At 44.7% G+C, this 57,671-nt stretch carries 55 protein-coding genes and 1 tRNA gene (2 of these 56 running past the window's edge); 38 read left to right on the forward strand and 18 right to left on the reverse strand.

What is annotated here, in order from left to right:
* A protein-coding gene (locus C9I99_RS01780) for a glycoside hydrolase family 3 protein (protein WP_107347127.1) crosses the window boundary here: on the forward strand, positions 1 to 1,173 show its 3' end. It extends 2,073 nt beyond the left edge of the window; 1,173 of the gene's 3,246 nt are visible here — the last part of the coding sequence; the start codon falls outside the window, past its left edge; the stop codon is at positions 1,171 to 1,173.
* 287 nt (positions 1,174 to 1,460) lie between these two features.
* On the opposite strand, the gene C9I99_RS01785 is transcribed toward C9I99_RS01780, so the two are convergent.
* A complete protein-coding gene (locus C9I99_RS01785) occupies positions 1,461 to 1,676 on the reverse strand; it encodes a hypothetical protein (RefSeq protein ID WP_107347128.1) in 216 nt (71 codons plus the stop codon).
* A gap of 329 nt (positions 1,677 to 2,005) precedes the next feature.
* Between C9I99_RS01785 and C9I99_RS01790 the strand changes: the two genes are divergently transcribed.
* A tRNA-Gly gene (locus C9I99_RS01790) sits at positions 2,006 to 2,080 on the forward strand.
* A 160-nt stretch (positions 2,081 to 2,240) separates the two neighbouring features.
* Here the strand turns inward: C9I99_RS01790 and C9I99_RS01795 are convergent.
* The gene (locus C9I99_RS01795) at positions 2,241 to 2,960 is read right to left on the reverse strand and encodes a hypothetical protein (RefSeq protein WP_107347129.1); all 720 of its coding nucleotides are present in this window, start codon (positions 2,958 to 2,960) and stop codon (positions 2,241 to 2,243) included.
* Positions 2,961 to 3,078: 118 nt separating this feature from the next.
* The gene (locus C9I99_RS01800; RefSeq protein WP_107347130.1) at positions 3,079 to 3,669 is read right to left on the reverse strand and encodes a hypothetical protein; all 591 of its coding nucleotides are present in this window, start codon (positions 3,667 to 3,669) and stop codon (positions 3,079 to 3,081) included.
* Between the two features lie 308 nt (positions 3,670 to 3,977).
* Here C9I99_RS01800 and C9I99_RS01805 point away from each other — a divergent pair, with 308 nt between their 5' ends.
* The 7 genes from C9I99_RS01805 to C9I99_RS01830 all read left to right on the forward strand — a co-directional run bounded on the left by C9I99_RS01805 (position 3,978) and on the right by C9I99_RS01830 (position 9,302).
* Positions 3,978 to 4,865: a LysR family transcriptional regulator gene (locus tag C9I99_RS01805; RefSeq protein ID WP_107347131.1), complete on the forward strand. Its 888-nt coding sequence runs from the start codon at positions 3,978 to 3,980 to the stop codon at positions 4,863 to 4,865.
* A gap of 107 nt (positions 4,866 to 4,972) precedes the next feature.
* Positions 4,973 to 5,749 carry a hypothetical protein gene (locus tag C9I99_RS01810; protein ID WP_107347132.1) on the forward strand — a complete coding sequence of 259 codons (777 nt, stop codon included), beginning with the start codon at positions 4,973 to 4,975 and terminating at the stop codon, positions 5,747 to 5,749.
* 770 nt (positions 5,750 to 6,519) lie between these two features.
* Positions 6,520 to 6,672, forward strand: coding sequence for a hypothetical protein (locus C9I99_RS27120; protein WP_166645349.1), 153 nt, complete (start codon positions 6,520 to 6,522; stop codon positions 6,670 to 6,672).
* Positions 6,669 to 7,052: a zinc-dependent peptidase gene (locus C9I99_RS01815; RefSeq protein WP_107347133.1), complete on the forward strand. Its 384-nt coding sequence runs from the start codon at positions 6,669 to 6,671 to the stop codon at positions 7,050 to 7,052. Before C9I99_RS27120 ends, C9I99_RS01815 begins: the two co-directional genes overlap by 4 nt.
* Positions 7,053 to 7,276: 224 nt before the next feature.
* Positions 7,277 to 7,966, forward strand: coding sequence for a zinc metallopeptidase (locus C9I99_RS01820; RefSeq protein ID WP_107347134.1), 690 nt, complete (start codon positions 7,277 to 7,279; stop codon positions 7,964 to 7,966).
* Between the two features lie 395 nt (positions 7,967 to 8,361).
* The gene (locus C9I99_RS01825) at positions 8,362 to 8,910 is read left to right on the forward strand and encodes an outer membrane beta-barrel protein (protein ID WP_107347135.1); all 549 of its coding nucleotides are present in this window, start codon (positions 8,362 to 8,364) and stop codon (positions 8,908 to 8,910) included.
* A gap of 86 nt (positions 8,911 to 8,996) precedes the next feature.
* Positions 8,997 to 9,302, forward strand: coding sequence for a GNAT family N-acetyltransferase (locus C9I99_RS01830; protein ID WP_107347136.1), 306 nt, complete (start codon positions 8,997 to 8,999; stop codon positions 9,300 to 9,302).
* 84 nt (positions 9,303 to 9,386) lie between these two features.
* Here C9I99_RS01830 and C9I99_RS01835 read toward each other — a convergent pair whose 3' ends face one another.
* Together C9I99_RS01835 and gloA are read right to left on the reverse strand one after the other, a co-directional pair.
* Positions 9,387 to 10,487 (reverse strand): alkene reductase, encoded by a 1,101-nt coding sequence (locus tag C9I99_RS01835; protein WP_107347137.1) that lies wholly within the window; start codon positions 10,485 to 10,487, stop codon positions 9,387 to 9,389.
* Positions 10,488 to 10,508: 21 nt separating this feature from the next.
* Entirely contained in the window at positions 10,509 to 10,889 is a 381-nt protein-coding gene (gene gloA, locus C9I99_RS01840) for a lactoylglutathione lyase (protein WP_107347138.1), read from the reverse strand.
* 1,202 nt (positions 10,890 to 12,091) lie between these two features.
* Here gloA and C9I99_RS01850 point away from each other — a divergent pair.
* The 9 genes from C9I99_RS01850 to C9I99_RS01890 all read left to right on the forward strand — a co-directional run bounded on the left by C9I99_RS01850 (position 12,092) and on the right by C9I99_RS01890 (position 19,836).
* Complete coding sequence (locus tag C9I99_RS01850) at positions 12,092 to 12,823, forward strand: beta-ketoacyl synthase chain length factor (protein WP_107347140.1); 732 nt, start codon at positions 12,092 to 12,094, stop codon at positions 12,821 to 12,823.
* Positions 12,824 to 13,031: 208 nt separating this feature from the next.
* Positions 13,032 to 13,292 carry a phosphopantetheine-binding protein gene (locus tag C9I99_RS01855; RefSeq protein ID WP_107347141.1) on the forward strand — a complete coding sequence of 87 codons (261 nt, stop codon included), beginning with the start codon at positions 13,032 to 13,034 and terminating at the stop codon, positions 13,290 to 13,292.
* A gap of 149 nt (positions 13,293 to 13,441) precedes the next feature.
* Positions 13,442 to 14,839 carry an AMP-binding protein gene (locus tag C9I99_RS01860; protein ID WP_107347142.1) on the forward strand — a complete coding sequence of 466 codons (1,398 nt, stop codon included), beginning with the start codon at positions 13,442 to 13,444 and terminating at the stop codon, positions 14,837 to 14,839.
* 37 nt (positions 14,840 to 14,876) lie between these two features.
* Positions 14,877 to 15,275, forward strand: coding sequence for an ApeI family dehydratase (locus C9I99_RS01865; RefSeq protein WP_243734277.1), 399 nt, complete (start codon positions 14,877 to 14,879; stop codon positions 15,273 to 15,275).
* A gap of 35 nt (positions 15,276 to 15,310) precedes the next feature.
* Positions 15,311 to 16,870, forward strand: coding sequence for an HAL/PAL/TAL family ammonia-lyase (locus C9I99_RS01870; protein ID WP_107347143.1), 1,560 nt, complete (start codon positions 15,311 to 15,313; stop codon positions 16,868 to 16,870).
* Positions 16,871 to 16,873: 3 nt separating this feature from the next.
* Complete coding sequence (locus C9I99_RS01875) at positions 16,874 to 17,320, forward strand: acyl-CoA thioesterase (protein ID WP_107347144.1); 447 nt, start codon at positions 16,874 to 16,876, stop codon at positions 17,318 to 17,320.
* A 104-nt stretch (positions 17,321 to 17,424) separates the two neighbouring features.
* Complete coding sequence (locus tag C9I99_RS01880) at positions 17,425 to 18,657, forward strand: beta-ketoacyl-[acyl-carrier-protein] synthase family protein (RefSeq protein WP_107347145.1); 1,233 nt, start codon at positions 17,425 to 17,427, stop codon at positions 18,655 to 18,657.
* Positions 18,650 to 19,114, forward strand: coding sequence for a hotdog family protein (locus C9I99_RS01885; protein WP_107347146.1), 465 nt, complete (start codon positions 18,650 to 18,652; stop codon positions 19,112 to 19,114). Before C9I99_RS01880 ends, C9I99_RS01885 begins: the two co-directional genes overlap by 8 nt.
* Entirely contained in the window at positions 19,111 to 19,836 is a 726-nt protein-coding gene (locus C9I99_RS01890) for a 3-ketoacyl-ACP reductase FabG2 (protein WP_107347147.1), read from the forward strand. Before C9I99_RS01885 ends, C9I99_RS01890 begins: the two co-directional genes overlap by 4 nt.
* Positions 19,837 to 19,895: 59 nt before the next feature.
* Here C9I99_RS01890 and C9I99_RS01895 read toward each other — a convergent pair whose 3' ends face one another.
* Genes C9I99_RS01895 through C9I99_RS01920 form a run of 6 tightly spaced genes read right to left on the reverse strand, consistent with a single transcriptional unit; the run spans position 19,896 to position 28,971 of the window.
* A complete protein-coding gene (locus tag C9I99_RS01895) occupies positions 19,896 to 22,037 on the reverse strand; it encodes an ATP-binding cassette domain-containing protein (RefSeq protein WP_107347148.1) in 2,142 nt (713 codons plus the stop codon).
* Positions 22,034 to 23,641 carry an ABC transporter transmembrane domain-containing protein gene (locus tag C9I99_RS01900; protein ID WP_107347149.1) on the reverse strand — a complete coding sequence of 536 codons (1,608 nt, stop codon included), beginning with the start codon at positions 23,639 to 23,641 and terminating at the stop codon, positions 22,034 to 22,036. The genes C9I99_RS01895 and C9I99_RS01900 overlap by 4 nt, the downstream gene beginning before the upstream one ends.
* 11 nt (positions 23,642 to 23,652) lie before the next feature.
* Complete coding sequence (locus C9I99_RS01905; RefSeq protein ID WP_243734278.1) at positions 23,653 to 24,996, reverse strand: TolC family protein; 1,344 nt, start codon at positions 24,994 to 24,996, stop codon at positions 23,653 to 23,655.
* 34 nt (positions 24,997 to 25,030) lie between these two features.
* Positions 25,031 to 27,253 carry an ATP-binding response regulator gene (locus tag C9I99_RS01910; RefSeq protein ID WP_243734279.1) on the reverse strand — a complete coding sequence of 741 codons (2,223 nt, stop codon included), beginning with the start codon at positions 27,251 to 27,253 and terminating at the stop codon, positions 25,031 to 25,033.
* 6 nt (positions 27,254 to 27,259) lie between these two features.
* Positions 27,260 to 28,597: an HlyD family type I secretion periplasmic adaptor subunit gene (locus tag C9I99_RS01915; RefSeq protein ID WP_107347152.1), complete on the reverse strand. Its 1,338-nt coding sequence runs from the start codon at positions 28,595 to 28,597 to the stop codon at positions 27,260 to 27,262.
* Between the two features lie 41 nt (positions 28,598 to 28,638).
* Positions 28,639 to 28,971, reverse strand: coding sequence for an Hpt domain-containing protein (locus C9I99_RS01920; RefSeq protein WP_107347153.1), 333 nt, complete (start codon positions 28,969 to 28,971; stop codon positions 28,639 to 28,641).
* A 306-nt stretch (positions 28,972 to 29,277) separates the two neighbouring features.
* On the opposite strand from C9I99_RS01920, the gene C9I99_RS01925 reads away from it, so the two are divergent.
* Positions 29,278 to 34,722 carry a tandem-95 repeat protein gene (locus tag C9I99_RS01925; RefSeq protein WP_107347154.1) on the forward strand — a complete coding sequence of 1,815 codons (5,445 nt, stop codon included), beginning with the start codon at positions 29,278 to 29,280 and terminating at the stop codon, positions 34,720 to 34,722.
* A gap of 278 nt (positions 34,723 to 35,000) precedes the next feature.
* On the forward strand, positions 35,001 to 36,152 hold the full coding sequence (gene iadA, locus C9I99_RS01930; RefSeq protein ID WP_107347155.1) for a beta-aspartyl-peptidase: 1,152 nt from the start codon (positions 35,001 to 35,003) through the stop codon (positions 36,150 to 36,152).
* A 540-nt stretch (positions 36,153 to 36,692) separates the two neighbouring features.
* Here iadA and C9I99_RS01935 read toward each other — a convergent pair.
* Positions 36,693 to 37,631: a DUF3179 domain-containing protein gene (locus C9I99_RS01935; protein WP_107347156.1), complete on the reverse strand. Its 939-nt coding sequence runs from the start codon at positions 37,629 to 37,631 to the stop codon at positions 36,693 to 36,695.
* A 110-nt stretch (positions 37,632 to 37,741) separates the two neighbouring features.
* On the reverse strand, positions 37,742 to 38,533 hold the full coding sequence (locus C9I99_RS01940; RefSeq protein WP_107347157.1) for an AraC family transcriptional regulator: 792 nt from the start codon (positions 38,531 to 38,533) through the stop codon (positions 37,742 to 37,744).
* A 176-nt stretch (positions 38,534 to 38,709) separates the two neighbouring features.
* Here C9I99_RS01940 and C9I99_RS01945 point away from each other — a divergent pair, with 176 nt between their 5' ends.
* Positions 38,710 to 39,558: an MBL fold metallo-hydrolase gene (locus C9I99_RS01945; protein ID WP_243734280.1), complete on the forward strand. Its 849-nt coding sequence runs from the start codon at positions 38,710 to 38,712 to the stop codon at positions 39,556 to 39,558.
* Between the two features lie 203 nt (positions 39,559 to 39,761).
* Positions 39,762 to 40,730: a DUF4382 domain-containing protein gene (locus tag C9I99_RS01950; RefSeq protein ID WP_107347159.1), complete on the forward strand. Its 969-nt coding sequence runs from the start codon at positions 39,762 to 39,764 to the stop codon at positions 40,728 to 40,730.
* A gap of 37 nt (positions 40,731 to 40,767) precedes the next feature.
* Here the strand turns inward: C9I99_RS01950 and C9I99_RS01955 are convergent, their stop codons facing one another.
* Positions 40,768 to 42,537, reverse strand: coding sequence for a DUF1501 domain-containing protein (locus C9I99_RS01955; RefSeq protein WP_107347160.1), 1,770 nt, complete (start codon positions 42,535 to 42,537; stop codon positions 40,768 to 40,770).
* 5 nt (positions 42,538 to 42,542) lie between these two features.
* Positions 42,543 to 44,042 (reverse strand): DUF1800 domain-containing protein, encoded by a 1,500-nt coding sequence (locus C9I99_RS01960; RefSeq protein WP_107347161.1) that lies wholly within the window; start codon positions 44,040 to 44,042, stop codon positions 42,543 to 42,545.
* Positions 44,043 to 44,565: 523 nt separating this feature from the next.
* Here C9I99_RS01960 and C9I99_RS01965 point away from each other — a divergent pair.
* The 9 genes from C9I99_RS01965 (at position 44,566) to C9I99_RS02005 (ending at position 50,340) form a co-directional block, all read left to right on the forward strand.
* The gene (locus C9I99_RS01965) at positions 44,566 to 45,447 is read left to right on the forward strand and encodes a mechanosensitive ion channel family protein (RefSeq protein ID WP_107347162.1); all 882 of its coding nucleotides are present in this window, start codon (positions 44,566 to 44,568) and stop codon (positions 45,445 to 45,447) included.
* Between the two features lie 172 nt (positions 45,448 to 45,619).
* Positions 45,620 to 46,813 carry a DEAD/DEAH box helicase gene (locus tag C9I99_RS01970; protein ID WP_107347163.1) on the forward strand — a complete coding sequence of 398 codons (1,194 nt, stop codon included), beginning with the start codon at positions 45,620 to 45,622 and terminating at the stop codon, positions 46,811 to 46,813.
* A gap of 241 nt (positions 46,814 to 47,054) precedes the next feature.
* Positions 47,055 to 47,507, forward strand: coding sequence for an NUDIX hydrolase (locus tag C9I99_RS01975; RefSeq protein WP_107347821.1), 453 nt, complete (start codon positions 47,055 to 47,057; stop codon positions 47,505 to 47,507).
* Between the two features lie 44 nt (positions 47,508 to 47,551).
* Entirely contained in the window at positions 47,552 to 47,977 is a 426-nt protein-coding gene (locus tag C9I99_RS01980) for a VOC family protein (RefSeq protein WP_107347164.1), read from the forward strand.
* Between the two features lie 22 nt (positions 47,978 to 47,999).
* Entirely contained in the window at positions 48,000 to 48,359 is a 360-nt protein-coding gene (locus tag C9I99_RS01985; RefSeq protein ID WP_107347165.1) for an MmcQ/YjbR family DNA-binding protein, read from the forward strand.
* Positions 48,360 to 48,542: 183 nt separating this feature from the next.
* Positions 48,543 to 49,130 carry a GNAT family N-acetyltransferase gene (locus C9I99_RS01990; RefSeq protein ID WP_107347166.1) on the forward strand — a complete coding sequence of 196 codons (588 nt, stop codon included), beginning with the start codon at positions 48,543 to 48,545 and terminating at the stop codon, positions 49,128 to 49,130.
* Between the two features lies 1 nt (position 49,131).
* On the forward strand, positions 49,132 to 49,527 hold the full coding sequence (locus C9I99_RS01995) for an ACT domain-containing protein (protein WP_107347167.1): 396 nt from the start codon (positions 49,132 to 49,134) through the stop codon (positions 49,525 to 49,527).
* A gap of 33 nt (positions 49,528 to 49,560) precedes the next feature.
* Positions 49,561 to 49,794 (forward strand): HAD family hydrolase, encoded by a 234-nt coding sequence (locus C9I99_RS02000; protein WP_107347168.1) that lies wholly within the window; start codon positions 49,561 to 49,563, stop codon positions 49,792 to 49,794.
* Positions 49,795 to 49,809: 15 nt separating this feature from the next.
* The gene (locus C9I99_RS02005; protein ID WP_107347169.1) at positions 49,810 to 50,340 is read left to right on the forward strand and encodes a GNAT family N-acetyltransferase; all 531 of its coding nucleotides are present in this window, start codon (positions 49,810 to 49,812) and stop codon (positions 50,338 to 50,340) included.
* Here the strand turns inward: C9I99_RS02005 and C9I99_RS27510 are convergent.
* Together C9I99_RS27510 and C9I99_RS02015 are read right to left on the reverse strand one after the other, a co-directional pair.
* On the reverse strand, positions 50,337 to 50,567 hold the full coding sequence (locus C9I99_RS27510) for a GDCCVxC domain-containing (seleno)protein (RefSeq protein ID WP_107347170.1): 231 nt from the start codon (positions 50,565 to 50,567) through the stop codon (positions 50,337 to 50,339). The genes C9I99_RS02005 and C9I99_RS27510 overlap by 4 nt on opposite strands.
* 77 nt (positions 50,568 to 50,644) lie before the next feature.
* A complete protein-coding gene (locus C9I99_RS02015) occupies positions 50,645 to 51,055 on the reverse strand; it encodes a c-type cytochrome (RefSeq protein WP_166645350.1) in 411 nt (136 codons plus the stop codon).
* Between the two features lie 390 nt (positions 51,056 to 51,445).
* On the opposite strand from C9I99_RS02015, the gene C9I99_RS02020 reads away from it, so the two are divergent.
* The gene (locus tag C9I99_RS02020) at positions 51,446 to 51,985 is read left to right on the forward strand and encodes a 3'-5' exonuclease (protein ID WP_107347172.1); all 540 of its coding nucleotides are present in this window, start codon (positions 51,446 to 51,448) and stop codon (positions 51,983 to 51,985) included.
* Positions 51,986 to 52,223: 238 nt separating this feature from the next.
* Entirely contained in the window at positions 52,224 to 52,631 is a 408-nt protein-coding gene (locus tag C9I99_RS02025; RefSeq protein WP_107347173.1) for a hypothetical protein, read from the forward strand.
* 47 nt (positions 52,632 to 52,678) lie between these two features.
* Here the strand turns inward: C9I99_RS02025 and C9I99_RS02030 are convergent, their stop codons facing one another.
* Positions 52,679 to 53,134 (reverse strand): hotdog fold domain-containing protein, encoded by a 456-nt coding sequence (locus C9I99_RS02030; RefSeq protein ID WP_107347174.1) that lies wholly within the window; start codon positions 53,132 to 53,134, stop codon positions 52,679 to 52,681.
* Positions 53,135 to 53,504: 370 nt separating this feature from the next.
* Between C9I99_RS02030 and C9I99_RS02035 the strand changes: the two genes are divergently transcribed.
* From C9I99_RS02035 to acnD, 5 genes are all read left to right on the forward strand, one after another.
* Complete coding sequence (locus C9I99_RS02035) at positions 53,505 to 54,395, forward strand: DMT family transporter (RefSeq protein WP_107347175.1); 891 nt, start codon at positions 53,505 to 53,507, stop codon at positions 54,393 to 54,395.
* A 220-nt stretch (positions 54,396 to 54,615) separates the two neighbouring features.
* On the forward strand, positions 54,616 to 55,329 hold the full coding sequence (locus C9I99_RS02040) for a GntR family transcriptional regulator (RefSeq protein ID WP_107347176.1): 714 nt from the start codon (positions 54,616 to 54,618) through the stop codon (positions 55,327 to 55,329).
* Positions 55,326 to 56,195: a methylisocitrate lyase gene (prpB, locus tag C9I99_RS02045; protein WP_107347177.1), complete on the forward strand. Its 870-nt coding sequence runs from the start codon at positions 55,326 to 55,328 to the stop codon at positions 56,193 to 56,195. Before C9I99_RS02040 ends, prpB begins: the two co-directional genes overlap by 4 nt.
* A gap of 143 nt (positions 56,196 to 56,338) precedes the next feature.
* Entirely contained in the window at positions 56,339 to 57,514 is a 1,176-nt protein-coding gene (gene prpC / locus C9I99_RS02050; RefSeq protein ID WP_107347178.1) for a bifunctional 2-methylcitrate synthase/citrate synthase, read from the forward strand.
* A 24-nt stretch (positions 57,515 to 57,538) separates the two neighbouring features.
* A protein-coding gene (gene acnD / locus C9I99_RS02055; protein WP_107347179.1) for a Fe/S-dependent 2-methylisocitrate dehydratase AcnD crosses the window boundary here: on the forward strand, positions 57,539 to 57,671 show its start. The gene runs 2,453 nt beyond the window's last position; the window shows 133 of its 2,586 coding nt (coding positions 1-133); its start codon is at positions 57,539 to 57,541; its stop codon lies beyond the right edge, outside the window.

The raw sequence follows: 57,671 nt of genomic DNA on the forward strand, positions 1-57,671 counted from the left end.
GATACGCGTAACTATGGCTGTGGTCAAGAAGCGCCGGATAACGGTATTGCGACCACCAACCTAGAAATTTTCGGCGCCCAATCTGGCGGTGAATTTATTGCTAGAATCGGTGGGCCAGCAAGTGGCTGGGCGGGGATTGCTGTTTCGAATGGCGCTGAAACAACGACCGGCTCCCTAACGACGAAGCCGATCAATTACAAACACCAGCAGGATGCTATTAATGTCACGTTTGACGGCTCTGATGTCGCTCAGGTTTATATGCAAACCATTAATGAGAAGGCTGCGGACAAAAATGCTTACATGAATGCAGACTCAACGTTGCAGTTTGATATTCGAATGCATCAATCTCCAGCAGACGACGTGACACTGGCGATGCACTGTGAGTGGCCATGTCTGGGCGATATTACTATCAATGATGTACTACCGCCGGTGTCGGAAGAGTGGACAACCATGAAGTTCGCCCTGAATTGTTTTGCCGAGGAAGGTATGGAGTTCTCGATGCTAAATACGGCATTTTTAATGACGACCCCTGGCAACATGGAGTTTGATCTCGGTGAAATCCGTTTTGTACCACGCAGCTTAGATATAGCCAGCGACCAAGTTGATTGTGCTGAACTGGCTGAGCCGCCACTACCACCGTTGGATGAAGCTAATGCGGATGTTTGGACAGTGTGGCAACCGAGTGTAACAACATGGCAGACGCGGACTGACTCCTGGGAAGGTATTGATGGTCATGTCATGGTGACAGGGCCCGCAGACAATGATGCCGAGCACATGGTCGAAGCGGCTTATGCCACGGCAAGCCCTGAAATGTATAAGGGAATCGTATTCCTAGAAGGCGAAACTCAGAACTTGGTTAACTATGTTGAATCCGGGGTTCTTGAGTTTGATCTTTATATCGACTCTTATGGTGCTCCTGCTAATGATGAAGAAAACCCAACAGAAGGCTTAGTGATCAAATTGGAGTCGGAGGGGGATACGCGAGGTGATGATTATCCGCTAGCGAAGTATGAAACTGGCTTGTGGCACCATGTGTCAATCGCAGTATCCGATTTGAACAGCGGTACTTTAGACATTGAAAAAGTGAATAAGCCATTTGCTATTCTTCCTATGTGGAATGCGTCTCAAGCTGGCGTTGTATTTAGCTTTAAAAATGTAAGATTCGTTAAGTAAAAGATGACAGCAGGGAGCTTGCTCCCTGCTGTATTTTCCTAGTATGGATACACTTTCTTTCACTACCTCAAGCATTCAATACGTCATTACACCCGAACGATGACTGATATTTTCATGGTTTTTAATTGTATTTTTATTTGTTAAATGAAATGATTAAGATTAACTTTATTTAGTTCAATGCCTTATGGGCTATTTAAGTCGGTTTTTATAGGCTGGTAACTGTAAGCGCTTTCATTTAAGATAAAAGTTAAGATTATTTTTTATAATCTTAACTTTTATCTCAATATCTACTTACGTTCTGAACAAATCAATCCATACCATTTCGCATCAATACAAATTCCTTTGACAGTTTGTTTTTCTGTCACAACTTCGCACCGGTGTGTTACTTGTTTCAGTTTACATGGTTGCTGTATTTCTTTAAGACTTGGTGAGGAATCCTGTACTGCCATGGCAGAAGGAACTGCGATAAATAAAGCAACCGACATAGAAATTAACCATTTCATAAGAGCTCCTATATTACTCGTTGTTGTTTCACTCAATTATAATTTTAGGCTGTTAATTAAATAGCTGCATAAAAATTCATAAAATGAAGGCTGTAACGTAAAAAATATCTTCAATTCATGAACTTGCTAGCTTATTGATGTAAGGCAGAGTTGAAATAATCACTTACTGTATGAAATAAACCCTACATGGTTGTTTTACTCGCGATCAGGTGGCGCTTCTGTGATCTTCGTCACGCACTGGAAATCAAGGCTTTCCTTCGTTATCAATTATGACAATATGTAGATGTTCGATGCATACTATCTTATGGCTCTAAGCCCACGATAATTAAGCGGGCATCGTATAATGGCTATTACCTCAGCCTTCCAAGCTGATGATGCGGGTTCGATTCCCGCTGCCCGCTCCAGTTTCTTCTCTCGGTAAAACCCACATATCTACTTGAAAATTAATGCGCTTAATGGCGTTTTTTGCGTATCTGGTGATTGGCTTTTGATGGTTGCAAATCTGCGTTGTGGCCAACTTGTGACCAGAATGGTGTCTACTGCTCGTTATTTTTATTTAGAAAATTACTGGTTCATAACTTCTAGGCTGTAATCTTTGTTGACGCTGGATGGGCTAGTAACAATAGTCAGACTTCGGTTGTCGTTTCCTAGACCGTCTTCCTCTTGCCATGTTTCATTGTTCCTGGAGACGAAATGAAGTTGCTTAATTTCGATGAGAGAATCTCCCTCATCATTTAAGTATTGTCTCGGACTGACAGTTAATGTGCCTGCTTGTAGGAACTGTTTGGTGGTGACAGACCTTGTATATCCACGTTTACCTTCTAAAGTGGAGCGATATGGAACCTCATAGTGTTTTAGATGCTTAATGACTTTTGTAGACCTGATTGTTGTTGTCTCACTAGTCAATTTACCAAGTTCATTTACTAACTCAGGAAAAGCATATTGAAAAATGTCTGGTAAATGTCCAGCAAGAAATTCTCTACTACCTTTTGCAAACAACCTTATCTCATTACTGATTTTATTTATTTTAGGGTAATTTCCACCAATGAAGCTTAGGCGTGCTATTGAAATCAGGGTTACTGCTTTGTATTGTTCAAATTTATCTTTGTCATATGAAGAACGTAAAAGGGCAGATAGAACAAAGGCAGGAATTGGGTACACACCAAGCTTACCTTTATCGATGATTTTTTTCAGTAAAGTTTGGGGAGTACAGGAAGTAACAATGAGCCTTTTTTGAGCTTCATTTATTAGAAAATTTCTTTCATTGAAATGGATGCCATGCATCGGATTTAATATGTTGCATAGCTTAATCACCTCATCAGCAATAACAGCGTTTTCACTGGCAGAAAACGGAAAGAGCTTTTTAAAGAATGCATCAACATTTCTTGCTTTGAATCTTTCCTCAACCTCTTTCCGGTTTATCGGTGTTCTCCTTGATTAGCATCTCGAAAATAGGTGGTTGAGATTGTGGTTTACAATCCTTGGTGTCTGCTTCTCGATTATTTTGTCGGGCTAACCCGCTGCGTGATAGTGATGTCCACTTGGCTAATTGAGGCTGACTAATTTTATTTTTCTTACTCAAAAATTGAACAATTTCATTGGGTGCAGACTGGTTGAAGTGTCTTCTAAAGGACTCAATGTGTTGAGGCTGTAATGATGATAGGAGAGTACGTGTAACGTTAATCCACGCTTGGAAGCGAATGTCTTCTTCTGTTAAATCGCAGTGAACAATAATTGTACATTTGCTGAAGTCTGTATTTGATAAGTCAAAGCCAAAGAATTCAAATCCTGAAAACACTAGCACTCTGCTTTTTATCTGCTCTACAGCGTGAAGTGTTGAGTATTGATTTAGGGTACGTAATGCGTCAATAGAGAACAGTGTTTTATCGAAGAGAAATGCTTGGCCATTAAAGAAATCAAACGCTGCTTTTGCTGCAGGATGAACGTTGATTGATAACTTTTTCTTGTCCCGTTCAGGTATGATATTGGCCATAATTGCACAATCCTTTGTACAAGAAGTGTACGTTTAGTATACAAAAATAGGTGGCCATTTTTGTGACTAGACCGCAAAAAATGGCATATTATGGGATTTAATGTATGTATTTTTTGTTTGTAAGTCATTGTAATGTATAATATTGTCAAGTTGTGAGGTTCTAATGTCACGGGTGGGTATAATCATTCCAAGCTGATGATTATTAAAGAATCGTCCTCGACTTGATTTTGTTAATCATGATAATGCACACTTATAAAAGCGTAATACATTATTATCTGGAGTAATTTGCTTCATTGTAGGGGAGGACTATGCATTCCATTGACCAAGTGATTTCATTTGTTGCTGTTTACGATTTTGGTTCATACAGTGCTGCAGCCCAAATAAAAAACAAGTCTCGTGCTACGATTCGAGAGCACATTCAATCTTACGAGGATGTGCTTGGCTACGACTTGTTTAAGATTGAAGGTAAAAAAGCTACCCCGACCGAGAATGCCAAGAGGCTTATTAAACGAGCTAGGCTTCTAGTAAGGCAACATGAATCACTCTATGCTCATGGACTTAGCTTGCTTGATAACCCTGTGTCTGAAGTCAATTTGTGTTTCGATACGGTCACTCCGACTTATCTCATTACCGATATTGATGACTATATTAGAATTAAATTTCCCAAGCTGAACATCAATTGGATTCATAGGAATCGGGAGCAGGCATTAGAAGGGCTGCTGTCAGGTGAGTTTGATATTGCTCTATTACCCGCACAGGGGAATGCTGTTATAGATAAAAATGTTACTTGGAATTCGTTAGGTAATGTTTCAATGGGAATTTTCACCAGAAAAAGTTCCCCACTAGCCAGCAACAATAACTTAACAATCGAAGAGCTATTGAATGACATACACTTGTTGAGCGAAGCCCAGGCAGATCTTGATAAAAATATAACAAGTTACAAAATTGCACCTAATGCATGCCTCATCAGTAATAATGATCTGCTTCTAGATCTTCTCTGCAAGAAGGGCTGGGCCCTCATTCCGAAGTTTTATATACAAGCATATGGTCAAAAGGAAAAGCTTGTTGAAATTTTCATGGACGAGCTCAACATCGGGTATAACATCGTACTTAGCAGCTTTTACACCCATGCAAGAGGCCAGGAGGAACCATTTAAGTCTATCCTGAAGTTCGCTAAGGAGAATTTTAGACAGTAAATGGACGGCGCTGCCATCCATATGTGCTTTGTTTGATCATTTTATTAGAAATAAAATCAACTAAACCTAAGAAAATCACGAACTAAGAGTACTTTTAAGTGTTTAGTATGAAAACTTCAACCAAAGCCCTATTGCTAGCATCATTACTTAGCTCATATACAATGGCAGACACTTCCGATAATGAAGCTGTCATTAATCCTGATGATCTGCAAGATGTTACAAAAATAAATCCTCAGGCTGCTTTCTTTGTGACATCGGACTCTGATGTGAGAGTGTCGGGCATTTTTTCTGGGAAATGGAATGATAACACCAATTTTTCTGGCTTTGCCGAAGGGATATTTGGTGACAAATATGGCGAGGATGAGTTTGATACCAAGTACATTGGAGGTCGTGCGCAATATTTTCAGGCCCACGGCTTTGATAACTCATATATTCCAAGAGCTGGTTTCTCGCTGGATCTTGTTCACAAAACACAGCATGGGCTTGATGATACTGTTTTATTCTCTGCAGGCACAGTAATAGCCATTGATAGCCGTTTCACACCAGGCTTCCAGATGTTCCCTAATGTTGCTTACACGACAGGTGAAGTCTTTGGTAAGAGTGCTGATGGTTATTTGGTAAATTTGTTCATGACCAAGCCAATTGGCGATAATGGCGCTTTCATGTTGGCATGGCCAGAATATTTCGACGTGAGTGGTAGCACCGTAGAGCTGGAATCCAAATCACTGAATGTGATATTCCAGACGCCAGTGAAAACCAACTTCGGTCAATGGGTTGTAAGTAAATTTAGTTATAACGAAACTAATGTCACAATGCCTAATGGTACAAAACTCAAGGGTGATGGTGAATTGACTCTTGAGTTGGGTATGAAGTGGTACTTTTAATCACCTTTGACATTCTATTTTCTCGTTAACCACAGAGAAGAAGAGTAAACACAGTAAGATAGCTCTATCCAGGGGCATGCATCCTGTCAATTAATCATGCCTGTGTGGAATTGTAGCTGTTTACAAATACGGGTTGATGATAATTCGGTATTATATAGGGGGAGTGGGATAAAGTTACTGCATAATTAACTGTTCCTAGTACCCCTATAAGATCGATTTCATAATCAAGTCATTCATAATAAACCCATCTTTCCAGTTGGGTAGTGCCTTTTCAGTCCTGATACATGGAGGCGTTTATGGTCCGAGTTTTAATCATGCTTTTGCTCAGTATGATTTCAATAATTGCATTGCTAATCAACATTCCTTATCAAAAGTCTATTCAAACTCATTCAACCGTTAAAACTGACTTCGAGCCCGTTGTAGTTGAAGTGATCAATTATTCCGACGTATTTAGCCACCCATCAATGAGGTAGCGCAATTGCCCAAGGCTGGAACTCTTTCATTGATTGACTGCCGTTGACCACCCGCTCCCTTTTGTTGGTGACGCTGTAAAAATGGCGTATCTTCTTTTTCAGGCTGTGAGGCTTAGCTACCGTCTAGATTGAGTGAATTTCCTAATGGAAAAAGTGGCAATAGTCCGGAATTTTTCGAACCACAAACAAAAGTCTGTAAAAAAGCATGTTAATAAAAAAGGCGGAGATGCTTCGGCTGCTTATTTAAATGTAGTTTAAGTGACGTGACTTATAAACATACAGAAAGGAAGTTTGCTAGTGGGTGTATATTTTCAAAGGCAGATTTTATCTGAATTCGGGTTTCCGGTAGAAGCGGATTTCTTCGGTTCAGTGCTACTGCTGATATCTGAGTTTGCAGAGCTAATGTTGTCAGCAATGAAACAGTCGCGCCCACTAGATGGCCTTGTTTGAAGGAATCGTTTGAAATCATCGAGGGGCAAAATCTGGTTGTTCATGAGTTCGCCCATATTCTCGACCATATGCATGGTCTGTCAGGCAGTACTGCTGCATTACGTGAGGCCTATGAGGTCTATCTCGAAAATATCGAGTCTAAACAGGACGATCTCACCCCAGATTGTGCGACACCGTTGGGTGAGATGGTTGACCATGTCAACACTCATGATGAGACTATGTTACGTCCGCCCGAAGAGTACTTCGCAGTATTAACTGAGCTGTTTTTTACAAACCCGGCAGCAATCTACGACGACTATCCCAATTTATACCGCGAGTTGGTCGGCATCTACGGCCTGAACATGGCCGCGATAATGGGGTCTGCGAATGAAACAATATAGTAAACTTGGTTGTACTTACGGCTTGCTTAAGGTGTTAGGTCTTGATTCTTGCCCTTATGAAATATTTCATGATTTTCGCAATTCAATCTAATCGAGTAATAACACAGCTTCTACCTCATTTATGTCCACCTTCGAGTCAGCCTATTGTCGGCAAGCATCTGCTGCTTATTTCTATGCGTATAATATTTAGTAGTCACACAATTACTCATGGCATACTGATTTAAATGTTCTGGATAATCATATTACTCATAATCGCGATATGCGTCTTCCTGCCGGGCCTGTGGGTCAAGCATGTGATGGAAAGGTACAGACAGCCGGCTGATCGCTACCGCAAGCAGGGAAGTGGTGGTGAACTTGCTCGCCACCTGCTGGACAGCTTCGGTTTGGGTAACGTTGAGGTAGAGGAGACCTCTGCCGGTGATCACTATGATCCGGTCGCTAAGGCTGTGCGTCTGACGCCGGACAACTACTCAGGATACTCGCTGACGGCAGTGACTGTGGCCGCCCATGAAGTGGGGCATGCAATTCAGGATTCACGTGGAGAGTCCTGGTTCCTGGCGCGGCAGAAACTCGTAAAGACTGCCATGGTCGGCGAGCGTATTGCCGGAATGATGCTAGTGGCTGCTCCGCTTGTCCTAATGCTAACCCGCCTGCCGCAAGCGGGAGCGATAACGATTATGATTGGCATTGTTTCAATGGCACTAAGTACCATGGTGCACCTGTTGACTCTTCCGGTTGAGTTCGATGCCAGTTATGGCAAGGCTCTGCCGATCTTGCAGAAAGGCGGCTACCTGCACAATGGTGATCTGGAGCATGCGGAGAAAATTCTCAAGGCGGCGGCGCTGACCTATGTCGCTGCCTCGCTGACCAGCTTGTTAAACTTGGGGCGATGGGTCGCGGTGCTCCGTCGGTAATGGTTGCTTGATGCCAGAGGTTTATTTTTCTTGGAAGTGAGAAAGTGAGTGTGTCAATGCTGAACTACTCTAATGGAATTAGTGTCGGCTTATGAGTGCCCCCATGTCTTGTTAATAGTATAAATCATTATTATTGACTCTCTTACCTTGTCTCTGTCTCTTGTTTAATGATTGTTTTAAATATTCAGTAATGTCATGGTAGTGCGTTTTTAGTAATAACGATTAATAAATATATCAACCCCTTGAGTAGTTTTATGTGCAATAGTGAGTGTAATAGAATGGATGTTGATGTTTAATTTAGATTTGTAGTCAGTGAATAATTAGAAATAGTAAAGGGGTTAATTTTTCGTAATCTTATTTTATAAAAAAGATTTTGGCTAGTTAAGGTGAATATCATGTCTATTCTAAAACGTTCTAAGTTAATCCTTTCATATTCTTCCACCCCATTATTATATAAAGCTGCGGTATTAGCTTTGGTGTTATCTCCATCTTTATCCAGTGCAAAAACAGATTATTTCATAGGAGGCGGGGTAGGTTTCCAAGACGATAAAATCAATGGCCAGCTTTCGAAGAATGGTGAGGACGCACTCGTACAACTTCATACAGGATTGACCATTGACTCAGAGCATAGGGTTATGGCGACTTACACTTATAAAGACAAGTTTTCTCAAAGTTTGTTTTTTGCCTCATATGATTACCTGTATGATATTAATGATAAAATTTCACTGAATGGCGGGTTTTTATTAGGCGTTGGCTATAATGACATAGCGAGTGAGACTTCGGTTGATTTCATCAGAGGTTTACAAGTTGGTACATCATATCACTTCAATAAAGATTGGAGCGCCGATTTGACTTATCGTTACATACATCAGGATTTTGAAGAAGATGATGTAGAAATAGATAACACACAGCAAGTTGTGATCTTTGCTAGCTATCATTTTTAGGCTCACTGCCTTGTTGCTAATGATAAGAGGGAGCATCATAATGATCGCTGTTTGATTTAAATTACAGGATAAATGCAGGAAGGGATATGACCACAGCAAGCGATAACACTGTCATTCACGCTAAAGAAAGTCAGACATACTATGTTGATCTTATCGATGGCTACCAAGCGAAAGTGAGTTATCAGATATCCGGAAATGTCCTCACTCTCGATCATTCATCAGTGCCTGATGCTCTGCGCGGAAAAGGCTATGCCAGTGTCATGATGGAAGCGGTTTTGAGGAAAATCGAGCAAGAAGGTTATACGGTCATCCCCCAGTGTAGCTATGTTGTTCATTACATGAACAAACACAGCAAGAAATGGCAGCATTTGTTGGCGAACTCAGAGCTGTAATTATGTTCCTGTAGTGAACACGCAAGATAATTAAAAGCCCTGCTCACCGAGCAGGGCTTTTTTCATTATTGTGATCAGGTGAGATTAACTAGCTTGGTACTCAACGTAATCAAGCAATCCTTTTTCTGCGCCACCGAATAGGGTATCAGGATCGTGAGCGGCTAGTGGGTAGCCGTTCATGATGCGGTTAGGCAGATCAGGGTTGGCAATAAATGGACGACCAAAGCCGACCATATCAGCTAAGCCTTCATTGATCGCCTGCGCGGCTTTTTCAGTGTTGTAGCGGCCTGCGTAGATGATCGTGCCTTTGTATGCTTCACGAATAGCATGCTTAAATGCTTGCGGTGTATCGGGTGCATCGTCCCAGTCAACTTCGGCAATGTGAACGTAAACCACATTCAGCTTGTTCAATAAGGCTGCGGCTGCGGTGTAAGTTTCAACTGGTGTTTTATCAATCGTGCCGTTAAGCGATGTAAACGGCGCAAGACGCACACCTACGCGTTCTGCACCAATAGCATGGCTCATCGCTTCGACCACTTCGGCCAGGAAGCGCAGGCGATTTTCTATCGAACCACCATATTCATCAGTACGGTTGTTGGCTTCCGAGTCGATAAATTGGTTAACAAGGTAGCCGTTGGCTGCATGCAGTTCAATCCCGTCAAAACCGGCTTCAATGGCATTGATTGCAGCTTGGCGGTACTCACCAATGACATGCGCAATATCGTCTTTGGTCATCTTGCGTGGTTCTACGACATCGACAAAACCCGGGGCATTGTTGCCGTCGTCAATGAATACTTTTACGTTCTCAGCTTTTAGGGCTGAAGATGAAATAGGTTGCTGACCACCGATGTTTGCAGGGTGGGTAACACGACCAACATGCCATAGTTGCGCATAGATCACCCCGCCTTTTTGGTGGACGGCATCAGTGACTTTCTTCCAACCTGTAATTTGCTCTTGGGTATAGATGCCAGGAGTCCAAGCATAGCCTTGACCCATTTCGGAGATCTGGGTACCTTCAGCAACAATCAAACCCGCCTCGGCACGTTGAGCATAGTATGTTGCCATCATGTCATTGGCGATATTGCCCGGCTGAGTCGCACGTGAGCGAGTCATCGGTGGCATAACGATACGGTTTTTAAGTGTGGCATTGCCAAGGCGCATTGGCTGAAATAGTGCATCTTTCATTTTTTATGACTCCAGCAGTTCTTACTTGCTTGTTTGAATAAGTTCGACAGCATAGCCATCCGGATCTTTTACAAAGGCGATGTGCGTTGTGCCGCCAAGCATCGGGCCTGGCTCACGAGTCACATTGCCGCCTTGGGCTTTGATCTTGTCACAGGCGGCGTAAATATCGTCAACGCCCAGCGCTAAGTGGCCGAATGCATTACCCAGTTCGTAGGCATCGGTATCCCAGTTGTGGGTCAGCTCGATGGTTGCGCTGTTTGCTTCGTAGCCAACGAAAACCAGTGTGTAGCGATATTCAGTATTTTCAAAACGATCTAATACCTTCATACCCAATATCTTGGTGTAGAACTCGATAGATTGATCAAGGTCGGTCACGCGGATCATGGTGTGGAGAAACTTCATATCGCCCTCTTATGTAGTAACGCTAAGAAAATTGGTATGGAAAATGTGGTCTGAGCAACCAATTTTGATTGGTGTACTATAACGAGAGGGAATAGGAATTAAAAATTATCATTAATTATTGGTTTGATAACTTAACGTTATTATATGGTTGGGACCTTTCTCTACCAGACTATGAAAAAAGTGTAGTAAGTCGTTGAGACCTTGTTAGATATCGTCATTGTTGTGCTGTGAAACCACAAAGTAAGCTAAAGCGATAATGACAAGTAACAGAAGTAGCAAGTTGATGACAAGTACCATACCAACGCCCGATGCAAAGAGAAGCTTTGCTATTGAATATAGTTGCTTGTTAGGTAAGGTGATTGAGTTATCTCCTATGTACCATTCAATCACTGATGGGGATAGGAGCGAGAAACTTGATCAGGCCACATTTGCAAATCTTTCCGTGTCCTTTGTTATACCATCACGGGCAAGAAAATATACGAGTTTAGCTAAACAGTAATCAGAATTATTCTGTGTGAGCAATTTAATTGTTAGGTGCTATATCAAATGTTATTTTATACCATACGAAGAAAATTAACATTTCATTGATGCTTTCTCTGAGATTAAATTATACTAATTGATTTTTTGGTGAATTTAATGGCTTGATTTGATAGAGGGTGCGAGCCACTTCAACTCATGTACTTTGGTGAACGGCTAATGGTATGAAATTTTACAGGCTATTATGTGATGTGGTCTATCTTAATAATTTAGAACATTTTAAGACATGTTGAAATAATTATCGTTCATTCACAATAGGCATAAATATTGTTTTTGCGACTTGTTTGTTAACTTATAAATAAGTTAATAAGAATGTTTTTATGTAGTGCTGTGTTATGGTTCTGAGGCGTGAGGCCTTGTTGGTAACAAGGTTTTTTATGTCTAACTATATGTTTTTATGGGGTTTGTATTTGTTTGGTTTTTATGTGTTGATTCCGGTAAGTTGTTTTTGGCTATATGTTTGTTTTGTTTTTTAATATATCCTGTGAATATAAATCTTATTGCTTTATTCTTGATGAATAAATGACATTTTTGTCTATAAGAATAATTTATAAAAATAGTGAGATAATATATACCCAAAATATTTTTTTGATATTATGATGTTCCAATACATGGATGATGCATTTGATAATAAATCAAAATGTCAATAGTTAGGGGCAGGGGTGATGGGGAGTATACATTTTAATATAGAGTCTTGGCTGTCTATATCTCCTGGCTTAACAACGAAGGAACAGTGGCAGTCATGGGCTTTGAATAATCAAGAGTGGCCTAAAATATCAGATCCAGTCCCGGTATATGAAATTCCTGTGGTGTTTCGTCGGCGAATGAGTCTATTAAGTAAGCTTGCTTTACAAGCCGCATTGTCATTAGTTAAAAATGATGATGTCAGCTTTATTATATTCTCCAGCCGGCACGGTGAATTGCATCGAACGATCAAATTATTGACTGATGTACTGCAGGGTGACGATGCATCACCAATGGGGTTCTCGCAGTCAGTACATAATACCGCTGCGGGGTTACTAACGATTGTAATGAAGCAGCAGATACCGGTGACCTCTATCGCAGCGGGTGAACATTCTTTGCACTCTGCGCTTATCGAAGCGTCAGCTTATTTAAACGAGCACCCATCTCATAGAGTGTTGGTTGTTGACTTTGATGAGCCACTACCGGCCCCATATGGCGAGTTTGAGGAAACCCCACATCGCGCTTATGCATTGGGTATGGTTTTAAGCGGTGGTGATCAATATCGCGTCTCTTGGCAAGGAGTCAAACCCAATATACCACGTCAAGAGTGCATTGGGCTGCCACAGAGTTTGGACGTTATTGCTCATTTGGTTTGTGAGGACCGCAAATGGCGGGTTTCTGGACAGCGAGCTGATTGGTTTTGGAAGTGTTAGGTAATGGTGGTAATGGCTTACAGGTTTGCTCAAAGGGGATAAGAACTGCTCTCTGTGCAGAGTCATCATTACACCGAAGATCCGTACACACTACGGTTGAGCCTAGTTGTACGACAAAGCAGGCTCGATGCCTCAATCGCCATTTAGCGGAAGGCATCTTATCAAGTAAATAAACGATTAAAAGTCACTATTAAAAAAGAAGGTTATTGTGGAATCATTACATAAAGAACTTAAAGAGTTAATTATTGAAGCACTGAATCTCGAAGATTTAACCGTTGAAGATATCGACACTCAAGCTCCTTTATTCGGCGATGGACTTGGGCTTGATTCTATTGATGCGCTTGAGCTTGGTTTGGCAATCAAAAAGAATTACAGCGTTGTCATTGATGCCGATGACTCCAAAACCCGTGAGCATTTCGCTTCTGTGGCTAACCTCGCCAATTTTGTTTCTCAAAATAAAGCTAAATGACAGTGGATGAGTAAGTGTGTAATGCACACTGCAGTAGCTTAGTGAGTGATTTGCTCGCTGGGTTATTGCTTATTGGCGGGTGGATAGTAAGGCGATAAGTAATACGAAAATAAATGGATAGCGCCCATTAATTGGGCAATGGAATCAGGATGAATACCCAACAAATTGATGGCTCAAATTTTCTACGACCTGAGCTGTGTTCTCTATCAAAGGTAATGACGTCCAGTCGCCTGCAGACTTTGTTAGTTGCAGGTGATAGCGATATTGACTGGGCGCAGTTTCAAGCTGATGTAAAAGCACTTCAACGTACGTTGATCTCGTCGCCTTTGCAAAGGTGGGCGCTGTGTTTTGACGATAGTTACTTATTTGCGGTTGCGTTCTTTGCGCTGTCACATGCGGGTAAAGACATTGTATTGCCGGGAAATCATCAGCCCTCCGCATTGGAAGAGTTGGTCGATCATTTTGAGGCAATTTTGCATGACAAATTGGACAGTATGCCATTGGAAGCGCATCAGCTGCCATTGCCACTTGATAAGCCTGATTTTCATGCTGCAGATATTGAAATAAAACCATTGAACCTTAGGAATGTGACGCTGACGCTGTTTACATCAGGTTCGAGCGGTATGCCTAAAGCGATAACTAAATCTCTAGAAACTATCGATGCGGAAATCTGTCACCTTGAACAAGTGTGGGGAGATCTACTGAGAGGTGCCTCAGTAGTTAGCACAGTGTCACATCAGCATATCTATGGTTTGTTATTTCGAGTGCTATGGCCGCTATGTGCTGGCCGCCCGTTTAGCCGGCAGGATTGCCGCTACCCCGAGCAAGTTATGCTTGCCGCGAATCCAGATACCGTATTGATCTCGAGCCCTGCACTGCTCAAACGATTGGATGCGGAGCCTGCCTCCGCTTCCTTTCGTGCCATCTTTTCGTCTGGTGGGCCGTTGAGTTTGGATGTCGCTCATCGAGTAGAAACGATATTTAGACAACTGCCTGTGGAAGTTTTCGGTAGTACAGAAACCGGTGGAATAGGTTATCGGCAGCAGCAAACCGCAGAGACGCCTTGGAAGCGATTTGATGTCATCGATATTGCCTTAAACGTTGATGGGTGTCTGCGCCTGCGATCTCCGTATATTGAATCTGAGGACTGGTACCACACGAGTGACCTGTGTCAGTGCTTGGGTGAAAACCATTTCATTGTGAAGGGCAGAAGTGATCGGGTCGTAAAAGTCGAAGAAAAACGTATTTCTTTAGCGGAAGTTGAACGCCACCTTTGCCATTTGGAATGGGTAGAAGAAGCGGTTGTGCTTCCACTTGCTGATACCAAGCGCTTAGTCATCGCGACCGTTATTACCTTGAACCAAGAGGGGCAGCAGAAGCTCGCCCAGTTAGGCAGAGGGCCATTTTGGCTTGCCGTCCGACAAGGATTGAGACAATGGGTGGAGCCAGTTGGCATTCCTCGACGCTTTAGGGTTGTTGATGAAATACCACAGAACAGCCAAGGAAAACATCAGGTTAACGAGCTTAAACAATTGTTCGACGAATGATGTATAGCGGAAAAACAAACGTGAGTGAAACGGTAATATGGATCGATCACAAAGTAATCCACTCGTAATTTCACAGTGCCATACAGGCGACAGCGTAGTTCTTGTATTGCGGCTTAACCCTCAGCTGTCGGACTTTAAAGGGCACTTTCCTTCTTATCCGATATTGCCAGGGGTAACTCAGATTGATTGGGCGGTGTATTTCAGTCAGCGTATTTTGGGTACTCCAACGGTTTTTGCTGGAATGGATGTCATTAAATTTCAAGAGCCTATTCAGCCGAATCAAGATGTGCAGTTATCCCTTTCCTGGAACGGTGAAAAAGCGAAATTACATTTTTGTTATACGTCAGAAGATGAAGGTAACGTTGTTACCCATTCGTCTGGGCGGATTTCACTGGAAGTAGCCCAATCCCCTCAGGCATGCATTCATCGTGGTTGAGTTTCCCCATTTTTGATAGTTAAGTGAGAACCGTAATGCGAAATAACGTACAGCAAACCATTAAATTTGGTGCCGAGCGCCTGACGATCGAAGATGTCTTAGCTGTGGCTAACGGCGCTTCAGCCGAGATGAATCCGAGCCAAGCGTTTAGGGCCAAGATTGATCGCGGTGTCGCTTTTTTAGAGCGCTTGTTGAAAGAAGAAGGGGTCATCTATGGCGTAACAACCGGGTACGGAGATTCCTGTACCGTTGCTATTCCTCCCAACCTTGTGGATGAGTTGCCTCTGCATTTGACCCGTTTCCATGGTTGCGGCTTGGGTGATGATTTAAACCATCAGCAAGCAAGGGCTGTATTGGCGACGCGTTTATGCTCATTGTCGCAAGGGGTATCAGGTGTTACCCATGGGCTGCTCGGTCAAATCGTGACGTTGATCAATAAGGATATTACCCCGCGAATTCCTCAGGAGGGATCGGTTGGTGCGAGTGGTGATCTCACCCCGTTGTCTTATTTAGCCGCTGCGCTGATAGGCGAGCGTGAAGTGATTTATCAAGGGGAAATCAAACCGACGTCAGCCGTTTATGCAGAGTTGGGGATTGCCCCGATCAAGCTCAAACCCAAAGAAGGCTTAGCCTTGATGAATGGTACTTCGGTAATGACCGCTTTGGCTTGCCTTGCTTACAAGCGGGCTGAGTACCTTGTGCAGCTAACAACCCGGATCACGGCGATGGTATCACTTGGGATGCAAGGTAATGATTTCCATTTTGACGAAGCTTTATTTGCGGTTAAGCCGCATCCAGGGCAGCAGCAAATTGCCCAGTGGTTAAGATCCGACCTTCAAGCCGAGAGGCCGCCAAGTAACAGTGATCGCTTGCAAGACCGGTACTCACTTCGCTGTGCTCCGCATGTGATTGGTGCTGTGCAAGACAGCCTGCCTTGGCTACGCCAACTCATTGAGAACGAGCTTAACAGTGCCAACGATAACCCAATCATTGATGGTGATAATGAACGTGTGCTTCACGGCGGCCATTTTTACGGTGGTCATATTGCCATGGCGATGGATACCCTAAAAACGGGGATTGCCAATATTGCCGACTTGCTGGATAGGCAAATGGCCCAGCTGATGGATTATAAGTTTAACAACGGCCTGCCGTTCAATCTGTCGGGAGCCGAAGGGGATCGGAAACCGATTAACCATGGTTTTAAAGCAGTGCAAATTGGTATTTCAGCCTGGACGGCAGAGGCGCTTAAACACACGATGCCAGCCAGTGTGTTCTCTCGATCGACTGAATGCCATAACCAAGACAAAGTCAGTATGGGGACTATCGCTTCGCGGGATTGCTTGCGGGTGCTTGAGTTAACAGAGCAAGTCGCATCAGCTTCACTGTTGGCGGCAACCCAAGCCTTAGAACTGCGTAAAATTCATGATCAGCTTGATGATAATCATATGAGTTTGGCAATGAAAACCATGAATGAATTGGTGTTGAGCGAGTTTGATTTTGTCAGAGAAGATAGACCTCTGGAACAAGATCTACGGCATTTTATGGCCCGTATACAGCAGCAACATTGGGCGCTCTATGAAGAGAGTGAAGGATAACGTATGAGTGGTAAAGCACACTTTTTGACTGCTGAAGTCATCATGGTGACCTCTTTTCAAGATGCCGACCCAATGGGGGTGGTATACCACGGAAACTATTTCCGCTTTTTTGAAGAGGCTCGTCGGGTTTTGATGAACAAGCTCAATTATGGCTATAGGGAGATGCAGGAGTCTGGTTTTATATGGCCAATTATTGAGACCCATGTGAAATATGTCAGGCCTATTCCGTTTAACCATGAAATTCAGGTGGTGGCCACATTGAAGGAATGGGAAAACCGCTTGCGAGTGGATTATGTGATCACGGATGCCCGCAGTGGAGAGCGGTTGACGAAAGCATATACCATGCAAGTCGCCGTCAGGGCTGACGATGGCGAAATGTGCTTGGCTTCACCGGCCGTTTTTACGGATAAAGTCGAGGCGTGGTATGCAAACGCGGTGTCAGCAGCTTAGTACTGGTCTAAACGGTTGGATTGACAACCTGCTTAGGTACAGAATAAGTGCTTTATATAAATAAAAACAATATCTTATATTCAGTAAGGATGTGAGGTTTCACGATGACAATAGCTTTATCAAATTACCGCTCTGCACCAGTCTATATTCATAGCTGTGGCTTTCACTCAGCATTGGGTTCGAGCCACGCACAAATACACGCCCGGCTCCAAGCGGGTAAGTCGCCTGATATGCTGGCTGTGTCGGGTTGGTTGAACAATGGCTCAGAGACCGTAGTAGGTAAAGCCATGGGGGATAAGCCCGTTATTCCTGAGCACATTAATCAGCATGATACGAGCAACAACCAACTTGCGCTGTCAGCACTTCAACAGATTGAACCGTCAGTTAGGCAGGCCATCGCAAAGTATGGTGCCGAACGTGTCGCGGTGGTGGTCGGAACCAGTACGTCCGGTATTGCCACTGGCGAAGAGGCCCTTAGTGACTATCTCAAGGAGGGGCAATTCCCGCCAAGCTACCACTATCAGCAGCAAGAGGTAGGGAATTTGGGAGAATTTGTGGCGGATTACTTACGAGTTCACGGTCCTGTTTACACTGTATCGACGGCTTGCTCATCCAGTGGACGGGTTTTCCTCTCGGCTAGGCGCCTTCTCAATGCTGGTATTGTCGATGCTGTCGTAGTCGGTGGTGCTGATTCACTATGCAAGTTAACCCTAAATGGCTTCAATGGCTTGGAGGCATTATCAAATACCTTATGCCTCCCATTCAGCGAAAAAAGGCAAGGTATCAATATTGGGGAGGGGGCGTCTTTCATGTTGTTATCCCTAAGCGCCAGTGATTCAGTTTGTGATGATGCCGTTCCTCCTATTGCTTTTTTAGGCGGAGGTGAAAGCTCGGATGCCCATCATATCTCGGCACCGCACCCAGAAGGAGAGGGGGCGGAGGCGGCAATGAGAAATGCATTGAAAGATGCTGGAATTTCCCCACAAGACATTGGCTACATCAATGCGCACGGTACTGCCACACCGCTTAATGATGCGATGGAAGCGAAAGCGATCTTTAGGGTATTTCAAGACAAGGTGCCTGTTAGCTCAACCAAGCCGCTTACCGGCCATACGCTTGGTGCTGCCGGAGCGGTAGAGGCGGCGATTTGCTGGCATATATTGCGTTATCGGCTCGACTTACCCCTACCGGTCAATCATGGTATTACCGATCAACAACTTGCGCCTATCACCACCGTGACAGCGGGTATGTCGCTTGAACCGGCCGCGATCCTGAGTAATTCATTTGCCTTCGGTGGCAACAACATCAGTCTGATTTTTGGATATGCGCATGACTAAAATTCCGCACATACATCAGTTGTTGCCCCACGATCCACCTATGGCGCTTGTCGATGAACTGGTCGATGTGGGTGATACTTACGCCCATTGCCGCGTTACTATTTCTGAGCGCTGCCCGTATTTTTGCCGAAAGACGCGCAGTGTCCCCGGTTACGTCGGTATTGAGTTCATGGCTCAAACTGTTGCGGGTTGGTCTGGTTATCACTCATGGATACAGGGGGATAGCTCGCCTATCGGTTTCTTGTTGGGGAGCCGCCGTTACCAAGCGATTCGTAGTAGTTTTGACGAAAATGAGGTGCTGGACATCTATACCGAACAAATTATGGAGAATAAAAGTATGGCGGTATTTTCTTGTCGCATTGAACATCAAGGGACGGTTATTGCCTCCAGCCAACTGAATGTTTTTGTCCCTAGCCCGGAAAAATTAGAGCAAATGTTAGAGAGGTCCCATTCATGACGAGACAAGTTTTAGTGACTGGTGCGAGTAAGGGAATCGGACGTGCGATTGCAACGCAGCTTGCCAAAGATGGCTTTTCTATCGTCGTCCATTATATGAGCGATGAAGCCGGTGCTGCCGCCACCTTGCAAGAAATCGTGACTGCCGGCGGCAACGGAAGATTACTGCCATTTGATATCAGTGATCGCGAACAATGCAGAGAACAGATTGAGCAGGATATTGCACAGAATGGGGCTTATTATGGTGTAGTCAGTAATGCGGGGATTACTCGTGATACGGCATTCCCTGCGATGACGGCAGAAGAGTGGGATGGGGTTATCCATACCAACCTAGATAGTTTTTACAACGTATTGCACCCTTGCGTAATGCCGATGGTACGATTGCGTAAAGGGGGACGAATTATCACGGTAGCTTCGGTATCGGGCATTATGGGGAACCGCGGTCAGACAAATTACAGTGCAGCGAAAGCCGGGGTCATCGGCGCAACAAAGTCTCTAGCGCTTGAGCTTGCAAAACGCAATATCACCGCCAACTGTGTTGCCCCTGGGCTCATTGACACCGGCATGGTTGATGAAACGGTAAAACAGCACGCGCTACCTCAGGTGCCCATGCGTAGGATGGGCGAGCCGGAAGACGTTGCGGGGCTGGTGAGCTATCTCATGTCGGATAGGGCTAACTATATCACTCGGCAGGTTATCTCAGTTAATGGCGGTTTAATATGACACGTGATGTAACAGAGGGTAGTACTGGCAGCAAAAAATAGCCTGTTGATCGTTGCAGACTACCCCTTCATCGTCTGAATGACTTTGTCAGGGAAGCCGAAATACTTTTGCGCCCCCTCATTGTCAAGCAATAGGCAGCTGGTGGATGCTGCAATATAGGCTTTGTCATTGGTGGTATAGATCACCGTGGCATCGGCGAGTTTTTCAGTAAACAGCTTGTTGATGTACTTGGTGAATTCCTTCTCTCCGCCTACAAACGGTTCGTCGATAATAATGATCCCTTGGTCACAGCTGCCAAGTCCCAGAGCCATTCGTAGTAATTGCTGGACACCATTGGGCAGTTGCTGGACAAACTCCGACGACATTTGTGTTTGCAGTCCATCAGGCAGCCAAGGGTGCAGGTCGAAAAACTCAACGGTTTCCTTCATCTGCGCAGTAGAAATGACGCCGTCATGAATGATGAAGTTGGATTCCAGTGTGCCATCGAAGATATGCAGCTCAAATGGAATGTAGTTAATGGCTTTTCTATATCGGTAATTATTGAATTGTTTGATGTTGTATCCGTCCAGTAAAACATTCCCCTGATAGCGCTCTTCGAGTCCGGCCAAAATGGACAGTAAGGTGGTTTTCCCTGAGCCTGAGCCACCGGAAATCGAAATTTTATCGCCGGGTTGGGCGGTGAAGGCCAAGTTGGTGAGCCCCGTTGCCGCTCCTTGATATCGGTGGGTAAGGCCGGAAATCGTGATGTTTCCTTTAAACTGGCGGATTGGCGGGCTGCTTTCCAATGAATGACGATCATCGTTGAGTGACATCAACGCATTGATCTGTGTACTGGCAGATTTAATGGTCTTGAATTTGGTGATCGCATTATAGATCCCCATAATTGGCCCCAGGGCCTTCCAGACCAAGATGATGATCGCCAACATAGCTCCGGCATCGGTTTCTCCTGCCATCACGCCAATAACCGCAGTGACAATACTGGCTGTACCTATCGCCTGTATCAAGCCTTGGCCCATTGCTTGGATCTTACCATTGGTTACCGAAACGCCTTTTGCATCCTCCAAACTTTGCTCATGGGCGGCTTGGAAGCGTGAGCGGATCACCCTGATGAGCGGAAGCCCCTGAATACTGCTGATACTTCTTAGCAATTCATTCCATTGATAAGACACCATGGCGTTGGCTCGGGAGCTTCTTGAGGTAGCTTGGTTGTAGATGTAGCGAGCGTAGACACAGAAAAAAAGCATCAGTGCAATTCCCGCCAGCACGGTGAGCGCCGCAGTGCCCGAGATAATAGTAATAGCCATAATAAAGATGATCACAAATGGCATATCGAAATAGCTGAGCGAAGACTCAGCGGTAACCAGTTTCCTGAACTGGTCGATATCTTTCAGTCTTGCCAGCTGAGAAGATACACCGGCAGATGACGTCATGGAGTAGGGGAGCCATAACAACTTACTGATGACATTGCGCGATATATGGGTAGCGAGATCCTTGCCTGATGTTGCCAAGATATTCATCCGCATCCGTTTGAAAGCGTACTCAGAAAGCGCAAGAAAAACCGCAAATCCGGTAAGCCAGAATAACGTTGATTCTGAGCCCGAGCTTAACGCAAAACTGTAGACCCCCATGATAAAGAACGGTTGCATTGCACCGAGCACATTAATGATTAAGCTCAGTAGAAGCAGACTCTTGATTTCATTGTTGTAACGATAGAACGCATATTTTATCCAGTTAGATTTGTCCTGCGATTCCGGTGGCGGCTCTCGAAATATTTTCGAGTAGTTTGAAATCTCGCATACCGTGCAGCTGTCGTTTGTCAGCGGGTGTTCAATGACAATATTGTTGCGGTAATCAAACAGTTTAGCTTGACCGTTTTCAATGCCGAGGAAAATGGTGCAGACGTTATCGAACTGGACAAAAGCGGGGGTTGAGACGCTCTTAAGCTGATGCATGGTGGTTAGTTGCCGAACATCACACTCATAATCAAGCCGTGACAGGGTGGCGGCAAAACTGTCGATATCCTGACTTCTTGGGGCAAAAGCATCACTGAGGATCTCCGGGGTACCCTCCCACTGCAGTGTGACTAAGGTATAGGCCAAACCAAGCAATGCCGGAGACGCTTTGTATCGTTCCCCGAACTTGGCAGAGCCGAAGTCGCCCAGTCGTTCTTCGATATTGCTGAAATCAATTAATACACTCATGCGGCAACCCTAGATACAAGTTTGTGGCGAACCAAACCGGGATCGAGTTGCCCCAATTTGTTGCTGACTATAATGCAGATGAAGTTGTTGGCTTTCGGAGTGATACAGGCGAGTAGCAAGCGAGCAAATTGCTCGTCATACACCATATCAATGTCGTCGATAAGCAATACGGGCTTATTACTCAACAACGCCCTAACGATGAGCAAAGCAAACCGAACTTGGCGTGAGAACGGCAGCTGGCTATGGCTTGAAATCTTGGTATAGAAACCGTTTTTAAGGCCATCAATTTTATGTTTTATTGCGAGGTTTTCACAGAGTGAAAAGGCCGCACTATTCAGGTGAGGTTGGAAGCAGGTGAGATTGTCAATGATTGTTCCTTCGACCAACGCGGAGTGCTTGTCGACCTTGATAACGTTGTGACGCCATTTTGCGTAGTCAATCTCATCAGCTAGCTTGTCGTTGATGATAAAAGCCAGGTTATCATCGTGGCTATCACGGGTAAGGCATCGCAAGAGGTGGCTTTTACCACTGCCACTAGAGCCTGTAAGCAGATTGATCTCACCGGTTGCAAAAGACATCGCTGGGGTACCCGTTGTTACATTACTGTTTATTGGCGTGATCGATATAGTGTTGATGGTTTTCTCAGCATGCGAAGCATGATTGAGTGATTCAAGTTCGAGCACCTCAGCGATGCGTTTAACGTTGAGTTGATTGGTTCTCCAGCGGCTAAGTGTACGCATCACTTGTTGGTAGGGGGCGAAGTAGCGGTTGGTAAGCAGAATGACGGCAGCCATGACTCCTTGGCTAATTTCCATGTTGATGACCGCTAATGCACACAGAACGACGACAATGGCGACTGAAAGTTGTTGGATCACGTTGAGGATTAAATTGAATGACGACTCCAGGCGTTCATAGGTAATACTTTGGTCTTCCCGCTCACCGATCATTTCGACCATCACACTTTCGATACGGTACTCCATGGTGCGACTTTTGATATCCAATGGATTTGAAACGATCTCGATAATTTTGGAATTAGTCAGGCCCTCGATATCTGAGCGTTGAGAAAGCACGTCGACACGGCGCTGTGATAAATGGCGAGCAGCAAAAAACAGTACGGTCGATGCTGCAATGAGTGCTAACCCCGCCCAGACGTTGATCAGCAGAATAATCAATACTGTGATGGCACTGGTGCCAGCGTTGATCATGGCTTTTATGGTTTCACCGCCGAAAAACTGCTTAATATCGGAAATGGTGGCGATGCGCTCTAAATATTCCCCCATTTCCCGTTGGTTGAAACGCTCTATATTGGCAGCACAGATGGCCAAGAAAACCCGATTGGTCAACTGGCCTTCAAAGTGCTTCATGATTACCGAGACTAAATGCTCTTCTTGCCGCTTGAGTTGGTAGTCGAGAAAAATGGCAATCAAAATGATGGCAAACAGCAGCATCAGTGAATGGGTTGACTGGTTTGGCAAGATACGATCAAAAATGATCAGGATCGAAAAAGGCAGCACCAAGCCCAACAGGGTGGTCATCAAGGTTGAGAACAACAAATACAATTTGTCCAATGGACTGATTTTACGAGTAAATGGTTGGCTTTTCATTACTTACTCCGTCATTGGGCCATCAGGTGAAGTGGAATAGGCGATTGGGAACTGTTGTCATTCATCGGTGACATCTGCTCGGCGATTTTGCCGACCGTGGCCATATTGAGGTTACCGATCCGTTCGTTGAGCTGAATGAGGTTGATGACATAGTCATACCGGGCACTTTCGTAATCTCGGATACTGCTATACAACTTACTCTCAGCTGAAAGCAGGTCTGTAATGGTGCGGGTGCCTAACTTATGAGCTTTTTGGATACCGATATACGAGGCGTAGTTGGCTTGAATTATCGTCGTCAGGCTGGAGAGCGATGCCGAAAAGTCATTGATGCTGTATATAAACTCTTCGAACTGCTGCTGACTGAGGTTTTTGCTATCTTGTAGGTCGATTTCCGTTCGGTCAATATCAACTTTATTTTGTTGATAACGGTAGTAATCACGGCCGCCATTCAAAATAGGTACATCTAGAGTGAGGGTGTATACCGTTTCTTCTGTGACACCTTTGTCAGGATAAAGCTTGGCTGATGCATCATTGGTATCGTCATAGGTATAGCCAATGCTGCCTTTAACAGAGGGGGCGAAAGTCGCGCCGGTTTGTTTTAATACCTGACGGCTTTTGTTGACCGCTTGCTTGGCAATTAACAAGCTGAGATCGGACGAGTACATAATATTGTTGAGCTCAGTCTGACGGCCCGGTGAAATGGCTTCAAATTGTATGCTTGATTGCAGATCGAAGCCTGGTTTGAGCGGCTGTTGAACAATATTGGCAAGGTCGTTGAGTATGATGCGCTGATCCTTCCTTAGGGTACGTAAGCTGTTAGCTGTTCTTTCTTTTTGCGCTAGCACTTCATAACGTTCGGTGCCTGCCACATTCCCTAATTCAATGTTGCGGCTGATCAGCGTCAGCCGGGATTCAGATGATTCCAATTCAGCTTGAGTTGCTCGGATCTGGGCTCGGTTTTTTAAATATTCGAAATAGGCGGTAGCGGCTTGGCGGATAATTTTCTGCCGGGTTTGTTCCGTCCTGAGCGATTCGATATCAATATCGGTCTGGGTACTTCTGTGCGAATAGATGTTCCCGAGATCCAAAAGGCTTTGGGTTAAGGTAACGTTCACGCCGTGATTGTTGTAGCTATTGCGGGTATTGGCACCGTTGTATTGATGGGTTGTACCGTCATTCCAGTTGGTATTGGCTGACACATTCAGCGAAGGCAAGAAGTTCCCTCGATTAATATCCAGCTCATATTCAGTTGAAGCCAAATTTGTTTGGGCACTACTTAATGACAGATTGCGCTGCAATGCTACATCAACCACATTGAGTAGATCGGCGGCATGTGCCGTAACTCCTAGCGACACACATACTGAGGCTACTAGCAATGCGCTTGCAGAATTAGCAGATCTTCTTAATCGCCATGTATTTTTTAATAACTTTGATAATTTCATCACTTTTATATGGCTTACTGATGACATAGTCCATTCCTGCTTCAATACATGACTTGTGTTCGCTGGCACTGGTCAGTGCGGTCGCGCCAATAATCGTGGCGGGGTGGAAGACGTCCAAGTCTTGCTCCCGTTGGCGGATGAGTTTAGTGGCTTCAATACCGCCCATACCGGGCATAATACAATCCATAAAGACGATGTCCGCACCGTGCTCTTTCATGTACTCCACGGCTTGTGCACCATCGCTCACGGTATGAGCGTCATAGCCTTGCTTGCTAAGCAGTTTTTTCAATAAAAACTGCTGAACTTTGTCATCTTCAACAATAAGGAAAGCATTTTGTGCTTTTTCGTTGGTTTCTTCTGTTGCTTGCATGGCCTCAGTGAGATTGGGGATAAGTTCATGAGCGACGAAAGGGGTAAAGAAGACACGGTCAACATACTCATGGGTATCTTGTACAGTGCTTGACTCAGAAGCGGCTAAAAAGAGTTTAGTTTTGGTGCTCTTCTTCAGCCTAGAATGCAAGGTTTTGCAAAAGGACTTCAATTGAATGCCCTTGATGGTGTCGGTAATGATGATCCCGTCGAAATCGTTGATCCGAGTTAACGATTTAAAAATAGCGTTGGCCGAACGGATAATTTCAATCGTTGCGCCATATTGCGCAAGCATCTTGGACATTATGTCGATTTGAAGCTGGGAATCGGTACAGATCATCAAGTGCTTGTTTTCAAGTGAGCGCTCAACGTGATGGAAGCTTTTAGGCGTAATATCAATACCAATACGGAGCTTTTCCATGCTTGTTTGTTGTTGGTCTTGGTTATTATCCTGCTGTGGAAGGATTAAAGTGGATCTCAGCCAAGCAGACTCAAAACGGGTCACTTTGGTGAGGATCGCCTTTGACCACTCATCATTAATACCACTTTTCTCGTCGACGAGTTGCCAATCGGCGCTTTTTATATCGTGGAGGTTTACTGCGTTGGTAGGCAGGAAAACGATTTCAAAAACCAGCCTGGATTGCTCTACCTCATTGGCCGCTTCGGTATGAATATGGAATAAAATATGCGGTTCATTCTGGGCTGATATGGCATTAGAAAGTTGCAAAAAAAGTACCCAGAATAAACTCGTTGGGTTGCCTTCAATGTCACCGGGTAAGTGGCTGCCTAAATGGCATTCCAAATGACGCTGTGAGTGCTGGGTTTTCGCACTGAGGTGGACCAGTAACTCCGACATCAAAGGCAGGAAGGTAACATTTCCCGAGGCTGTACTGTTCCCTCCGGAGATCAGGCGATTATAGTTATCTGCTAATTCAGATAAGGTATTGGTGGCGAGGGTGATATCACGAGCCAATACCGCTCCATTTTCGCCCGCTTCTTGGGCGATAAGCCGCACCCCACCTTGGATTGTGTTGGTCATGCCGCGAATTTCGTAACCAATCAAGGCATACAGCTGACGGTATAGGTCGGCATTGCGTTTTTGCTGCTCGACATCCTGGTACATGGTTGAGAGGTTGGAAAAAATGCGTCTCTGTTCGGGAGGGGTATTGATATCGTTGAGTATTTCAGTGATCTCATGGGCTGAGATGTGCTCAAGTTGGCTGGCCAGCTCACTGACACCAGATTGCGCCTGTTTAGATTGGGTGCCCTTGCGTTTCGTCGCTGTCGCAACGAGTAACAAGAGAGCGCAAAGCGCGAGGTTGAAAACGAGGAAAACAGTCATTGAACGGAAAAAAAGGGTTTGCTGGGCTTGCTGAGCATCATTGTTGATAGCAGCTATCAAGTTTTGCTGTGATGCTTGTAGGGCTGGCAGCAGCTGAACCAGCGTATTCTGCAGTTGTTGGTAGTCGCTATTGGCGTTGAACTTGGCAATAGCAAGCTCAAGCTGGGGGTAGAGTACATTACCGACCAAGCTGATTTTAGCTTTCTCCGCTGATGCTACCCGTTTAAAGTGCGCAATCTCTTTTTGCAACGTATCAACTTGCGAACGGCTAATCGTTGTCAGTAGTGCTTGGGTTGTCCGGGTCAGTTGATGGCTGCTGCTCACCAGTTCTGAATGTAACATCTTGCTATATTCGGTCGTTTGGTTATGCCACTGCAGACCAATGATTATTTGGCTAATTACACCTACGGCCATTAGTGTGGCGATAAATCGAACTGTGGTCTTCCTTGATAATTTCACTGCAGCTTACCTCTCGTCAAATGCATCTTCCATGGCGCTGACCACAGGCTTCAAGGCGTAATCAATGGCGTAGCGTGAACCTGTTTTAATGTCGGCTGTAAATTCCATATAAGGTGACAAGGTGTATGTCGCTCCGCCGTTTTCTAGGAAGTCTTTCTCAATGGCAATCTTGGCAATATAAAACTCATTGTCTTCTTCCTTGTAAGACGAGCGACTGATGGAATTGATCGTACCGCTGATAAAGCCATACTTGGCAAAATTGTAGGTATCAAATTTGAGTTTGACCTCTTGGCCGACTTCGACAAAACCCAAGTCTTTTTTGGCGATTTTCGCTTCAGCGTGCAAGGTATTATGGATAGGTGAAATATCGGCGATGCTCTCGTTTGCAGGGATCACAGCAGATTTGAAATTAAAATGAATTTTATCGACAATGCCATCGATAGGGGAGTAGACCGTCAAGCGTTCAACTTTATCGGTGTGCTGAGGAAGCTGGGCTTTCTTGAGGGAAAGATCTTTTTCCAGTTGGTTAATCTGGGCTTGATAACCGGCATTTCGACTCGCAACGGTGTCTTTCTGTTGCTTCTCTAACCGAGCAAACTGAAATGTCTCGTTCATGACGGCTTCTGATAAGTTTTCAATCTCCCTGGCCATATTGGCCTGCTGCACTTGCATGTTAAGCACATCAATATAAGAAGCCATTTCCTCTTTGTAGAGCGTTTCTTTGATGTTTAGCTGTTTTTCAATCAGACCCAGTTGCTTACGCGAACTGGCGATGCGTTTTTCCATTGAATTGATCAGCTTTTGCTTATGTTCAATATCCAGAGCGATAAGTGCTTGGTTGGAATTGTTTTTCTGAAATTCTCTTTGCCAAGATTCATTGTATTGAGTCACCAGCAGTGGGAAAGCTGAGTAAGCCGAATAGTCCGGTTCGGCGTCGTGAATGAGCGCCACGTAACGGATGATATCCATTTCAAGGCTGGCGATGTCGAGTGTTGCAGACTCAAGCTGGGTATTTCTATCGACCGAACGTAACTGGGCAATAGGTTGTCCGGCGTAAACATAATCACCGGATTGAACCAGCATGGTATCAAGTATCCCTCCCTCAAGATGCTGGACACGCTCAATATCAGAATCAAGCAGTACCTCACCACGAGAAGAAACCACAATATCTACCTTCGCCTGTGCGGCTAATATAATCAGCAGCATCACAACAACAAACAGTAGCAGCAAAGACTTATGTACAGTTGTCATTGCACTTTGGATATACAAGATATCGTCGTTGTTTGCATCTTGGCTGAATTTTGCCTCTACGAGCGCATACTTGATATGTTTCTCTATTCCCATTGCATCGGCTCCCTGAAGCAATGCCGTATCCTGCCGCCGTATTAATTTGCCAGTGGCAAAGATTTGACTTGAGAATTGACGTTGGCAACTTCAGTCAGTGCATTGTCTATGAGATCTTTGCCTGGCAGTTGCCCTTGTTTGCACAGTCGCTCAATGGTTTCTAGTTGTTGTGAAGCATCGTCTTCACATAAGGTGAGCAGGACACCTTTCAAAGAGTGAACGGCTTGATATAAACCATCAATATTGTTGTTAGCATATAATCCTGTGATCAGTTCGATATCCTCACCGTGTTCCGCACCATAAAGGTCAATGATCATAGACATCATCTCTTCATCGCCATCCATTGCGTCGGTAAATGCGTTGTAATCTATCATTTATCTAACCCTTAGCTGTTGTTACACCCAAGTAACTGAAAAAACAAAGTTTGATACTAATAATGTATGGTCTAGCTTGAACAGGAATACAAGGTGATTGTGTTATTGAATATTTGATTTGTTGATCAATATCTCATCATAAAGTACTGATGAAATTTACGTTAAGTGTGCGTTATCTCTCTGTTTTCCTAATCATTTGAAAAACTAAGGTTAATCATTTGCTGTTTTTACTCAATTGAATGTATCCATAGAGTTAGAGAGTTCTTTTTTTGTACAGAATAACTGACATGGGGACGGAGGCTAATCATGGCTCAGGACAATCAACAGCAGGATAAAAATAACCCTCTCAATGATGCGGTAGAGCATAATGCGACACCTGATGGTAATACTGATGAGCATCGTGCCCAAGACAGGCAAAATCAGCAAAATACGATGGCGGCCACAACGGCTACCGGGGCTGATGCCGCTGAACAGAATGATCAAGTTAACAATAATTCGCCTGAATCAAATCAAGGCAATAATGAAGACGCAGGCGGTCATCTAGGTGCAGAAGCCTCCGATACTGGTGGAAATAATGGAAGCCACAAACATTCTGGCAATTCAGACTCGAGTGCTCAGGGCGGTGAAGCGCTGCAAGATGACGGTAATGTTGAGGATGGCGGGGCTCCCCAGTCAGTAGGTGGGGACGCTCAACCAAGGTCGCAATCCCCCCTTGATGGCGAAGGACAAAACCGAGGCAGCCAACAACCAAACGAACAAAGCTCGCAAGATCAATTGACGGGTAGCAGTGATCCTACGGCCTCGGGCCAAAGCGTTGAGCCCACAGTATTCGATACTGAAACAAGCAGTGAAACTTTCCAAGTTGACGTTGCTGATGCAACCACTAAAGAACTGGTTGGCGACGGTGATTTTGATACTGAAACTGTTTCTGAGACTTTTGAAATTCAAGTAGACAATGTTAATGATGATGTGGAAATTGATACTACGGCCCCATTGCAGTTTGGTACTCAGGAAGATACCGATATTGTCATCACTGAAGCGGAGTTGTTGGCCAACGCCAGCGATGTTGATGGTGATGAGCTATCGGTTATTAACCTGAATATTGCCGGTGCAAGCTATACCACACAAGTCGATCCGGAAACTGGAGAAAGGTCATTCGTTATCACGCCGGATCAGGATGTAAATGGCGACTTATCGGTAACATTTGATGTGACTGATGGACAAGGCAGTCAGGTCGCTTCAGGGGCAACACTACAGGTTGCAGCCGTTAATGATGCCGTGGTCGCGGAAGATGACAGTAGTCTTCCTGGTAGCGATGCACCAAGTATTGCTACCTTCAGTGCTGTTGCTGAGCCTAGTGCGATTGAGGTCGAAGAAGATGGTCAGCTAATTATCAGCCCATCCGATTTATTGGCTAATGATACCGATGTCGATGGTGACGAGTTGACCATTACTGGCGTTGAAGCGACAGATGATACTCACGGTACTGTCGAGCTGGATGAAAACGGCAACGTGGTGTTTACACCGGATGCTGATTACAACGGTCCTGCGTCATTTACGTATACGGTTACCGACGGAAACGGCTCTTTTGATACCGCAACTGTTTCTGTTGATGTTACACCACAGAATGATGCCGCTGTGGTTAACGAAACCAATATCGATGGTACCGAAGATACCGCCATTACCTTTACTCAGGCTATGCTGCTGCAAAACGCCAGCGATGTGGATAGCAGTGACCTGACCGCCGTTAATCTGCAAATTGACCCGCAGTACGGCACCCTAGAAGATAACCAAGATGGTACTTTCACCTTTACACCAAAAGCCGACTTGAACGGTGATGTGCCGTTCACTTTCGAAGTTGACGATAACGATGGGGCGGTAACGCCAGCTTCGGGCACTTTGGATGTCGAAGCTGTCAATGATGTGCCACTGGTGAGCGAAAACCTCACTTATACCATTGATGAAGATGGCACTATCACATTGAGTCAAGATCAGTTATTGGCCAATGCCACAGATGTTGACGGCGACAAGCTGACGGCGGAAAACCTTCAGCTTGAAGGGGCTGGTGACGTTGAAAGAAACGACGATGGCTCCTACACCATCACTCCTGATGAGAACTTCAATGGTGAACTCAATCTGACCTTTGATGTTACCGATGGCCTAGAGACCGTCTCGACTGGTTTAGATCTGACTATCAATGCGGTTAATGACGAGGTTGTTGCCGCGGATGACAGCAGCATGTCCGCGCAAGCACCGCAGATCCGCCTTGATGCTGCACCAGAACATGGTTCGGTGCAGTGTATTAATGCTGAGGGTGAGTGGGAAGATATGGTCGTTGGCCAAGAATACCCTGCCGATGCCCAAGTGCAGTTCGTACCTGATACCGAAGAGGTGCAATCCGGAACCCGAGATATTCGTGTAGGGAGTTTCGATAGCGACACCTCAACCTCGGTATTTGATGGCACAGCCAAGGTCGAAGATTGGGGGACGGTAGACGGCAATACTGCGATTTATCAGGAAGACGGTGTCACGATTACAACTGAGGTTAATTCAGGCGATTTAGCGGCGTGGAATGGTGCAGGCAGCCAAATTGGTGCTGGTATCGGAAATAATACTCGCAACGGGTTGAGTGAAGATGAATACCTGACTGTAACTGTAGAAGGGGAGGATGTTAATCAAATTACCTTCCAATTAGACGGTCTCGGTGGCTATTTCGACGAAAGCAGCAGTAAAGCGACAGAAGTGATAATTCAGGCTTATGACGCTGAGGGTAACTTGATTGACTCTCAAGGTGGCTTCCGAGAGTCAGGTGAGTTACAGGATACGTACGCCTTCACAACGGATGTACTAGTGCATCACTTCACCTTAGGTACTGAAGGCGGAAAGGGGACGTACGTTGTCCAGAATATGACGGTGTCCCGCACCATGTCTGAAGATATTCAGATGACAACTATTCAGGGCGATGGCAGCGAGATCATCAATACGCTTTCGCTGGTTCTAAACCATAGTACTTCCGATCAGGCTATGGATGTCACAGAGCAGTTGGTAGAGGTACAAGAGGGTATTACCAGTCGCGCTATCGAGGTTGACGAAGATGGCCAGCTAGTTATCAACCCCGCAGATTTACTCGTTAATGATACAGATGCTGACGGCGATATATTATCTATTACCGCCGTCGAGGCAACAGAGGATACACACGGTACCGTCGAATTGGATGAAGACGGCAACGTCGTTTTCACCCCTGATGTTGATTACAACGGGCCTGCGTCATTTACCTACACAGTAACCGATGGTAATGGCTCATTTGATACGGCGACGGTTGCCGTCGATGTTAAGCCGGTCGAAGATTTGCCTGTTGCACCGACGCTGAAATTGGATGTCGATGAAGATCAGGTGCTGGAAATTGACCCTGCGTTCATTTTAAGCCAAGCGACTGATGCCGATGGCGATGACCTTACACTCGAAAGTTTGTCGTTGAAGCAGCCACCAAATGGCAATTTGCAACTGCAACAAGATGGGATGTACCACCTGATCACACCGCCTGATTTTAATGGCCTGATAGAGTTGGATTACTCAATCTCAGATGGTGAAAACATTGTTGATGGTGCCCTCAAAGTTGACGTTATGCCGGTCAATGATGCACCGTTCAATGGCGGTAATGCCCATTTAACCACATATGAAGACGGTGGCTTCACTTTTAGAGCAGAAGATATGCTCGACTTATTCGGCGATGTTGATGGTGATGAGTTGGTTGTTTCTCGCGTCATTACCGTTGACGGTGAAGATGCCGGCGAAGTCGAGCAAAATGAGGACGGAAGCTGGACCTATACGCCATCTGACAATTATGCCGGTACCGCTGAACTTCAGATCGAAGTGAGCGATCCTAGTGGTGCGACAACCGTGTTGGATATGCCTGTTTATATCCGTCCGGTCGCTGATGGGGCAGTGATCACCACAGATCATGAGGGACCACTAGTCTTTGATGAAGATACTACCGGTTTGCTGGGGCTGAATGTTGATATGCTCGATGCTTCCGAGCAATTGAGTCATCTAGTGATTACCGGTTTCCCTGTCGGTTTTGTCGTTACTGATGGGGAGAACACTATCACAATCACCGAGCCAGGGCAGGTCGTTGATGTGACGACTTGGAGTTTCGATGATTTATCACTCACTCCGCCAGCTGATTTTACCGGTAGTTTCTTCATTACCGTTTCTGCGACTACTGCAGACTACGGTGATGAGTCGTCCAATACGTTGCCAGAATCAACAGAAGCCTATGCTGACTTTGATGCTACTCAGGGTGAAACTCTAGTGCTGACAATGGAAGATTTGCTAGGCATGGCTGAGGGATTAGAGGCTGCTGATGGTGATGAAGTTCAAGGCGTCCACCTCATTGACCGCTCTCAAGGTGAGCTGGTTGATAATGGCGATGGCACATGGTCATTTACCCCAGCAGAGAGCTTTGAAGGACAGGTTGATTTTGCTTATCAGGTGGAACACAACGGCAGTTTGGTCGATGTTCAAAGTAGTATTGCTGTTGTTGCCGCAGAAACGGGTGCAAATGCGGATAACTCCGCACCAACGGTTGATGCCATTGTTACCACCGAGCTTGGGGCGGGTAATGATTTGGCCTTCTCCGATACCGATATGCTTGCTCAGCTAACTGATGCAGATAATGACGATCTAACCATTGAATCAGTCCAATTGGTTGGTGGACAAGGCGTGTTGGAAACAAATAGCGAGGGGCAGTACACTTTCTCGCCAGCAGAAGGCTTTGCTGGACAAGCGCAAATAGCTTTTGTTGCCACTGACGGTGAGAACAGTATCCAAACGCATTTCAATGTTAATGTTGCCGAACCGGAAGCCTCAGATTTCACGCTTAATGAAATGGGATCATTGGAACTGACTCAGGATGATTTATTGGCAGCGTTAAACTTAGGGGATGAATCGACAATCACTGCCGTTGATTACCATGGTGAACAAGGCACGGTAATTGAAGAGGGGGATGGTTGGGTGTTCTGGAGTGATGATGACTTTACCGGTCAATTGCCACTCGAAGTCACATCAATTGACGGGGATGCAACTTCCGTTCATCAGATCACTCTTGATGTTGATGAGTATCAAGACCTTGAAGCGAGTTCTAAGTCAGCAAAACTTGATGGCGACTCACAACAGCATGTTGATACCCAAACCACGATTAACGAAGACGCTTCAGATAACAGCGACAGTTCGGATAGTGATGATGCTGGAGGTGAAAGTGATCTTACAGCAGCTCCGGGCAACAATGTTCATTTCGAGATCCCTGATGATGTGGCAGAAAACCCTGATGTGACACAGGTCGAAATCAGTGAACTTCCTGACGGGGCAACGATTGCCAATGCATTACTAAACAGTGATGGCTCCTACACGGTTAGTGGTAACCTATCCAAGCCGCTTCTGATGAAGTTATCAGATGAATTTGAAGGTGAGGCGACGATTCAGTTTGAAGGGCAAACCGATCTCGGTGCGGTTGTTGAAGGGGCATCGGCAACCGTGACGATTGATGTTGATGACGAGCATGCAATGCAAGGAAATCAGGGTAAGAATGCTAATCAACCAGCGATGCAAGATGAGAACGGACAAAATGACGATTGGACCCAAGGGGATAACAGCAATCAAGGTGTTGATGTGATGGATGATAGCTCATCGTATGATAATGATTCGTCAGGATCGCAACAGGATGATACCCCAATAATGGATGAGAATATGTAGCTATAGCTGTCATAAATGTACTTAGATAAGTTCAAGCCAGCAGCGATGCTGGCTTATTTTTATAGTGATGCTTTCTAAAAGAATGATACAGGCTGAAATACAATTAAAACGAACAACTCAATAAAAGCACTTATTGGCCGCGCTATGCATTTTTTGCATGGTGAAGCCATATTTGGCATTTCACAATATCTTGGTTAAATAATAATGATAAATATAAGTGATGAAATATAAAAATAAATTGTGATGCACTTAGAAATTTCAATATGGGAAACCAAAGAATGACAAGCCTTACTCTGATCAAAAGTGCCAATGTTTATGCTCCATCTTCTCTGGGTAGAAAAGACGTATTAGTCGCAGGTAACAAAATTGTAGCAATTGAAGATAGTATTAATGTCAGTAGCCTTGGAACTGAAGTCAAAATTGTGGATGCTACTGGTAAACTGATGATCCCTGGCATCATCGATCAGCATGTACATTTAACTGGTGGCGGGGGGGAAGGTGGCTTTAGTAGTCGTACACCATCAATCACATTTTCTAAACTGATTAAAGCCGGTGTCACCTCAGTTGTTGGTGTAATGGGCACTGATGGCTCAACACGTTCACCACAAGATCTGTTTGCTAAGGTTATGGGATTACGTGCTGAAGGTCTCTCTGCCTGGATGCATACTGGCTCTTATCAAGTGCCGACGGTTACTTTAACCAACAGCATTCGAGATGATCTTGTTTTTCTTGAGCCTGTACTCGGGGTTAAAATTGCTATTGCTGATCATCGGGGCTCTTTCCCGACGACAGAAGAACTATTGCGGATTACCTCTGATGTACGCATGGGAGCAATGCTAGCAGGTAAAAAAGGGGTTCTCCATATGCACATGGGGGGACTGTCTGACCCTTTCAAGCAAATCAATGAGTTAATTGAGCGAGGTATTCCTCACAGTAATTTTTCTCCTACCCATGTTGCAAGAACGATCCCTTTATTTGAAGAGGCGGTGAAGTTTGCAACAGCTGGTGGGGTGATGGATATCACCTCAGGTGGCAGCTGTGCTTTCACTGACCCCGGTGAAGCTGTCTTTGCGGCTTTGGAGTCTGGGGTACCATCAAAGCGTATCACTGTTAGTTCTGATGGTAATGGTAGCTTGCCACAATTTAATGATGCAGGTGAAATGATAACGATAACAGCCGCTGCCGTTGATTCGAATATCCAGTTGCTTCGTACGCTAATAGACCGTGGTCTAGACGTTGGCCAGGCAAGTGCGATGATGTCACAAAATGTCGCTCAATCATTGGGTATCAATAAAGGTCAATTGTCCGTTAACTCTGATGCTGATTTCCTGCTACTGGATGACAACTTTGTTGTGGATTCCGCATTTTCGATGGGTAAAGCGATTATTCTAGGTCGAGAACAGCTTGTTATCGGTAATTTTGAAGAATGATTTTAAATACCTTCAAGTAGAGTAATATTTCGCTAATAAATCTAGCTCAAGGTTGTATAGCTTGACGCTTATGCACAGAATAGAGCACCGTGACCATAGATGAATAAGCCAGCATGTATGCTGGCTTATTTTTTCTTCGTTTTTGTTTTTGTTGAGCAATGGTTCTGAAGGCTTCAGTGGGTGAGGTTAGTATTAAAACCGGAATACCACGCGGAAGACTTGTGTCCAGCCCCATAGGCTAAACCCGATCACCGTTGATAAGAACAATGCAGGAAAAATCATATCGATCATAGTTGTATTACCTAGCTTATTGACGTTTTTGTGGTGTTATTATCTAGTTTATTGCTTGTAATTCAAAGTAAAGCGCTGCTGTGTGTTCTGTTTTTGTGATATGCAACTGTGTTTGATGTTTTTATGGGCGCTGGTGCTTATGGGTTGGTGATTTTTTAACCTTTTAGTGGTTATAAAAGAGTTAATCGGCTGTTTATATTGGATAAACTGACCATGACAGGTTTGAATCGTTCTAACACCATGAATACTTCAGCGGGCCTTGTATATGTGAGTGTCTGGATAAAAGGCATACCAAGCGAACCAATATAACAACGTGCTGGGGAGTTCTTGCCCTTGGTGGTTTGTTATGTGGGCAGATTGAATTTTATCATCCCAGTAAATGGTGAGGTTTTGCTGTTCAAAGCGATAGGTGAACTGGGATTTTCCCTGTTTCCTCAACTCTGCAAACGGGAAAGCGATGACCCCGTTTTGTCCTTTATATCCCATGACGGTATCTTTGGAACTGTAGATAGATGGCGCTTGGTTGGCGACAGGGAAGTAGAGGCGTGGCGTACGGCTGTATCCTGCATAGGGGTCGTGCTGGTAGTTGCGTTGATAGCCTGTATGTGTCGATAACACGTCTGTGTGTGGGTGCTGTTGTTGCCACTTTCCCCAGCGTGTCAATGTTAGAGGATATTGGGTTAAGATTTCCCCTTTGAATTGGCCAGAAACTGCAGCCCCCTTGATTTGTGACCACAAAGACTCTGTTTGGTGGTCATACAGTAAAACGTCGGAATTATAGAGCAAGCCTGATACACCAAATGTGAGATGTCGGTTATTCACGGTGGAAGAAAAAGCCATTCCCGATCCACAAAGCGGGCAATAACTGACAATAAAACGTTTTCCATCTATGTGATCATTAACGACTTCATGCCAGTTAAGGATCTTAATAGGATAAGCACGGTATTTCCCTTTGATTTCAATGCCGAGTATAGGATCGCTTGCTGCCATGAAACTGGCTTGTTTGGCAGAGACAAAATGGGGGTGAAGAATAGCAGGAATCCCGTCCTTCCCCGGCCCGCCAGACATGATCTGCTCGATAGGAACAGATGCGTTAGATAAATTAAAGCCGTTAAGCGATGCTGCTTGCATACTTAACGGCAGAGTGAAGATAAGTCCATATAAAAGAAAAGCAATAAGCTGTTTCATCAACCCCTCCAACGCGCTTCAGATATACAGACCGCAGTGAAGAGAGAATATTTCAATACCCGAGAGTTTTACATCCAAGCACCTTGAAGTGTCTGAGTTATAGTTAGTGATTATTCTTTACTAGCAAAGAAGCGCTGGCGGTATTGCTCTGGCGTACATTGCGCATGGCGCTTGAATAATGTGATAAATGGTGAAGCTTGATGATAGCCAAGGGTTAATGCAATCTCTTTGACAGAAGCCCCCTTCCTTAGCAAATGCAAAGAATATAGGAACTTACGCCGTTGTCGCCATTCAGTAAAGCTCATCCCAAGCTTGTCCTGGCAGTGTCTGGCCAATGTTCGCTCTGTGGTATGAAGCACTTGGGCCCAGTCCTTCAACGTCTTTTCTGACATCGGTTGGCGCTCTAGTTCATTAAGGATAGGCTTGAGGAGTTTGTCGTTACTGGTCGGGAGAAATTGCTCATGCTCTTTGGCTTGGTAGACTTGATCAAGCAAGACATTCACCAGCCTTTTGTCCTGTTCTGACTCAGGTAAAGTCAGTTGTCGGGCTTTCAGGTCGTTGATGATAGCTTCCATGATTGGACTGACCTCCAGCAAGCATGGATAACTTGGAAGTGGGGAAGCCAGAGGATGGGTAATATTCATCGAACAATAATTCAGGCTGCGCCGCATAAAGCTCTCATGCTCGATACCGGCCGGTACCCACACTGCATACTGCGATGGGGATAGAAATCGCTTTTTTTCAGCCCTAAGCTCCAGAATGCCGCCGTTGATTATCTGGAGTTGCCCCCACGGGTGGCTGTGGCTTGGCGTCGTCGTATTGGGTAAAAATACTTCATGACCAAAAAATACCTCAGCGGGAGGGTTATCGTTATCAAAAAGCGGCTGATAGATCTTATTCATTGCTAGGGCTTAGGCAGGGTCACTTGGTGGACATACAGTAAACCCCGTAGATATGGAAGGCAATGATTACATCATGTTGTGTGCTAAGAACAAGGTAGTTTCTAAACCTAGCTAAAATATACAGTATAGTGACTAGATTCGTTGACACTAATTACATCTTATTGGCTGGGAGGTAGATGATGACAGCTATTATTGAGGCTTTTTTTCATAAGCCGACATCAACACTTAGCTATGTCGTTTATGATATGACGGGTGGGCATTGCGCGGTGATTGATAGCGTTTTGGATTTTGATTTGTCATCTGGCATTGTGAGTACAGAGTTCGCGGATCAAATCATTGATTTTATAAGGTCAAACCAGCTCACTCTCGATTGGATCTTAGAGACTCACGCCCATGCTGATCACTTAACGGCAGCCAGTTACATAAAATCTAAATTAGGTGGGGTGATTGCTGCCGGTGGCCACATCGTTGATGTACAGGCTACCTTTGAATCAATACTGGTAATGGATGACGATGGTGTTCAATCTCGCAATAGTTTTGATCATCGTTTTCAAGACAAAGAAGAATTCTCAGTTGGTATGTTAACGGCTGAAGTGCTAGAAACGCCGGGTCACACCAGTGACAGTGTCACCTACCTTGTGGATGAAGATGCGTTTATTGGTGATACCTTATTTATGCCAGACTTTGGTTCAGCACGCTGTGATTTCCCTGGAGGAGACGCAAAACAGCTGTTCGCCAGCATACAAAGAATTTACGCGTTGCCTGACTCTACACGAATCTTCGTTTGTCACGACTATCAGCCTGGTGGTAGGGAGTTGCAATACCAAACCACCGTGGGAGTGAGTAAAGCAGACAATATTCACATCACAGGTGACACACCAGAACGTGAGTTTGTTCAGTTTCGCTCTGAGCGCGATAAACAATTGAATGTACCCAAATTATTGTATCCTGCTATTCAAGTAAATATCAGGGCTGGCCAATTACCCAAAGCGTTTATAAAAATACCCATATCGAAGACATTTTGACATCGTTAGCAGGTGGGGTGCCTAATTATTTGTATTTCGAGGTATGGTTATTTTATATGGTATTTTTATGATAGGGGGTAAGAATATAGTTCTTATCATTGAATATGTTAAAAATAATATGTCAGTTAATTGTCAATTCAGCTTTGTTTTATTGAGTTGCTAGCTTCAGATGCATAAAATGGCCTCCAGAAATGGAGACCATCATGTCAATTTATAAAACCCTACCTGTACTAGCAGTAGCAACCTTGCTTTCCGCGTGTGGAAGTGACAGCAGTAACGATTCGACCCAATATGCCAAAGTTTCTTTCAGTGTATCCGATGCGCCAGTTGATACTATGTCTGAAGTGGTGGTAGCGTTTGATAAACTTGAGCTTAAGCATAAAAATGGCAACACTTACCTCATTGAAGTGGATAAAGATGATGAAGGTAATGAGTACCAGCAAATCGACTTGCTTGACTATCAAGGCACAGATGCGGCATTGATTATCACAGAACACACGCTGCCAGCCGGTGTTTACAAGGAGATGATTGTTCATACCAAAGCTGGCGATATGAACTGGGTAAAGGATGATGAAACCTCCGGTGAGTATGACCTTAAGATTCCTAGCAATAAATTGAAGCTTGGTGGTTTTGAAGTCATTCCAGAAGATGATAATACGGTCCAAGGCTTCACCATCGAATTTGACCTTCGCCAATCGCTAGTAGAGCGCGGAAACGCTGGTAAAAATGGTTACAACCTAAAACCACATGGTGTGAAAATTGTAGACAACCGAGAAGCGGCATCGCTTTGGGGAAGGGTAGCCTTGGATCTGTTTGATGCGGGTGAAGGTTGCGATTATGACACGGGTAATTTTGTATACCTTTACCCAGCACACGGGTTAGATAATTATTTGTTAGTGGATAACCATGATCCGTTTGATGTTGATTTTGATGGTAATTATCCACCAGAAAGTTCTATTTCGCCTTACGCATCAGCACCTGTTGACCAGGATGGTGACTATGCGTTTGGTTTTATTCCTGCAGGTGACTATACCGTTGCGTTTACCTGTAATGCAGTAGACGATGACCCTGTTCAATATGATAGTGACATTAAAATTGCAAACCCTGAAACTCAACGTTTCGAAATTACATTAGATAAAATGCAAGAAAAAATCTTCGATTTTAGTCTATAAAAAGAAAGGGCCTTAAGGCCCTTTTTTATTTTCTCTTCTAATTTCCCCATATCTCTATTTCTTGGAAATTATTCCAAGTTCGCAGAGTAGAATTATCAGGGTCATTATTTCCGTTACAAGTTAGCTGAACATACTTCACGTTATTAGCATTCACTGGGTTACTGACAAGGCCGACCGTTGTTCCAGGCGTCACCACACTAGAAATACCCGAGTAATTCACGCCATCGCTACTGACTGCAATGTTAACGAAGTACTGCCGGATATTACCTTTGGCTTGAGACCATTTAATGTCACTCAGCGTCGCCGAGGTAGCCAGTTCAAGCGTATAGGTGATACCTAACCCTTTTGCCGTCCATTTTGAAGCGCTGTCTCCATCAACGGCCATTTCTGGTGTATGGTCGACCCGGGTCACTGAGGCAGAAACACCTGCAATCGCCAGTTTGACGGGTATCGCTGGTGGTGGCGTTACCTCACCCAAAAAGCTCAAATATCGACTGGGGAAAGAATTGGTATTTGCTGGGCTTAGGCTCGGGAATATATAGTCGACGCTATTATCAGAAAGGCCGAACCATTTACATAGGGTCGCCGCTAATTGCTCTGATGATGTAGAAGGGATGAATTTGTTGCCGTTAGCATCAGCACCGTCACGAATAAACTCTGGGTACTGGCCGTAAGCTTTACCACCGTTTACTTGTCCTCCGACAATAAGTTGGTTACTCCCCCAGCCATGGTCAGTACCGCGATTACTGTTATTCTCAATGGTTCGCCCGAAATCAGACATAGTAAACGTTGTGACTTTATCATGCAGCTGATCGGCTTCGAGTGAACGATAGAATGCACTCAATGCGGAATCTATTTGCGCAAGAATACTGTCATGCTTGCCACGTTGGTTACTGTGATTATCAAAGCCGCCAATCGAGACAAAAAAGACTTGGCGGCCTTGGTTAAGGTTGGTGCTGGATTGAATCAGGCGCTTAACCATTCTGAATTGCCCCCCTAAATAGCTAGCGGGAATAGTTTCGTCTTCAGGATATTGATCGAGTGTATTACTCAATGAACTCTGAAAATCAATAATATCCTGAAAGCGCTGTAAGTAACTTTTGCCAAAAAGGGAAGCCGTGTTGTTATCAAGGAGCTTCTGTACGTTGTTATTGATAGAGTTAATGGCCAAGGGTGACATTGCGCGCAGTCCATCAGCACTAATACGAAGATCGGTACCGGTTTGGCTATTCATTAACTCATTGCCACTGAAGGACATACTTGGTGACACGACCTCAGCGCCAGAAGCGAGAAGATCCATCATCATGCCTGCCCACCCGTATGGATGATATTGACCGGTATCCCAGCTTCTTTGCCAAGCAAGTTGTTGCTTATTGTGGGCACCAAGATTAGGGGGGGTCTTAACAGAACTTAGGTTGCTTTTGGTTGTTGGTTCGATAAGTGTACCAACATTAACAACGGTTGTTGCATTACCTTCCATTATTAGCTGCGCAAGTTCCGGCATGTTGCCATTAAGCGTAATCGCTTGCCCGTTTTCCGCCGTAAAGCCCGGCATTGGAGCTATAGCGGTAGTGCTGAGGTGGATATCCGGTCGAGCACTGACATAATTATCGTAGTTTGCTCCAGATGCTGGGACAACCATGTTGAAAGAGTCATTTCCGCCAAAAAGAAAAAGGCAGACAATTGCTTTGTAGTCATCGGCACCATTGGCTAACGCTTGTGTGGGCAAGGTCAGCGATAGGGGCAATGCTGTGGCTGAAGAAGTAACGGCAGCCGTTTTAAGAAAGTCGCGTCTTGATAAGTTCATAAGGCTTACTCCTGAACCATAAAGCTGGGTGAAATGAATGCGAGGTATAGCATGGCGGCGACAGCATAAGGTTTGTTATTACTGTTTTTAGCATTCCATAGACCTTCTAGCCTTGGGGCAAGATCGGCGGGCATTTCACCTTTTAGGAAACGGTTGGCTATCAGGTTTGAGAGTGATGCATAATCATTGCTTGCGGCTATAAAGTCGCTGACAACCGGATAGAGTTCTTGTTTGCTGTTAGAGCTGGTCTTATAACCATTGTCTTGGAGTACCTTCCACGCGATATTGCTTAGTTTGATCACCTGATTCCAGTCAATGATCTCCAATTCGGGGGATGCGAGGTTGTTACTTTCTAATTCGCCACTTGGCAGATGATCGGGTGAATAGAAGTTAAAAACTGAAGGTGAGCCAAGGGGATATTGATTGAAAGTCTCTTTATACAACATTGCATTGAAGGAGATTAAACCATTATTGCCTGGTTTAGCATCAAGAGCACGATAAAGGTATGTCATTGCCAAGATAGGCTCACGTACTTTGGCGACATGCAGGTCGTTTTCTTTCAGCACTTCACTGTCGGTCAGGATCGCTGTGATGACTTCGCCGAGGTTACCTCCTGTATTGCGAAAAACGGAAGCCACCCTAGCCACATATTCAGGCCTTGGATTAGAGGTAACAAAGCGTTTGATTAATAGGGTACTGATAAAGGGTGCTGTATTAGGGTGGTTGACGAGCAGATCGAGTACTTGATCGAGCTCAGCCTCAGCACCCACGCCTTCAGGAAGCGGTGTGCCAAGCACCGTTTTGGCTTGCATATCATGGGAGTCATCATAGGCAATCATCGGATTTTCCATGCTACTGCCATCCATGAACCACCCGGTGAAAACACGAGCCATATTCTCTATATCATTGTCATCATAGGTTGGAATTGGCTGGTTGTTACCATCAAGTTTGGGTGTCCCGTCTACATTGAGTTGCTCCAAGCCAATGGTAAAGAGCTGCATGATTTCTCGGGCATAGTTTTGATCGGGGTTCACCCCGGTGTGGCTCTTGGGGAGATTACCCACCATGGTGAGGAAATGCCCCATGATCGGAGAGCGGGTAACGTGATAAAGCAGGGTCTTATAATCGCTGAAGGCGTACTGGGTCAGGATATCGTAATAATGAGCCATTCCTTCAGGGTATGAGGTGAGCTGGGCATCACGATCGCCAACGACTAAGATCTGGCTCAGTGCAAAGGCCATGCGCTGGCGTAATTGCGCTCCCTCCCATAAAGCAATATCAAACCATGCGCAAACTCGCATTTCTTGAGTTGTCACGGCATTTCCACGTTGTTGTGCTTGGTAAAGTGTACGTTCTCTGTGGCTTTCGTATGGTTCAGAAAGTTGGCTGTTAATCCAATTGGTACGGTTATCGAGAGTGAGGAATTCTTCTACCTCGCCTTTTTTTATCCCCATTGTAGCCATGTCCAAGAATCTGGATGCTTGTCGGTATGTTAATCCTTCCATAGATGCTCACCTTGTGATGAAGAGTTCTCTGTTGCAGGTACATCAAGTTTGGAAGTGATATATTTGGTGTGGGAATATTTTGGCGTGTTTTATTTAAATTTATGATGCTGTGGCAGGTGGTAATGAAATGCCTTGAAATGTAGTCAAATAATAAGAAATATGTGCATTTTGCAAAACAGTTACATCAATATGCACTTGGTGACTTATTGTCGGTGGTTTATCCGTAGTTATGCATATATTTTGACGTTATTATCTGTTTGTGTGTGTGTGGGAAGGTAATAGTACAGGTGACCGTTGTCCCATGCGTAATTATGCTGTTGTAGGGGGCAGATAGTGGTTTATGTGTATCGAGTCTCAGTGGTTGCAATAAAGCGCAGTGCGTAATGTCTTTACTTTAACTTCCCAGCGTTTTAAACAACGTTATTTGGCTACTGCTGGATTTTAGCCGAGAACTGTGGGAGTTTAACCAAGCGTATACGCAGATATACAGATAAGTAATGAGTAGGAGTGAGAAGAGGCGCACATGCCAGAAAAGCTATTATCGGTTATTGATTTCTTAACAGAAAATAAAATGTTGCTCAGTGTACTGATCATCACATTTGTTCTGATGTGCAGACGTCTAGTCCTAAAGCAAATACGCGGGGACGTCGCGTTCGTATCTGAGCATCAGCGAAAGTGGATGTCACGGACAAAAAACGGCACCTTTACGTTGACGGTGCTTGTGCTATTCATGCTTTGGCAATCTGAAATTAGCGAATTTGCTTTATCTGTGACAGCTATTGCTGTTGCGATTGTCGTTGCATCTAAAGAGATTATTCTTTGTTTTACCGGATCAATCCAGCGAGCCAGTGCGCGATCGTTCAGGATTGGTGATTGGATTGAAGTGGGCTCGCTGTGTGGTGAGGTGATTGAGCATAATATGATGGCGACAGTGATCCAAGAGATCGATCTTCATCATGGTCAGTATCATTTCACGGGTAAAACCGCGACCTTGCCGAACAGTATGTTTTTTACCTATCCAGTAAAAAACCTTAACTTTATGAAGCGGTATGTGTATCACAGCTTCAGTATTACGGTGAAAGAGTTTGTTAATCTTTTCGTATTAGTACCAGAACTCATTGAACAGATTGAAAGCCACTGTGAAGAGTTTATTGATGTTGCCAGGCGATACAACGGGGTAATCGAAAAACACGCTGGTGTTGATCTTCCTGGCCCGGATCCTCATATCCATATCACCACGACATCAACCGGTGAGCAGGTCGTACATGTCATGCTGTTCTGCCCGACAGAAATGGCGACTCACCTTGAGCAGCAAATACGCGAAGACTTTATGCAGATCTACCAAGAAACCTATGGTAAGAACAATTTGAATGAAGATCGAAACCCGAAAGTGAGCTTTATGTGATTGAGCTTGTGTCTGGTGAATCGCTATTTGGTACCACAGTGCTTTTTGCTTTAAAAATTAGCTACTCTAAGTAGGAAAGTTGTCTCTTGGTAAGAATGATCGTGATACACTCCCGCGCTTCATGTAGAGGCGGCTCTACCATATTTAGTTAATGTACAATTAGAGGCGATTCATGCCATTCTCTAAACTTGGGCTCAGCGAGTCATTAACCCAAGCGGTTAATGAACTGGGCTACAGCAAGCCAACAACGATCCAGACCAAGGCTATTCCTGTTATTCTGCAGGGTAAAAACCTAATTGCAGCGGCGCAAACAGGTACCGGTAAAACGGCGGGCTTCGTATTGCCCATCCTTGAGAAACTCAGCCAAGGAAAGACGCAACGTAAAAAACGTATTCGCGCACTGATACTTGTGCCTACCCGTGAATTGGCTATCCAGGTTGAAGAGAAGATCACCCTGTACTCTAAGCATTTAGGCCTAACGTCGCTGGCGATGTATGGTGGTGTGGATGAGAAGCAGCAGAAGCAAAGCCTGATTGATGGTGTTGATGTATTGGTCGCGACGCCAGGTCGTTTGCTTGATATGTACGGCCAGCGTGCAGTTCACTTTGAAGAAGTGGAAACGTTAGTGCTTGATGAAGCTGACCGTATGCTGGATATGGGCTTCATTGAAGACATCAACAAAATTATTGACCGCCTGCCTGATGAACTGCAATTCTTGCTGTTCTCAGCGACATTGTCTAATAAAGTACGTGACTTGGCGAAATCGGTGGTCGAGAACCCATATGAGATCAGCATTGCAGCTAATGAGGCATCCAAAGCTAACATCGAGCAGTGGTTAATCACGGTCGATAAAGATAAGAAGTCTGCGCTGCTTAGTCACTTGATCAAGGAAAACCAGTGGGATCAGGCGTTGATCTTCATTGAGACCAAGCACGGTGCTGCAAAACTGGTTTCTCAGCTGGAGAAGCGTGGCATTGCTGCTGAAGCATTCCACAGTGGTCGTAGCCAAGCGATTCGAGTACAACTACTTGACGATTTCAAAGCCGGTAAGATTAAATACCTGATCGCCACTGGTGTGGGGGCGCGTGGTATTGATATTGAAGAGCTGCCACGGGTGGTGAACTATGATTTGCCATTCCCTGCCGACGAATACGTTCACCGTATTGGCCGTACCGGTCGTGCTGATGCATCAGGTGAAGCCATTTCGTTTGTATCGAAGGACAACTTCAAAAATCTGTGCATGATTGAAAGCCGCTTGGGCCACTTGATTGAGCGCCGTGAAGTCGAAGGCTTTGAACCTAGAAAGCCCGTACCGATTTCAATTTTGAATTACGTGCCAAAAAACAAGCGTCAGAATAAAGATTAATTCAATCGCTGAATAGAATGACTAAGCCCTTGCCATTTGGTGAGGGCTTTTTTTTGCTTATGGTTTTCATCAGTCACAGAATCTAACGCAGTCACTTGTCACAATATCTCCATATCCAACATAAACTTAAAATAGTTTTTGTTGTTCGAAAGTGAAGGAGAAAAGCATGAAAGGAAAATGTTTGTGCGGGGCTATTGAACTAACAGCCGATGATCAAAAAGAGGTCAGTCCTTGTCACCCAATGATCCCGGTAAATACTTCAATTGTTTCAGGTGTCGCTTTGTCTGAAATTGATGGCGAAATGAAAATGCTGCTGATGAAGCGCGTAAAAGGTGGGTATTGGTGCCATGTTGCAGGCTCTATCGAAGGGCAGGAAAAAGGCTGGCAGGCGATAGTGCGTGAGTTCTTTGAGGAAACGCAGATCGCGGTGTCTGAACTCTACAACGCCCAGTTTCTAGAGCAGTTCTTTGAGGCGAATGTCAATGTCCTGCAAATCATTCCGGTATTTGCGGTGCTATGCCCACCGAATCAACCTGTAATCTTGAATAAGGAGCACAGCGATTATCGCTGGGTTGGCCTTGATGAAGCGAAGACCTTGGTGCCATTTCCCGGGCAACGCCACGTGTATGATCATGTATGGGCACATTTTGTCGAAAACGCACCTTCTGTGCATATGAAAGTTAATATGCGTTAGTGCCGTCAAATCGTGCCGAACGAATAAAGTGGTAGGAAAATAGAGTGAAACAAAACATTGTAAACATAGCCCTGGTGGTTAAAGACTATGATGAAGCGATTGATTTCTATGTCAATAAGCTGAAGTTTGAGTTAATTGAAGATACCTACCAGCCAGAGCAAGACAAACGCTGGGTGGTGGTTGCACCACCAAATTCTGATGGTGCCAGTTTGTTGTTGGCAAGGGCGTCGAAGCCTGAGCAATTAGACGTTATTGGTAACCAAACGGGTGGACGAGTCTTTCTGTTTCTAAATACCGATGATTTTTGGCGTGATTATAACCATATGATTACAGAAGGTATTAAGTTTGTCCGCGAGCCGAAAGAGCAAGATTATGGCACGGTCGCTGTATTCGAAGATCTTTATGGCAATATGTGGGATCTACTCCAATTAAACCCAAATCACCCTCTTGCTATTCGAACAAATCGCTAACACTATGCATCCAGAGGTTGTTATGAACAAACAAGAGATTGTCGACTTTCTCATGACGTTACCTGAGATCGAATTGGATTACCCATTTGGTGCGGATGTCATGGTATTCAAAGTGCTGGGTAAGATGTTTGCATTGCTATCGGTGAATGATGGTGTTGTTGATATCAACCTGAAAGGTGCTCCGGCTGATAATGAAGCGCTTACTTCGGTGTTTACCGCTATTCGCCCCGGTTACCATATGAACAAAAAACATTGGGTAACGGTGTCGATAACCGATGAAATCGAAGAGGGCATGTTGAAAGGCTTGATTGATCGTTCTTACCAGTTAGTCGTCGCAAAATTGAAAAAAATCGATCGGGACAGGTTAGCGATTCAACGTTAGGTAGGTAGAGTCAATGGAGTGATGCCCAACCAAAGAGTGTGCTTTCTAGAAGCGTTGACTACTTTGTTTATTGTAGAGACATCGACTTGATGTGGAATCGTACCGGCTTGTTAAGCCCTTGCGAGCGGTCTGATATGTTTATACTGAGTGAAAGATTAAGTAGTAAAAGGGAGTCGACGTTAGATGGCGTACCCGTTAGAAACAGACAGGCTGATACTTAGGCAGTGGAAAATAGACGACTCCCCAGATTATGCCAAGCTGAATGCTGATCCCACAGTGATGCAGTATTTTCCTGGCGTTTTATCCTTGCAGGAAAGTAATGCTCAGGCCGCGAGAATTACGCAATTGATCGCCGAAAATGGCTGGGGTTTTTGGGCGGCTGAATTGAAATCAACTCGGAAATTTATTGGTTTTGTCGGTTTGCATCGTCAAGATGAGCACTCGGGGATCCCCAATGCGCCGTTTGTCGAAATTGGTTGGCGGCTGGCTAAAGAGTATTGGGGCAACGGGTATGCACCTGAAGCGGCAAGAAAGGCGCTGCAATATGCGTTTGAGCAATTGCGAGTCCCCAGTGTTTATGCGTTTACCTCTCTACCTAATACGCCTTCTCAGCGGGTAATGAGCAAAATCGGTATGATAAATATTGGCCAAGACTTTGACCATCCAAAGCTACCGCAAGGGCATAGTCTCCAGCGCCATTGTTTGTACCAAATTACGCAAGAAACGTGGTTAAACAAACACAGTAAAAATAGAGCTCTAATGAGGGAATAACATGGCTGGTATGACTGATCTACAAGAGTTATTGAAATCAATGGCTCCTGAACTGAGAGCTGGGGAGTATGTCTTTTGTACCGTGGGCGGTGAGTTAGCTGAATATGTAGGTTTGTCCCCGGTCGCGACTTTTTCCGAGTCGGAAGGGTTAACCCTAGTACTCAGTAAGGATAGTGCCGATAGGGGCAATCTGGCTTATGAGGCAACATTTAGGATGATCACGTTAACAGTTCATTCTAGCCTTGAAGCCGTTGGGCTAACGGCAGCTGTTGCCACTAAGCTTGCGGAGCAGGGGATCAGCGCCAATGTGATCGCTGCGTATTACCATGATCATGTGTTTGTTCAGAGTGAGAAAGCTGATGAAGCCTTGATAGCGCTACAATCATTTTCTTCTTGAATATTGAAGCTTACGCTCAGTCAGTGTTAGACAATCAGTCATAATGAAAGGAATCTAAATGCCAAAGGTAGCCCAGAGTATTTTCAACGTATTGTGCTGGAGTTAGATGTTGAACCCTATGACATTACGATGGTTGGCGACAGCTTCGAAAATGACATCCAACCAGCTATCGCCGCAGGGTTGAATACAATTTGGTATTGCTCAGAAAAAGAGCTTAGAGATGATAGCCAACATAAGCAAATCATTACCTTGAAAGAGTTGAATTAGTTAGGAGTTATATCAATGAAACTAGTGTCTCCATGCCGTGAATATGCATTGGCTTTCCAGCGATTTTATAATGACTTTGCTACTAATGATCCGGAGAATGCCCAGTATTATTTGGGGGGGAAAAAGAATTTTGAGCGCTACGTTAAATCGTTAATTGATGAATCTAATGGCGTGAATTTAAGAGATGGTTATGTGCCTTGTCATCATTATTGGCTGGTTAACATCGATGATGAGATCATTGGGGCGATCCGTGTACGTCATAATATTAATACGCCATTCTTATCACTCGAAGCTGGTCATATCGGGTATGATGTTGCGCCAAGCTTTCGCCGCCAGGGGTACGGAAAAACGATGCTCAGATTGGTTTTGCCTAAAGCTTATCAGTTAGGTATTCAAAGAGCGTTGATCACTGCTGATGAAGATAATATTGCCTCGCGCACCGTTATTGAGCGTAATGGCGGGCAATTTGATAAAATTATACAAGGAAAAGTGTTTCCAAACCCGATCGCTCGGTATTGGGTTGATTGTTGTGGTTATTGTTGTTAACGATTGCAGCATCCTTTCCCTTTTTCATCGGGATTCAGCTGCATCGGTGGGCAAGGTACGGTGCCATAGGAGCAATAGACACAACAGTCCCCTTGTTTAGGTTTAAGCAGTGCGTGGCAGCTCTTACATTCATAAAACCACTGACAGGCGTTGACTGGCATTTCTTCAATTTCCTTATTACCGCATTTGGGGCATGTTATTTCAGACATTAAGACAACACCACTCATTACTATCGCCCTGGTCTGCTGTTGATGCGAGCTGCACAATGATTGTGAATAATCACTAACGCCATTGTAATGGTATATTATTTATTATTACGTTGAGCCTCTGAAGGGAATCCAGCTCGCATAAAAGTAATAATTTTCCACATACTCTCTCGCGATAGTTGGTCTTTATAAGCTGGCATATCGGTACCGAAGGCTTGTCCCCCGTCGGAGATTGACCAAAGTAAATATTCGTCTATAGCCATGGGCATCTGAATCATATACGCCAGAAGAGCAGGAGAAGGATTTAATGAATTGGCAATATCTCCATCCCCCAAACCTTGTGCCCCATGACAGGTTGAACACTTCTGTTGGTATAATTTACCACCTTCTCGCACGGCATCTGGATTTTGTGTAAAAGGGTTTTTTACACTCAGATACTCTTGTGGAATGCTTGAATGCATAAAAGTCCAATGCCTTGTCATTCTTTGTCGCTGTTTGTTATTCATCATACTCGGCCCCCACATTTCGCGTTGTGTCCACTTGGGGTCCCATCTATCGTTGCAGCAGACTGGTTGTGATTGAGCACTGGCAGGAGCTATATAGCTTGTCAGCAAAGCCAAAGTAGCGAAGACATTGATTATTGGTTGCATACAAGGTATTCGACACGTTACTTTCATTTTTCCTCTCCTTTGTCTGAGCATTTTGAGTTTAGTCTGTATCTGCTGTTATAAACAACAAGATGTCGCTTCTCTTCTCATCCATGGCTTATCTCTGATGAATTATTTTGAGGCACCTTGATAACAGCAACTTAGTCGCGCTTTCTCATCTATCACACTTTGGCTAACCCGTCGCTAAATGCTATCCTTCGTGCCAGTTATAGCGTGATATCCGGAAGTAAGATGAATTTTAACCGTATTGTTTGTTTTGACCTCGAAATGTGCTGTTGGAATGATGGCCGTGAGTCAAGGACAGGCGAGATCATTGAGATTGGCGTCGCAGAGCTTGATTTGACCAACGGTGAGATTGTGCGACGAGCTCAACATTTTGTAAAACCGGATCATGATGAAGTTTCACCATTCTGCACCGAGTTGACAGGCATTAAGCCTGAGGTGATAGAGAAAAATGGCAAGCCACTTGGCCATATTTTGAAATCAGTTGAGCAGAAGTTCGGTGGCCGACATAAAATCTATGCCGCATGGGGGCGTGATGACATTATTCTTCGCAAAGAGTGTGAAGAAAAAGGGTTAAAAGTCCCGTTTGATGAATACCTAAATTTGGCTACCTTGTTCAGGTTGCAACGCCACATCACTAAAAAACGCTGTGGACAGCGAGCTGCGATGGATATGGCGGGTATCGAATGGGAAGGGCGTCAGCATTCTGGTTATGATGATGCCTATAATCTAGCTCGATTGGCCAAAACACTTTTTCTCAATAATTAAAGGAAAGGTGTAATCGGTCGCTTGTTCTATCTATCGGCAGTTAAATGTTCCTAAAAGGTATCTTTAAACGTGAAACGGACGATTTATTTTCGATAAGATTATAATTTTTAGATGCTTTTCTCCCAAAGTTAATTGACAAATAAATCATGACAGTTAACATTGTGTAAAAATATAATTATGCAAACTGTTGGCTATGGATTTTACAACTTGTCAAATTCCGATTCGGAATCGACTCAACATGGACGAGTTTCCTTACTCGGATAAACTCAACGAGCAGCGTTCATGTGAAGAAATCATTCGTTGGTGGAATGTCCCTTATGTGGATGAACTAACGTATGAGGAGTCTGGAGAAATAGGTGTATGCGTGCTCGATGGAGCGACGTGGGATGGACCTCGGTTGATCTCTGAACACGCCACTTTTGAAGAAGCAGTGGCTGCTGCCAATTTCTATGTCAATCATTCTGACATCTGGCGCAGGTTTCAAGAACCGTATGAGGCATTGGCAAAAGTGGATCACTTGATTGATATGAGTTCTTTCATTCATGGCAAATTAGCTAAGATGGATGAAAAGCAATTGTTTAACTATATGTTTCATTGGCTTCCTGATGCCAATCAAGCGAACCTTGAACTATCGTTGGTAGATTAATCGTATTTGATTATGGTGCAGCAATGCTTTTGCGCCATGATCGAATATCAAGTAAGCCTCACATTCATCGTAATTTCAGCCCTGAATACCAAATTTCCTTCAGTATCTTTTACTTCAACCGGGACGAGTTTATCCCCTTCTGTGTTCCAATCAATATTCTCACCTTGAGCATAAGCGGTCAGATCGGTTTTAGCCTTTTTTAAATATTCAACCGTCATTCCCACTGGGATCCAGCGACTCTTTACCGGTATTGAAACATCCGTCATCATTCCCCCAGCAAGTTCAGCCATGTTGCACATAGCGATGGCATGCACAGTATTCAAATGATTCGTCACCCGACGACGTTTTTTGATTTTGACCTCGGCATATCCGGGCTGTAAAGCTGTCACCTTAGGTTTGATTGAGTCGAAATAAGGGGCTAGACGGCAGACAACAAAGCTGAATAACTTGTCACCAAAGGGCAGGCGGCGCATTTGCTTATAGATCTTGAGGTTTTTGCGCATTGAAATGTCCTTTCTCAATGTGGATAGGGGTTATTATACTTATAGTCTGGTCAGACCAGAATGCAAGCTAGAGCTATCACTCTATCAAGGGAAACCTATCCCCCCTCATGATTAGTATTGATTTCCCGTGAGACAGATCACTCTTTCTGTTGAGGAATGAATTGAAGGTAATATATTGCTATTTGATTTTTTTATCTTATTTGTCATGCTGTTAAGTGGTTCTTTGGGGCTTTTAAAAAACAAGAAATTGCGTAAATTCTGAGCGTGAAACTACAAATGTCTGACAATAGACTCACGATGTCTTTTTGGAGATATTTATTTGTAAGCTGACGTGCCACAATTCCCACGTAATCAGATTAAAAGGCAAACCATGTTCTATTTATTTCCTCTATTGACTGTCATTATTTGGGCAGGGAATGCCATCGTTAACAAAATGTCGTACAGCGTGATCGACCCTGGGGCGATCTCTTTTTATCGCTGGTTTTTTGCCATGATGGTACTAACCCCCTTTGTAATGCCATCGGTATGGCGCAAGCGTCACGAAATTAAACCGCACTTATCCAAGCTCGCATTTTTAGCTTTGCTGGGCATGGTGCTCAACCAGTCACTGGGCTATTTTGCCGCTGCAACAACGACAGCCACTAATATGGCACTCATTATTTCACTTGTGCCGTTGTTGAGTATGTTCATGAGCGTACCGCTACTCGGGCAGCGCCTGTTACCGCTAGCCATGGTTGGTGCCGTTCTTTCGTTGGCAGGTTTGGTTTTCATGCTAGGACATGGTGATATTAGTACTCTGACGTCTCAAGGTATTAAGCAGGGTGATGCCTTGCTGATGATCGCTGCTTTTGTTTATGCGCTTTACTGTGTATTGTTGAAGCGTTGGACTATGCCATTGAATAACTGGCAGTCTGTTTATGTACAGGGGCTATTTGCGGTGACAATGCTAACGCCAATGTTGCTAAGCAGCGATCGTGTGGCGATCACTGGCGAATCATTGCCTTTAATTATGTATGCCGCGTTGCCTGCTTCGGTATTAGCGCCTTGGTGCTGGTTGAAAGGCATTGAGATTCTAGGTGCTGATCGTACAGCCATGTTTATGAACTTGATGCCTGTCCTTACGGCTATTTTTGCCAGTATTGCATTGGGTGAGCAGTTAGCTGTCTATCACTATATTGGCGGAGGTATGGTGCTTTCTGGCGTGATTTTGGCCCAGCGCAAACCGAAGCCGGTACAAACCGACAATATGGCCACTGCCTAATCTCACATCGAGTGAAACAAAAAAGAGGGTTGCCACAGGCAGCCCTTTTTTACATTTGATGCCCATCGCCCATCGCCCATCGCCCATCGCCCATCGCCCATCGCGTAATATTGTCGACAATCTATACTAAGGTCTAATACACAATGTTAACAATTGGCTTGTAAAAGCCACCCTGTAGCGCTAAATTTGTTCAAAAGTTGTTAAATTGTTGACAGTTTAGATGGGTGAACAAGATTTGAATTTGAAGAGTGTCGACAGTCACAGTGAAAAAGAAGGTACCAAGTCAGATAACCTGACTGAGCAGTTGATCGATCAGATTGTGAGCGGTAGTTATCCGGCAGGCAGCAAGATTTCAGAGCCAGAATTGGCTAAGCATTACGGCGTAAGTCGCGGTCCACTTCGTGAAGCAATGATGCGCTTAGAGTCAATGGGATTGGTTGAACGTATTCCACATGTCGGTGCACGGGTAGTTGCCTTAAGCCAAGAAAAGCTCATTGAGATCTATTCGGTGCGTGAAGCTCTCGAAGGTATGGCAGCAAGGCTTGCCTGCGAATACATTACAGACGAAGAACTTATCGGATTAGAAGAGTTGCTCGATGCCCATCATCAACATATCGAACAAGTTGAAGGTGTATCGTATTTTCATCAGCAGGGGGATTTTGATTTTCACTATAGGGTCATCAAAGCCAGTCGAAACACCAAGCTGATCAGTCTGCTGTGTGATGAGCTTTATCACTTGCTGAGAATGTACCGCTACCAGTCGCAGCGTTCTCACTCTCGTCCAGAGCAAGCCCTAAAAGAGCACTTCCATCTCCTTGGCGCGTTGAAAGAGCGTGATGCGGAGTTGGCTGAAATGTTGATGCGGCGCCACATAATGCGAAGCCGTCTATTAATTGAACAGAAATTGAAGCAGGATAAGGAGAACGTCTCATGAGTCCAGGGAAACGCTTCCGCCAAGCGGTTGCCAAGAATAATCCGTTACAGATTGTCGGTACGGTCAATCCGTATTGCGCGATGATGGCAGAGCAGGTGGGTCACCAGGCGATATATCTTTCTGGCGGCGGGATAGCCAATGCGTCATATGGCTTGCCAGATTTAGGCATTACTACCTTGAACGATGTGGTGGAAGATGTCCGTCGTATCACCGCTTGTACGAATTTACCTTTAATGGTTGATATTGATACTGGATTTGGCGGTGCATTTAATATTGCGAGAACTATTAAAGAAATGGAGCGTAGTGGGGCTGCGGCGGTTCATATGGAAGATCAGGTTGCACAGAAGCGGTGCGGACATCGCCCTAACAAAGCCATTGTTAGCCAGCAGGAAATGGCTGATAGGATCAAGGCGGCCGTCGATGCGAGGGTTGATAATGATTTTGTGATTATGGCGCGTACCGATGCACTGGCTGTCGAGGGGATGGAATCAGCGATAGAGCGAGCACAAGCCTGTGTTGAAGCTGGGGCTGATATGATTTTCCCGGAAGCAATAAACACACTAGAGCAATATCAACAGTTTTCAGACGCAGTAAATGTCCCCATTCTGGCTAACATTACCGAGTTCGGCCAAACCCCTCTATTTAGTAGCGATGAACTTGCCGAGTGTGGTGTTGATATGGTGCTGTATCCACTGTCAGCATTCAGAGCGATGAATCAAGCGGCGCTGAATGTTTATCAACATTTATTGAAAGATGGTCACCAGCGTAATGTGGTTGATCAAATGCAGACTCGTGAAGAGCTATATAAATACTTGGGCTATCACGATTATGAACAAACACTAGATAAGTTATTCAAACAGTCTTAATAAAGATATCTAGGCTAAAACTAATAATAAAAATATAAACAGGGTGGAATAACCTCTGGGTATCTCTTTATCTATAAAAATAACTGAAATAAAGAACATTCAATTTATCCAATATGTGAACTCAACTGAAGAAGGAGTCTGCTATGACTGCTATAGCCGTAGCTGATGTAAAGAAGGACGGAAAAGAATCTAAAGATAGCGCCATTGGTGGTGCAGGGTTGCGGGGACAAAGTGCGGGTGTCACGGCGCTATGTACGGTCGGTCAATCGGGTACCGGACTTACTTATCGCGGCTATGACATTACCGATTTAGCCAATAATGCTGAGTTTGAAGAAGTCGCTTATTTATTATTAAAAGGCCAACTTCCGAATAAACAAGAATTACAACAATATAAACAAGCGTTAATGGATTTCAGAGGATTACCAGAAGCATTAAAGCTGGTATTAGAAACGATCCCTGCCGATGCCCATCCTATGGATGTGATGCGAACCGGTTGCTCCATGTTAGGTAATATTGATCAGGAGCGAGATTTTTCTCAGCAGGATGAAAAAACAGACAAGCTGCTGGCGATGCTTCCGGCGATTATCTGTTACTGGTATCGCTACAGCCATGACGGTGTACGTATTGATACCGCTAACAGTCATGAGGATAGCATTGGGGGCTATTTCCTCGAAATGTTAACAGACAAATCGCCGTCGGAGCTGCATAAGCAGGTCATGCATTGTTCGCTGGTGCTGTATGCCGAACATGAATTCAATGCCTCCACATTTACCGCCCGTGTTTGTGCTTCCACATTATCGGATCTCCATTCCTGTGTTACCGCTGCTATTGGTAGTTTGCGTGGTCCGCTGCACGGCGGGGCCAACGAAGCTGCGATGGCGATGATTGAGCAGTGGCATACACCGGATGACGCAGAGGCTGGCATCATGCAGATGCTCGCGAATAAAGACAAAATTATGGGCTTTGGTCACGCGATTTATCGTGAATCCGACCCCCGTAATGCTTTAATTAAAGCATGGTCGGAAAAACTGTCTACCGATGTTGGTGATACACATCTATATGCCGTGTCTGAACGTGTGGAGCAGGTGATGAAACGGGAGAAAGGACTATTTTGTAATGCAGACTTTTTCCATGCCTCGGCTTATCACTTCATGGGGATACCGACCAAGCTGTTCACCCCTATTTTCGTTATGAGCCGAGTAACCGGCTGGGCGGCCCATGTTTACGAGCAGCGTGCTAATAACCGGATTATACGACCTAGTGCCGATTACGAAGGACCGGAGCATCAGGATTGGTTGCCGATTGAAGCGCGCAGTTAACGACGAAATTCACGGACGTAGATTATGACTATGAATACCAAATACCGTAAGCCGCTTGCTGGCAGCGGTCTTGATTTCTTCGATACCCGAGAAGCTGTCAACGATATATCGCCCGGTGCTTATGAAACCCTCCCTTACACGTCTCGCGTATTGGCCG

The organism is Photobacterium lutimaris (assembly GCF_003025555.1).
Classification (GTDB): Bacteria; Pseudomonadota; Gammaproteobacteria; order Enterobacterales; family Vibrionaceae; genus Photobacterium; species Photobacterium lutimaris.

Bases quoted from the DNA above. Each gene is read 5' to 3' on its own strand.
- C9I99_RS01985 (WP_107347165.1), top strand. From the start codon at position 48,000: ATGAACAAACAAGAGATTGTCGACTTTCTCATGACGTTACCTGAGATC.
- prpB (WP_107347177.1), top strand. From the start codon at position 55,326: ATGAGTCCAGGGAAACGCTTCCGCCAAGCGGTTGCCAAGAATAATCCG.
- C9I99_RS01865 (WP_243734277.1), top strand. From the start codon at position 14,877: ATGGATCGATCACAAAGTAATCCACTCGTAATTTCACAGTGCCATACA.
- C9I99_RS01880 (WP_107347145.1), top strand. From the start codon at position 17,425: ATGACAATAGCTTTATCAAATTACCGCTCTGCACCAGTCTATATTCAT.
- C9I99_RS01810 (WP_107347132.1), top strand. From the start codon at position 4,973: ATGAAAACTTCAACCAAAGCCCTATTGCTAGCATCATTACTTAGCTCA.
- C9I99_RS01935 (WP_107347156.1), bottom strand. From the start codon at position 37,631: ATGAAACAGCTTATTGCTTTTCTTTTATATGGACTTATCTTCACTCTG.
- C9I99_RS01895 (WP_107347148.1), bottom strand. From the start codon at position 22,037: ATGAGTGTATTAATTGATTTCAGCAATATCGAAGAACGACTGGGCGAC.
- C9I99_RS01885 (WP_107347146.1), top strand. From the start codon at position 18,650: ATGACTAAAATTCCGCACATACATCAGTTGTTGCCCCACGATCCACCT.
- C9I99_RS01940 (WP_107347157.1), bottom strand. From the start codon at position 38,533: ATGAATAAGATCTATCAGCCGCTTTTTGATAACGATAACCCTCCCGCT.
- prpC (WP_107347178.1), top strand. From the start codon at position 56,339: ATGACTGCTATAGCCGTAGCTGATGTAAAGAAGGACGGAAAAGAATCT.
- C9I99_RS02030 (WP_107347174.1), bottom strand. From the start codon at position 53,134: ATGCGCAAAAACCTCAAGATCTATAAGCAAATGCGCCGCCTGCCCTTT.
- C9I99_RS02005 (WP_107347169.1), top strand. From the start codon at position 49,810: ATGAAACTAGTGTCTCCATGCCGTGAATATGCATTGGCTTTCCAGCGA.
- C9I99_RS01920 (WP_107347153.1), bottom strand. From the start codon at position 28,971: ATGATAGATTACAACGCATTTACCGACGCAATGGATGGCGATGAAGAG.
- C9I99_RS01915 (WP_107347152.1), bottom strand. From the start codon at position 28,597: ATGGGAATAGAGAAACATATCAAGTATGCGCTCGTAGAGGCAAAATTC.
- C9I99_RS02025 (WP_107347173.1), top strand. From the start codon at position 52,224: ATGGACGAGTTTCCTTACTCGGATAAACTCAACGAGCAGCGTTCATGT.
- C9I99_RS01800 (WP_107347130.1), bottom strand. From the start codon at position 3,669: ATGGCCAATATCATACCTGAACGGGACAAGAAAAAGTTATCAATCAAC.
- C9I99_RS01950 (WP_107347159.1), top strand. From the start codon at position 39,762: ATGTCAATTTATAAAACCCTACCTGTACTAGCAGTAGCAACCTTGCTT.
- C9I99_RS01995 (WP_107347167.1), top strand. From the start codon at position 49,132: ATGGCTGGTATGACTGATCTACAAGAGTTATTGAAATCAATGGCTCCT.
- C9I99_RS02035 (WP_107347175.1), top strand. From the start codon at position 53,505: ATGTTCTATTTATTTCCTCTATTGACTGTCATTATTTGGGCAGGGAAT.
- C9I99_RS01825 (WP_107347135.1), top strand. From the start codon at position 8,362: ATGTCTATTCTAAAACGTTCTAAGTTAATCCTTTCATATTCTTCCACC.
- C9I99_RS01975 (WP_107347821.1), top strand. From the start codon at position 47,055: ATGATCCCGGTAAATACTTCAATTGTTTCAGGTGTCGCTTTGTCTGAA.
- C9I99_RS01870 (WP_107347143.1), top strand. From the start codon at position 15,311: ATGCGAAATAACGTACAGCAAACCATTAAATTTGGTGCCGAGCGCCTG.
- C9I99_RS01785 (WP_107347128.1), bottom strand. From the start codon at position 1,676: ATGAAATGGTTAATTTCTATGTCGGTTGCTTTATTTATCGCAGTTCCT.
- C9I99_RS01860 (WP_107347142.1), top strand. From the start codon at position 13,442: ATGAATACCCAACAAATTGATGGCTCAAATTTTCTACGACCTGAGCTG.
- C9I99_RS01900 (WP_107347149.1), bottom strand. From the start codon at position 23,641: ATGAAAAGCCAACCATTTACTCGTAAAATCAGTCCATTGGACAAATTG.
- C9I99_RS01850 (WP_107347140.1), top strand. From the start codon at position 12,092: ATGGGGAGTATACATTTTAATATAGAGTCTTGGCTGTCTATATCTCCT.
- C9I99_RS01925 (WP_107347154.1), top strand. From the start codon at position 29,278: ATGGCTCAGGACAATCAACAGCAGGATAAAAATAACCCTCTCAATGAT.
- iadA (WP_107347155.1), top strand. From the start codon at position 35,001: ATGACAAGCCTTACTCTGATCAAAAGTGCCAATGTTTATGCTCCATCT.
- C9I99_RS01890 (WP_107347147.1), top strand. From the start codon at position 19,111: ATGACGAGACAAGTTTTAGTGACTGGTGCGAGTAAGGGAATCGGACGT.
- C9I99_RS02040 (WP_107347176.1), top strand. From the start codon at position 54,616: ATGGGTGAACAAGATTTGAATTTGAAGAGTGTCGACAGTCACAGTGAA.
- C9I99_RS01960 (WP_107347161.1), bottom strand. From the start codon at position 44,042: ATGGAAGGATTAACATACCGACAAGCATCCAGATTCTTGGACATGGCT.
- C9I99_RS01955 (WP_107347160.1), bottom strand. From the start codon at position 42,537: ATGAACTTATCAAGACGCGACTTTCTTAAAACGGCTGCCGTTACTTCT.
- C9I99_RS01830 (WP_107347136.1), top strand. From the start codon at position 8,997: ATGACCACAGCAAGCGATAACACTGTCATTCACGCTAAAGAAAGTCAG.
- C9I99_RS01805 (WP_107347131.1), top strand. From the start codon at position 3,978: ATGCATTCCATTGACCAAGTGATTTCATTTGTTGCTGTTTACGATTTT.
- C9I99_RS01970 (WP_107347163.1), top strand. From the start codon at position 45,620: ATGCCATTCTCTAAACTTGGGCTCAGCGAGTCATTAACCCAAGCGGTT.
- C9I99_RS01990 (WP_107347166.1), top strand. From the start codon at position 48,543: ATGGCGTACCCGTTAGAAACAGACAGGCTGATACTTAGGCAGTGGAAA.
- C9I99_RS01945 (WP_243734280.1), top strand. From the start codon at position 38,710: ATGATGACAGCTATTATTGAGGCTTTTTTTCATAAGCCGACATCAACA.
- C9I99_RS01965 (WP_107347162.1), top strand. From the start codon at position 44,566: ATGCCAGAAAAGCTATTATCGGTTATTGATTTCTTAACAGAAAATAAA.
- C9I99_RS01820 (WP_107347134.1), top strand. From the start codon at position 7,277: ATGTTCTGGATAATCATATTACTCATAATCGCGATATGCGTCTTCCTG.
- C9I99_RS27510 (WP_107347170.1), bottom strand. From the start codon at position 50,567: ATGAGTGGTGTTGTCTTAATGTCTGAAATAACATGCCCCAAATGCGGT.
- C9I99_RS02015 (WP_166645350.1), bottom strand. From the start codon at position 51,055: ATGATGAATAACAAACAGCGACAAAGAATGACAAGGCATTGGACTTTT.
- C9I99_RS01835 (WP_107347137.1), bottom strand. From the start codon at position 10,487: ATGAAAGATGCACTATTTCAGCCAATGCGCCTTGGCAATGCCACACTT.
- gloA (WP_107347138.1), bottom strand. From the start codon at position 10,889: ATGAAGTTTCTCCACACCATGATCCGCGTGACCGACCTTGATCAATCT.
- C9I99_RS01875 (WP_107347144.1), top strand. From the start codon at position 16,874: ATGAGTGGTAAAGCACACTTTTTGACTGCTGAAGTCATCATGGTGACC.
- C9I99_RS02020 (WP_107347172.1), top strand. From the start codon at position 51,446: ATGAATTTTAACCGTATTGTTTGTTTTGACCTCGAAATGTGCTGTTGG.
- C9I99_RS01795 (WP_107347129.1), bottom strand. From the start codon at position 2,960: ATGCATGGCATCCATTTCAATGAAAGAAATTTTCTAATAAATGAAGCT.